At 74.5% G+C, this 57671-nt stretch carries 38 protein-coding genes and 1 pseudogene (1 of these 39 running past the window's edge); 18 read left to right on the forward strand and 21 right to left on the reverse strand.

The features are described from left to right. Nucleotides 1-1001: 2-oxoacid:acceptor oxidoreductase family protein (locus AQJ30_RS07580; protein ID WP_425424129.1), on the reverse strand; the 1001-nt coding region annotated here is incomplete at its 3' end. A 423-nt stretch (nt 1002-1424) separates the two neighbouring features. Here AQJ30_RS07580 and AQJ30_RS07585 point away from each other — a divergent pair. From AQJ30_RS07585 to AQJ30_RS07595, 3 genes are all read left to right on the forward strand, one after another. Next, on the forward strand, nt 1425-1976 hold the full coding sequence (locus AQJ30_RS07585; RefSeq protein ID WP_067230197.1) for a TetR/AcrR family transcriptional regulator: 552 nt from the start codon (nt 1425-1427) through the stop codon (nt 1974-1976). A 264-nt stretch (nt 1977-2240) separates the two neighbouring features. Continuing rightward, nucleotides 2241-3986, forward strand: a complete 1746-nt coding sequence (locus AQJ30_RS07590) for an MFS transporter (RefSeq protein ID WP_067230199.1) — start codon at nt 2241-2243, stop codon at nt 3984-3986. A gap of 225 nt (nt 3987-4211) precedes the next feature. Next, complete coding sequence (locus tag AQJ30_RS07595) at nt 4212-5231, forward strand: DMT family protein (protein ID WP_159052308.1); 1020 nt, start codon at nt 4212-4214, stop codon at nt 5229-5231. 120 nt (nt 5232-5351) lie between these two features. Here AQJ30_RS07595 and AQJ30_RS39750 read toward each other — a convergent pair whose 3' ends face one another. The 7 genes from AQJ30_RS39750 to AQJ30_RS07630 form a co-directional block, all read right to left on the reverse strand. Continuing rightward, nucleotides 5352-6149, reverse strand: a complete 798-nt coding sequence (locus tag AQJ30_RS39750) for a TetR/AcrR family transcriptional regulator (RefSeq protein ID WP_067230203.1) — start codon at nt 6147-6149, stop codon at nt 5352-5354. A 289-nt stretch (nt 6150-6438) separates the two neighbouring features. Next, a complete protein-coding gene (locus AQJ30_RS07605) occupies nt 6439-8820 on the reverse strand; it encodes a hypothetical protein (protein ID WP_079083906.1) in 2382 nt (793 codons plus the stop codon). 10 nt (nt 8821-8830) lie between these two features. After that, the gene (locus tag AQJ30_RS07610; protein WP_067230206.1) at nt 8831-10498 is read right to left on the reverse strand and encodes an NAD(P)/FAD-dependent oxidoreductase; all 1668 of its coding nucleotides are present in this window, start codon (nt 10496-10498) and stop codon (nt 8831-8833) included. 108 nt (nt 10499-10606) lie between these two features. Beyond that, on the reverse strand, nt 10607-16027 hold the full coding sequence (locus tag AQJ30_RS07615; RefSeq protein ID WP_067230209.1) for a type I polyketide synthase: 5421 nt from the start codon (nt 16025-16027) through the stop codon (nt 10607-10609). Then, nucleotides 16027-24795 (reverse strand): type I polyketide synthase, encoded by an 8769-nt coding sequence (locus tag AQJ30_RS07620; protein ID WP_067230212.1) that lies wholly within the window; start codon nt 24793-24795, stop codon nt 16027-16029. Before AQJ30_RS07620 ends, AQJ30_RS07615 begins: the two co-directional genes overlap by 1 nt. A 130-nt stretch (nt 24796-24925) precedes the next feature. Then, nucleotides 24926-26287, reverse strand: a complete 1362-nt coding sequence (locus AQJ30_RS07625; RefSeq protein WP_067230215.1) for an NAD(P)/FAD-dependent oxidoreductase — start codon at nt 26285-26287, stop codon at nt 24926-24928. A gap of 51 nt (nt 26288-26338) precedes the next feature. Then, nucleotides 26339-26596, reverse strand: a complete 258-nt coding sequence (locus AQJ30_RS07630) for an acyl carrier protein (protein ID WP_067230218.1) — start codon at nt 26594-26596, stop codon at nt 26339-26341. Nucleotides 26597-26860: 264 nt separating this feature from the next. Here AQJ30_RS07630 and AQJ30_RS07635 point away from each other — a divergent pair, with 264 nt between their 5' ends. Beyond that, nucleotides 26861-27559 (forward strand): 4'-phosphopantetheinyl transferase family protein, encoded by a 699-nt coding sequence (locus tag AQJ30_RS07635; RefSeq protein ID WP_159052309.1) that lies wholly within the window; start codon nt 26861-26863, stop codon nt 27557-27559. Nucleotides 27560-27608: 49 nt separating this feature from the next. Then, nucleotides 27609-28331 carry a thioesterase II family protein gene (locus tag AQJ30_RS07640; RefSeq protein ID WP_067230223.1) on the forward strand — a complete coding sequence of 241 codons (723 nt, stop codon included), beginning with the start codon at nt 27609-27611 and terminating at the stop codon, nt 28329-28331. A gap of 57 nt (nt 28332-28388) precedes the next feature. Here the strand turns inward: AQJ30_RS07640 and AQJ30_RS07645 are convergent, their stop codons facing one another. Next, on the reverse strand, nt 28389-29402 hold the full coding sequence (locus AQJ30_RS07645; RefSeq protein WP_067230225.1) for a LacI family DNA-binding transcriptional regulator: 1014 nt from the start codon (nt 29400-29402) through the stop codon (nt 28389-28391). Nucleotides 29403-29727: 325 nt separating this feature from the next. On the opposite strand from AQJ30_RS07645, the gene AQJ30_RS07650 reads away from it, so the two are divergent. From AQJ30_RS07650 to AQJ30_RS07665, 4 genes are all read left to right on the forward strand, one after another. Next, nucleotides 29728-31038: an ABC transporter substrate-binding protein gene (locus tag AQJ30_RS07650; protein WP_067230228.1), complete on the forward strand. Its 1311-nt coding sequence runs from the start codon at nt 29728-29730 to the stop codon at nt 31036-31038. Between the two features lie 88 nt (nt 31039-31126). After that, nucleotides 31127-32113: a carbohydrate ABC transporter permease gene (locus AQJ30_RS07655; protein WP_067230230.1), complete on the forward strand. Its 987-nt coding sequence runs from the start codon at nt 31127-31129 to the stop codon at nt 32111-32113. 12 nt (nt 32114-32125) lie between these two features. Next, nucleotides 32126-33049, forward strand: a complete 924-nt coding sequence (locus tag AQJ30_RS07660; protein WP_067230233.1) for a carbohydrate ABC transporter permease — start codon at nt 32126-32128, stop codon at nt 33047-33049. A 112-nt stretch (nt 33050-33161) separates the two neighbouring features. After that, the gene (locus AQJ30_RS07665) at nt 33162-34601 is read left to right on the forward strand and encodes a GH1 family beta-glucosidase (RefSeq protein WP_067230235.1); all 1440 of its coding nucleotides are present in this window, start codon (nt 33162-33164) and stop codon (nt 34599-34601) included. 130 nt (nt 34602-34731) lie between these two features. Here AQJ30_RS07665 and AQJ30_RS07670 read toward each other — a convergent pair whose 3' ends face one another. The 5 genes from AQJ30_RS07670 to AQJ30_RS07690 all read right to left on the reverse strand — a co-directional run bounded on the left by AQJ30_RS07670 (nt 34732) and on the right by AQJ30_RS07690 (nt 40858). Continuing rightward, nucleotides 34732-35256 (reverse strand): flavin reductase family protein, encoded by a 525-nt coding sequence (locus AQJ30_RS07670; RefSeq protein WP_067230994.1) that lies wholly within the window; start codon nt 35254-35256, stop codon nt 34732-34734. Between the two features lie 79 nt (nt 35257-35335). After that, the gene (locus AQJ30_RS07675) at nt 35336-36805 is read right to left on the reverse strand and encodes an amino acid adenylation domain-containing protein (RefSeq protein WP_067230238.1); all 1470 of its coding nucleotides are present in this window, start codon (nt 36803-36805) and stop codon (nt 35336-35338) included. After that, on the reverse strand, nt 36802-37935 hold the full coding sequence (locus AQJ30_RS07680; protein WP_067230240.1) for an acyl-CoA dehydrogenase family protein: 1134 nt from the start codon (nt 37933-37935) through the stop codon (nt 36802-36804). The genes AQJ30_RS07675 and AQJ30_RS07680 overlap by 4 nt, the downstream gene beginning before the upstream one ends. 81 nt (nt 37936-38016) lie before the next feature. Further along, nucleotides 38017-39426, reverse strand: coding sequence for a citrate/2-methylcitrate synthase (locus tag AQJ30_RS07685; RefSeq protein WP_067230242.1), 1410 nt, complete (start codon nt 39424-39426; stop codon nt 38017-38019). Between the two features lie 100 nt (nt 39427-39526). Then, entirely contained in the window at nt 39527-40858 is a 1332-nt protein-coding gene (locus tag AQJ30_RS07690; RefSeq protein ID WP_067230245.1) for a cation:proton antiporter domain-containing protein, read from the reverse strand. A 253-nt stretch (nt 40859-41111) separates the two neighbouring features. On the opposite strand from AQJ30_RS07690, the gene ccrA reads away from it, so the two are divergent. The 5 genes from ccrA (at nt 41112) to AQJ30_RS38380 (ending at nt 46281) form a co-directional block, all read left to right on the forward strand. Continuing rightward, nucleotides 41112-42485, forward strand: a complete 1374-nt coding sequence (gene ccrA / locus AQJ30_RS07695; RefSeq protein ID WP_067230246.1) for a crotonyl-CoA carboxylase/reductase — start codon at nt 41112-41114, stop codon at nt 42483-42485. Further along, on the forward strand, nt 42482-44383 hold the full coding sequence (locus AQJ30_RS07700; protein ID WP_245726845.1) for a 3-hydroxyacyl-CoA dehydrogenase family protein: 1902 nt from the start codon (nt 42482-42484) through the stop codon (nt 44381-44383). The genes ccrA and AQJ30_RS07700 overlap by 4 nt, the downstream gene beginning before the upstream one ends. Before the next feature lie 96 nt (nt 44384-44479). Continuing rightward, nucleotides 44480-44725, forward strand: a complete 246-nt coding sequence (locus AQJ30_RS07705) for a hypothetical protein (RefSeq protein WP_067230249.1) — start codon at nt 44480-44482, stop codon at nt 44723-44725. Next, nucleotides 44722-46092: a glutamate-5-semialdehyde dehydrogenase gene (locus AQJ30_RS07710; RefSeq protein ID WP_079083908.1), complete on the forward strand. Its 1371-nt coding sequence runs from the start codon at nt 44722-44724 to the stop codon at nt 46090-46092. Before AQJ30_RS07705 ends, AQJ30_RS07710 begins: the two co-directional genes overlap by 4 nt. A gap of 15 nt (nt 46093-46107) precedes the next feature. Further along, nucleotides 46108-46281, forward strand: a complete 174-nt coding sequence (locus tag AQJ30_RS38380) for a hypothetical protein (protein WP_159052310.1) — start codon at nt 46108-46110, stop codon at nt 46279-46281. A 39-nt stretch (nt 46282-46320) separates the two neighbouring features. Here AQJ30_RS38380 and AQJ30_RS07715 read toward each other — a convergent pair whose 3' ends face one another. The 4 genes and pseudogenes from AQJ30_RS07715 to AQJ30_RS39220 form a co-directional block, all read right to left on the reverse strand. Beyond that, nucleotides 46321-47025, reverse strand: a complete 705-nt coding sequence (locus AQJ30_RS07715; protein ID WP_067230251.1) for a DUF4328 domain-containing protein — start codon at nt 47023-47025, stop codon at nt 46321-46323. A 223-nt stretch (nt 47026-47248) separates the two neighbouring features. Continuing rightward, nucleotides 47249-48457 (reverse strand): glutamate 5-kinase, encoded by a 1209-nt coding sequence (proB, locus tag AQJ30_RS07720; RefSeq protein WP_067230254.1) that lies wholly within the window; start codon nt 48455-48457, stop codon nt 47249-47251. Further along, nucleotides 48454-49593, reverse strand: a complete 1140-nt coding sequence (locus AQJ30_RS07725) for an alpha/beta fold hydrolase (RefSeq protein WP_067230256.1) — start codon at nt 49591-49593, stop codon at nt 48454-48456. The genes proB and AQJ30_RS07725 overlap by 4 nt, the downstream gene beginning before the upstream one ends. Nucleotides 49594-49889: 296 nt before the next feature. Beyond that, nucleotides 49890-50147 (reverse strand): annotated as a pseudogene (locus AQJ30_RS39220) (WhiB family transcriptional regulator); the annotation flags it as partial. A 571-nt stretch (nt 50148-50718) separates the two neighbouring features. On the opposite strand from AQJ30_RS39220, the gene AQJ30_RS07735 reads away from it, so the two are divergent. Next, on the forward strand, nt 50719-51777 hold the full coding sequence (locus AQJ30_RS07735) for a beta-ketoacyl-[acyl-carrier-protein] synthase family protein (RefSeq protein WP_067230261.1): 1059 nt from the start codon (nt 50719-50721) through the stop codon (nt 51775-51777). A 162-nt stretch (nt 51778-51939) separates the two neighbouring features. Here the strand turns inward: AQJ30_RS07735 and AQJ30_RS07740 are convergent, their stop codons facing one another. Beyond that, on the reverse strand, nt 51940-52665 hold the full coding sequence (locus tag AQJ30_RS07740; protein WP_067230263.1) for a TetR/AcrR family transcriptional regulator: 726 nt from the start codon (nt 52663-52665) through the stop codon (nt 51940-51942). Nucleotides 52666-53172: 507 nt separating this feature from the next. Next, nucleotides 53173-53799, reverse strand: a complete 627-nt coding sequence (locus AQJ30_RS07745) for a TetR/AcrR family transcriptional regulator (protein WP_067230265.1) — start codon at nt 53797-53799, stop codon at nt 53173-53175. A gap of 136 nt (nt 53800-53935) precedes the next feature. Here AQJ30_RS07745 and AQJ30_RS07750 point away from each other — a divergent pair, with 136 nt between their 5' ends. The 3 genes from AQJ30_RS07750 to AQJ30_RS07760 are packed head-to-tail and all read left to right on the forward strand — an operon-like array spanning nt 53936 to nt 56891. Beyond that, complete coding sequence (locus AQJ30_RS07750; protein ID WP_067230268.1) at nt 53936-55000, forward strand: 3-oxoacyl-ACP synthase III family protein; 1065 nt, start codon at nt 53936-53938, stop codon at nt 54998-55000. Between the two features lie 14 nt (nt 55001-55014). Beyond that, entirely contained in the window at nt 55015-56619 is a 1605-nt protein-coding gene (locus AQJ30_RS07755) for an acyl-CoA carboxylase subunit beta (RefSeq protein WP_067230271.1), read from the forward strand. A 23-nt stretch (nt 56620-56642) separates the two neighbouring features. Continuing rightward, nucleotides 56643-56891 (forward strand): acyl-CoA carboxylase subunit epsilon, encoded by a 249-nt coding sequence (locus AQJ30_RS07760; RefSeq protein ID WP_067230274.1) that lies wholly within the window; start codon nt 56643-56645, stop codon nt 56889-56891. Between the two features lie 89 nt (nt 56892-56980). Here the strand turns inward: AQJ30_RS07760 and AQJ30_RS39755 are convergent, their stop codons facing one another. Beyond that, a protein-coding gene (locus AQJ30_RS39755) for an FAD-dependent oxidoreductase (protein ID WP_067230276.1) crosses the window boundary here: on the reverse strand, nt 56981-57671 show its final stretch. 1289 nt of this gene lie beyond the right edge of the window; only the last 691 of its 1980 coding nucleotides appear in the window; the start codon falls outside the window, past its right edge — the gene reads right to left on this strand; it ends in the stop codon at nt 56981-56983.

The following is a 57671-nucleotide window of genomic DNA, read 5'->3' on the forward strand; positions in this document are numbered from 1 at the left end:
GGGAGTTCGAGGGACACGGCGAGGCCGATGGTCTCCTGCTTGATGGTCACGCCGGGGCCGGACGTCGTCGTGACCGCGAGCGACCCGCCGAACGCGGCGCCCAGGGCGGCACCCACCGCGGCGATCTCGTCCTCGGCCTGGAAGGTGCGCACGCCGAAGTTCTTGTGCCGGCTCAGCTCGTGCAGGATGTCCGAGGCCGGGGTGATCGGGTACGAGCCCAGGAACAGCGGCAGGTCGGCCTGGCGGGAGGCGGTGATCAGCCCGTACGCCAGCGCCAGGTTGCCGGAGATGTTGCGGTAGGTGCCCACCGGGAACGCCTGCGCGGCCGGCGCCACCTCGTAGGAGACGGCGAAGTCCTCCGTCGTCTCACCGAAGTTCCAGCCCGCGCGGAACGCCGCGATGTTCGCCTCGGCGATCTGCGGCTTCTTCGCGAACTTCGTGCGCAGGAACTTCTCCGTGCCCTCCGTGGGGCGGTGGTAGAGCCAGCTCAGCAGCCCCAGCGCGAACATGTTCTTGCTGCGCTCGGCCTCCTTGCGGCTCAGCCCGAAGCCCTTGAGCGCCTCGACCGTCAGCGTCGTCAGCGGCACGGCGTGCACGTGGTAGCCGTCCAGCGAGCCGTCCTCCAGCGGGGAGGCGGCGTAACCGACCTTCTGCAGGGCCCGGTTCGTGAACTCGTCGGTGTTGACGATGACTTCGCCGCCGCGCGGCACGTCGGCGATGTTCGCCTTCAGTGCGGCGGGGTTCATGGCGACCAGGACGTTCGGCGCGTCCCCGGGGGTGAGGATGTCGTGGTCGGCGAAGTGCAGCTGGAAGGACGAGACGCCGGGGAGCGTGCCCGCGGGGGCGCGGATCTCGGCGGGGAAGTTGGGGAGCGTGGCGAGGTCGTTGCCGAACGACGCCGTCTCCGAGGTGAACAGGTCTCCTGTCAGCTGCATGCCGTCGCCGGAGTCGCCCGAGAAGCGAATGACGACCCGGCCGAGCTGCTGTGTCTGATACGTCACCGGCAAGTGCCTCTCCCGTGGGCTCAACGCGCGTGCGCCGTCTCGGCCGCGCGGTCGTCACATGGACGAAGGGGCGGGCGCCCGTCGGCGAGCGTAGGGCGATCCCGGACTTATTTCAATGGGCGTTGAATTGCGTGGGTGGGGTGCGTCCGGGTTTGACCGCCCGGACGGCGCATGGCGGCCGGGTCCGGGTTTCACTGACATCGTGCCTGGTCGGAAGGGGTGTCCCGGGTGGCGGGGGAGTGTCTAAGCTTTGACCCCAGAAGTCACGGAGCGTAGAGTTCACGCCAAGGTGAATTCCTGTCTCGGAGGGGTCGCTGCGGGCGGTGCCACGCTGCGGCTCCTTGCCGATGCCGGGCGCGCACGCGTCCTGCGGGGGACTCGGGAACGAGAGGAAGTTCCGCTGTGGCAGAAGCGAAAGGCTTGTCCGACACCCGTCAGGCGATCATGAGGTCCGCCGCGGACCTGTTCGCCGAACTCGGCTACCGCAACACCTCGATCCGCGCCATCGCGGCGGACGCCGGCTGCGACCCGGCGCTCGTGCCGCACTACTTCGACTCCAAGGAGGCGCTCTTCAGCGCCGTCGTCGCCGACACGGTGCGGCCGGCCGAGGTCCTGCGGGAGGCGCTGCGCCGCGGGGACGCCGGGGCGGCGGAGTGGCTGCTGCGGCACGCGGTCGCCGACTGGGAGGACCCCGTGCAGGGGCGGCGCATCCTCGGCGTGCTGCGCTCGGTGCTGGACCTGCCGGTCGCCAGGGAGCGGATGAGCCGTGCCCTGCTGCCCCGCGACGTCGCCGACTCGGGGCCCGACGAGGTCCGGGTCTGGCTGGTCAGCAGCCTGTTCATCGGCGTCATGACGTCCCGTCACATGGGACTGCTGGACGAGACGTTGTTCAAGGAGGGCGGCGAGGCGGCCGTCGACGCCCTGGCGCCCGTTGTCGGGGCGCTGCTCGGCGCGGACGGGCCCGACGCCTGAGGCGGCGAGGGGCGCCCGGGGGCGGGCGCCGGTGCGGGAACGTCCCGGCGGGCGGGCAGGGGTGTCCTCCCGCCCGCGGTGCTGTGCGCGGCCGGGGCGAGCCAGGTCAACTCGCCGCCAGCCCCGCGATGTTGAACGGACGTTCGGTGTCCGGATCGTGTCCTCCTCGGCTTGCGGCACTTAATTCATTGCTCGTAGACTTCATTGGAGAGTGAAATAGCCGGATGGGCGCTGCCGACGGGGCAGCGGGCCCAAGGAGGAAACATGGAATCGATCGACGTGGGCGCCAAGGCGGCTGACCCGCCCGGCACTTCGCCCGGTCCGGCTGCGGCCTACGCCGCTCGCTGGGTGGTCCTCGCGGTCACGCTGTCCGCGATCTTCATGCAGATGCTGGACACGACCATCACGATGGTCGCGCTGCCCTCGCTGCAGAGCGATCTCGGCGCCACCTTCGCCGAGATCCAGCTCGTCGTCGCCGTCTACTCGCTCGCGTTCGCCTGCACCCTGGTGACGGGTGGGCGGCTCGGCGACATCCACGGCCGCCGCAAGGTCTTCCTGATCGGCATGCTGGGCTTCACCATCGCCTCGGCGCTGTGCGGCGCGGCCCCCAACTCGACCTTCCTGATCGTCTCCCGGGTGTTCCAGGGCCTGTGCTCCGGCCTGATGTTCCCCCAGGTGCTGTCGATCCTCCAGGTCACCTTCTCCAAGGAGGAGCGCCCCAAGGCCCTGGCGATGTACGGCGCCTCGGTCGGCCTCGGCACCGTCCTCGGACCGGTGCTCGGCGGCTGGCTGATCGACCTGGACATCATGGGCACCGACTGGCGGGCCATCTTCTACGTCAACCTGCCGGTCGGCCTGGTCGCCCTGGTGTTCGGCCTGGTCAAGATCCCCGAATCCTCGGCGGCCGGCGCCCGCCGGCTGGACGTCACCGGCGCGGGCATCCTCACCGCCGGCCTGTTCAGCCTGATCCTGCCCCTGGTCATCGGCCGGGAGCACGACTGGCCGGGCTGGAGCCTGGTGCTGCTGGTGCTCAGCCCGCTGCTGCTGGCCGAGTTCTTCGTCTACGAGAACAAGCTGTCCAAACTCGCGGACCGCTCGCCCCTGGTGCCGACCAGCCTGTTCCGGGAGCGGTCGTTCACCGTCGGGCTCCTCATCAGCGTAGTGTTCTTCGCCGGCATCCCGTCGTTCTTCATGACCTTCATCATGAGCCTGCAGATCGGTTTCGGGTACACCCCGATCTCCGCGGGCCTGGTCAGCCTGGGCTTCGCCGCGTTCATCGCGATCGGCTCCGCCCGGTCCGCCGCGGTGGTCAAGCGGCTCGGCACGAAGACGCTCGCACTCGGCACCGGCCTGCTGCTGGTCGGCATGTCCGGCGTCATCGCCACGGTGCACTGGGCCGGCACGGACCTGCACGGCTACCAGCTGGTGCCGTCGCTGATGGTGGCGGGCCTGGGCGGCGGTTTCTTCCTGGCGCCGTGCACCGGGATCATCCTGGCCGGCATCCGCTCCCGTGAGGCCGGTTCCGCGTCCGGCATGGTCGCCACCGTCCAGCAGGTCGGCATCGCCATCGGCATCGCCGTCGCGGGCATCCTCTTCTACGGCCTGCTCGGTTCCAACGCCGACGGCGCCAGCGACACCGCGGTGCCCCGGCTGCGCTCCGACCTGGCGGCCGCCGGGGTCCCGCAGGAGCAGCAGGGGCAGATCGCGCAGGGGTTCCAGACCTGCTTCCACGACAAGATGAACCAGAAGGACCTCACCCGGACGCCGGCGAGCTGCGCGCGCATCAACAAGGAGCTCGCGACCAACCCGATGCCGGCGGACGTCAAGCACAAGGTGCAGACCGCGGTGCTCGCCAAGGCCGTGCCCGAGGCCCGCAAGGCCAACTTCTCCGACAGCTTCGAGCAGGTCGTGTACTGGCAGATCGGCTGCTTCGGCCTGTCCTGCCTGCTCGTCCTCGCCCTGCCGAAGATCCGCCCCGAGGACGTCCAGGACGTCCCGGGCGGGGCGTGAGCGCCGGCGGACCGTGCCGGCCCGCTCGTGCCGGGGTGCCTCGTCGGCGGGGCGCCCCGGCACGGGTGTGCGCGGGGTGGCGGGGCACCCGGACCACGGCGGGTCCGCCGGGCCCGGGCGTGCCGTGTCCCGTCGCGCCCCGTCCCGGCGTACCGCCCCTGTCCGCGCACCCTCCCCCCGGTGGACCGGTGGGACCGGTGAACCGGTGAAAGGACGCTGAGGCCCGTGATGGCCGTTCTGCTGCTCGGTACGGTGTCGGCGCTCGTCTACGCCGCCGCGGCCGTCGCCCAACGCGGTGCCGCCGCGCGGACCGCGCTGCCCGGGGCGCGCGGGTACCGGCGCTCGGGGATCTGGTGGACCTCCCTGCTGCTCAACGCCCTCGGCGCGCTGCTGCACACGGCAGCCCTGCGCTACGGCAGCCTCGTCGCCGTGCAGATGCTCGGCGTGCTCACCCTGGTCGCGGCGCCGGTGCTGTCGGCCGCCCTGCTGCGCAGCCCGATGAGCGGCGAGCAGTGGCGGGGTACGGCGCTGACGGTGGCCGGGGTCGCCGGACTGCTGGTGCTCACCCGCTCGGCCGGCTCCGACCGGGCGCCGGACACGGGCGCGCTGCTCGGCGCGGTCCTGCTGACCGCCGGTGTCCTCGGGGTCACCACGGCGGCGGCCGGGGTGACGCGGCGGGGACCGGCCGCGAGCCTGTGGTACGCGGCGGCGGCCGGGGTCGCGTTCGCGGCGGCGTCCGCGCTGGCGCAGGTCGCCGTGCTGGAACTGGCCGACGGCGACGGGCTGTTGCGGCGCGTCGACGGCGGCCTGCCGTGGCCGGCGCTGCTCGCCGGTGCCGGTGTCGTCTGCCTCGCGCCCGCGGGCCTGGCGCTGTGCCAACTCGGCTACCGCGGCGGCCTGGAGGCGCCGCTCGCCACCGTCACCCTGGTCAACCCGGTCTTCGCCACGCTCATCGGCGTGGTCTTCGGGGACCGCTACCCGACGGACCTCGGCACCGCCCTCGCCGCGCTGGTCGCGGCGGTCGCCGCGGGGTGCGGGGTGTGCGTCCTGGCCCGGGCCGAGGCCCGGGAGAGCGACCAGGGGGACGGGCGGCGCGAGGCGGGCCGGGGGCAGGGCGGTGGCCCGCGACAGGTGCCCGCTCCCGCCGCCGAGCCGGCGGCGGGTCCCTTCACGGAGTCGGCCGCCGTCTCCCGTGCGGGGGCGGGCTCGGGGGCCGACACGGCGGCGGCGTCGGGGTCTTCGTGAGCACGGGCCCGCGGTGCTCGCCCGGCCGCCCGCCGCGCTGCCGCTGCCTCGGCTGAGCCACCCGCGCTCCTTCAGCGCGGGGCGGGCGCCGGTGGTCACGCCGCGCCGGAGCCGGCCGCGTCAGTCCTCTTCCGTGCCGTCGGCCCCGTCGGCCCCGTCAACCCCGTCGGCCCCGTCAACTCCGTCGGCCCGGTCGGCCCCGTCAACCCCGTCGGCCGCGTCCGCCCCGTCCTCCTGGGCCGCCCGGTCGAAGTGGACCTCGAGGGACGGGGTGAGCCAGTCCATGAGCTCGTCGAAGTCCAGGGAGGCCAGCGGCTCGACCTGGAGGACGTAGCGGAGCATGACCAGGCCGGCCAGCTGGGCGGAGACCAGCGAGGCGAACGCCGGGGCCCGGTCGGCGTGTTGGGGGACGATGCGGCGCAGGCACGTCGCGAAGGCGTCCTCGATGCGCTCACGGAAGACGTGGGCCACGGCCTCGTCGGACAGGCCCGCGCGGTAGACCGCGACCAGGGCCGGACGGGTCGCGGCGTCCTCCCAGTAGGAGAGGAAGGTCCGCGCCACCCAGGCGCCGGGGCGCTTGGCGACGCTGTCGAGGTCCTCCTCGTCGAGGGAGTCGAAGAGGGCGGCCATGTCGACGCGGGCGGCGACGGCGTCCTGGAAGACACCCTCCTTGTTGCTGAAGAAGTGGTGGATCAGCGCCGGGTCGACGCCGGCCTGCTTGGCGATCCCGCGCATGGTGGTGCCCGAGTAGCCCTTGGTGGCGAAGAGTTCCAGCGCGGCGCCGAGGATCTGTTCCCGTGTGTCGCTCTGCCCCGGCCGGCGTCCGCCGCCACGCGTCGGCCGTCGCCCGCGACCCCGGGCGCCGCGGCCGCGGGGGGCGTCGCGGTGCGGGTCGGGGATCCCGCCTTCCGAGCTCATGGGGGCCCTCCGACATCTCGCTCCGACAGGTAATTCATGATGCGTGGAAATCTACGCTATCAGCATCTCACATGCGACGACTGCCAGGTAGGGAGCATTCCGGTGGGCCGCGCGGGTGTCCAGGAGCGCGGCGGGGCGGCTGGCCGGATCCCGACCGCCCCCCGCGCCGGGACGGGCGCGAGCCGCCGCCGGACGCGGCCGGGGCCGCCGTTCCGCGCGTCCGGATGGTGACGCGCGGGACGGCGGCCCCGGTACCCCGGCCGGCCCCGGCTCCGTGCCGACCGGTCGGTCAGCGTTCGACGCTGGGCAGCACGGTGGCGCCGGGAGTGAGCACCCGCTGCACCATGTGCGGCGCCCGCCGCTTCGCCCACAGCAGCACCTTGAGGCGCTTGAGGGGGGTGAAGTTGTAGTAGCGGTCGGCCGGGTCGCCGAAGCCGAACAGCGGGGGGACGAACGAGGCCGTGCGCAATTGGCCGAAGATCCGCTCCGCCGCGGCCCCCGGCGCGAGCCGCTGGTCGGCGACCTGGCGCAGCAGGCGGTCCGTGTCGTCGAACAGGGCGACGAAGCCGGCGTAGACCGGGAACCACAGGCCGGCGCCCCGGTGGCGCCCCAACTCCCGCCACTGGTCGGGGCGGTCGCCCGTCGCCAGGGCGTCGTTGCGGGCGCGCTTGAGGGACAGGGCCGCGAACATCGAGTGCAGCAGCCACACCCGGCAGAACGCGTTCCACAGCCGGAAGTCGCCGGTCGCGGTGAGGGCGGAGCGCAGCAGCCGCTCGCCGTGCTCGATCAGCGTCGCCTGGAACGTCTCCAGCGGACGGAACCGCTCGGCCGACCAGTCGCCGTCGCGGGCCGCCGCGATCAGGTGGGCGGCCGCCTCGTGGACGAGTTCCGCGGTCAGGGTCACGTCCCGGGAGAGCGTGAAGTCGCAGCGCACGGCGGAGCGGTCGAGGACGACGAAGCCGTCGCCGACGGTCCGGGTGGCCGCGTACTGCCAGGACTCGGCGCTCGCCCACGGGCGCACCGCGCTCGCCCCGGCGAACTGCCAGGCCAGATCCGGGAACTGGCGGACCAGGTGCTGGAAGTCCTCCTCGGGGGAGGCCGACCGCTGCGGCCACTGCTTGGCGTCCAGGCTCACCGCGACGCTCGTCAGCGCGCCCTCCCCGGTGCGGTCCTCGCCGAACGGCACCAGCTGCATCCAGCCGCCCGGGAAGACGACCTGCGTGGTGCCGCCCGTCCAGGGCGTGCCGCCCGCGCCCGGGTCCACCCGCTGCTCCAGCGGGCGCACACCCCTGAGGTGCGCGGTGAGGACCCGCGAGGAGTGCCGCAGCGGGCGCAGCGCGGGCTCGGGGCCGAGGCGGTCCAGGAGCGGGGCGTCGGGGCCGGACATGTCGACCACGAACTCGGCACCCACCGCGCTGCCGTCGGCCAGCTCGACGACGAAGTCGCCCGCCTCGCCGGTGACTTCCGTGACAACCGGGCGGTTGGGAGCCGCTTTCGCGCCGTGCCGCACGGCCAGGCGGTGCACCCAGGCGTCGACGTCCGGCCGGTACAGGTGCGACTCGCCGTGTTCGCTGGGCACGTTGAACTGCACGACCTGGTGCGGGCGCACCCGGCTGCCGGGGCGGGCGTAGACGAAGCCGATGCTCCGCTTCACGCCCGAGGTGCGCCGCACGTCCTCCGGCAGCTCCCCGAAGTGCCCGAGCGCCGACAGTTCGGGCACGTCGTAACGCCGGGCGAGCAGTTCGAAGACCTCCGCGGTATACGGCACCGTCGTCTCGCCCGCCGGTACGTCGGCGTCGTGCGGCGAGTCGACGAGCACGGTGTCGATGCCGGCCCGGGCCAGGACCGCGGCGAGCATGCCCCCGCCGAGGTGGGCGCCGAGCACGGCGATCTTGTGCCGGGGCACGTTCCGGGCGGGACCGGGTGCGCGGGCCGGGCGCGGGGCGCCGTCGGAGACCGGTGCGGTACCGGTGTCCGGCGCGGACGCCCGCGTCCCGCCCGCCGGTGGTCGGGTGCCGTGAGCCTGTGGCTCGGGGGATGCCGTCGCCATCGGACGGGGTCCTTCCTGTGGATCGGAAGCGGTCGTCCGGCGCGGTGCGGGGCCCGGGCCGGACACGGTGGGTGGTGCGGGGCGGTCGCCGGCGGGGCCTGTGGGGGTGGGGCGGTCGCCGTGGGTGCGTGCGAGCGTGGAGCGGTCGTCGCCGCGGTGTGCGGGGGTGGAGCCGTCGCTGTCCGGATGTGCCGAGGTGGGCCGGTCGCCGTGGGCGGGTGCGGGACGGGAACGGTCGCCGTCCGGGCGGCGTCCGGGGGTGCGGTCGGCCGCCCGGGCTGCGGCAGCCGGGGCCGGTGCGGGTCCCGACGCCGCGCGCACCGCCTCCTCGGCCGGGTCCGGCGGCAGTGCGGACTCTGCCGCGCCGACCGTCTCCGCCCCCTCGCACCAGGCGGGGCCCGGGCCCGGGGGCTCGGGGGTGCGGGCCTGGGCCCGCGCCTGCCGGGCGAGGAGGTCCTTGGGCGTCACCCGGCGGCGACCGCGGGGCGCGGGCACGCCCGCGGCACGGGGCACACCGGCACCCGCGCCCGGGCCACCCGCGCCTTCGCCGATGCTGCCGTCCGAGCCCGCCGGCTCACCCGAACTGCCGTCGGCCCCGGCTCCCTTGCTGTTCTCGGACATCGCGCACTCCTCAGCCGTTGCGGTGGAGGCGGGAGCGGAGGAAGCCGCCGAGGGCGCCGGCGACGATGGGGCCGGTGTCGGGGGCCGCCGAGCCGTGGCGGGCCCAGCGCATGGTGCGCAGCATGCGCGGCGGGCTGGGGTTGTAGAAGCGGTTGTCCGGGTCGTGCAGGCCGAACGGCGGCGGTGCGTAGCTGTCGTCCTGGAGCAGGTCGAACAGCTCGCCGGTCGCCCGGTCCGGTGTCATCAGCCCGGCCTCGACGTCGCGGCACGCCGCCCACGCGGCCTCGGTGACCTTGTTGAAGCCGACGCTCGCCGGGAACAGCGCGCCCGGGTGCGGCTGGGCCTCCAGCTCGCGCCAGATGAGGTGGTCCCCGCTGCGCTGGAAACGCACCAGCGCGTCCTGGGCGTTGAGCGTGCCCAGGACCGTGCCGAGCGCCCACATGCGAAACGTGGCGTTCCACATGCCGTAGTCGCGGAACGAGGTGAACGAGGACGACACCACGTCGTCGTGGGCCCGTACCAGGCCCTGCTGCAGCGTCTCCACGTGGGCGAAGCGCTCCGCGGAGAAGTCGTCGTCCTTGACGGCGTCGATCAGCCGCCAGGCCAGGGAGTTGACGACGTCGGTGGTGTTGGTCAGGCCGCGCGAGTACAGCGCGTCGACGAAGCCGGCCGCGTGCGAGGTCAGGCACCAGCGGTCGCCGACGACCTTGCCGGAGGAGTACTGCAGGCGTCCGGTCGACACCCACGGCCGGGCCGCCCGCGCGTCCCGGAACTGCGGCGCGATCGCCGGGAACCGCTCCAAGAACTGCGCGAACTCCTGCTCCGGTGCGAGGTCCGTCTTCGGGTGCTTGCGGGGGTCCAGGGTGAGGCCCACGCTGCACAGCCGGTTGGTGGCACCCCGGTGGTTGTCGAAGGGGATGACCCACACCCAGCCGCCGTCGAACACGTGGTGCAGCGTGCCCTGGTGCCAGGGGCTGGGGTTGTCGTGCTTCAGGCCGGCCGGGCAGTCGTCGTACGGCCGCACCCCGATCATGTGGGTGAACAGGGTGCGCGAGTGGGTGCGCTGCTGCGGCACCTCGTCGCGCAGCCCGAAGGTGCGGGCCAGCGGCGAGTTGTGGCCGCCCGCGTCGACCAGGTAGCGGGCGCGGATCGCGGGGCCGTCCGCCACGCCGAGGGTGACGCCGGAGCCGTCGACGTCGACGTCGGTGACCCGGGTGTTGAGGCGGGGGGTCGTGCCGTACCGCAGCGCCACGTTGAACATGTAGGCGTCGACGTCCTGGCGGAACATGTGCGACTCGGTGGACAGCGCCACCGGGATCACGAACTGGTTGATCTCGCGCGGGTCCTGGGCGCGGTCCTCGCGGTGGTAGACGAAGCCGAAGTTGCGCTTCTGCCCCGAGTTGGACGACACCTTGGAGCGCATCGTGGAGAAGTGGCTCAGGTGGGCGATCTCCGGCACCTCGTAGCGCGCGGCGAGGATGCGCAGCATCACGGAGGTGTAGGGGATCGTCGACTCGCCCACGGCGAAGCGCGGGTGGGTGCCCGCGTCGATCAGCACGGTCTTCACGCCGTGACGGGACAGGATGGCCGCGAGGATGGAACCGGCGATGCCGGCACCGAGGATGGCGACGTCGTGGTCCGCCGGACCGGGCGGGCCGGACGCGGGCGTCTGCTGCATGATGCTCGTTCCTCCAGAGTCGAGGCGGATCTGTGGTGCGCGCGTGGGGGGCCTTCGTGCGTGGGGGAGGAGCGGGGTCCCGGCGCGCCGGCCGGGACCCCGGACCGGTCAGGCGGCCGGCCGGTCCGCGGGCGCGTCGGGGGAGCCGTGGGCCGCCCCCGCGGTCTCCCGCGCTGCGCCGTCCCGCGAGGGGTGCTCCTTCTCGAACAGGTCGAGCAGGAAGGCGTCCCAGTGGATGCCGGGGCAGGCGAAGAAGTCGCGGCTGCTGATCTCCAGGCGCAGGTCGTCCCGGCAGCGGCTGATCAGTTCCATCACCATCAGGCTGTCCAGGCCCAGGTCGGCGAGGCGGGTGTCCTCGGTGAGCGGCTCCAGCTCCATGCGCAGGATCGAGGAGAGCTGGGCGCGCAGGTACTCGCTCAGGGTCGCCAGCCGGTCGGCTCGGCTCAGGCCGATCAACTTGGCGCCCAGGACGCCCGGTTCGTCGTCGGCGGGCGCGTCGGCCGGCGGCGCGGAACGGATCTCCCGCAGGATCGGCCGCTCCCGGCGCGCCTCCATCAGGTCGCGGAAGAGCGTCCAGTCCGCCGAGCACACGGTGCGGTGCGCCACGTCGTCGGCGATCGCCTCGCCGAGCAGCTCCAGCGCGTGCTCCGGGTTGAGCTGGTGCAGGCCGATGGACCGCAGGAACGCCATCACCTCGTCGTCGGCGAGCCCCGAACGGGCGCCCCACGGACCCCAGCTCACCGTCGTCGCGGCCAGACCGCGCAGCCGGCGCCAGTGCGCGAAGGAGTCCAGGAAGGCGTTGGCCGCCGAGTAGCCCGCCAGGTGCTGCGAGCCCCACACCGAGGCGATCGAGGAGAACGACACGAACAGGTCCAGCTCCGCGTCGGCGGTGGCGCTGTGCAGCGCCCAGGTGCCCTCCGCCTTGGGGTGCAGGCAGCGGTCGTACGTCTGTGGGTCGGACTCGCGCAGGAACTGCGGCTCGGACAGCCCCGCCGCGTGCACCACGCCCCGCAACGGCCGACCGGCCAGCGCCAGTTGGTCGGTCAGGGCGCGCACGGCGGACTCGTCGGCGACGTCCAGCGCCGCCACCCGGACGTCGGCGCCCTGGTCCTCGATGCGGCGGACGGCGGCGATGCGCGCGGCCGTCGTGTCGTCGAGCCCGGCCTCGTCCCAGCGCGCCCGCTCCGGCAGCCCGCTGCGGCCGGCCAGCACGACGGTGCCCGCGCCGGAACGCGCCAGCCACTCGCCGACCAGCAGACCGAGGCTGCCGAGGCCGCCGGTGACCAGGTAGCTGCCGAGGTCGCTCAGGCGCGGCGCCGGGCGCTCGGCGTCCGCGGCGGGCACCGCGACCAGGCGGGGCACCAGGATGCGGCCGCCGCGCCGGGCGCTGAGGTCCTCCACGGTCTCGGTGGCGGGCAGGGCCGCGATCTGCGCGGCCTCGTCGGCGGACCCGGCCGGGTCCAGGTCGAGCAGCCCGCCCCACAGCTCGGGGTGCTCCAGCGCGGCCACCTTGCCCAGGCCCCACAGCGGGCCGGCCGCCAGGCACAGCGCGCGCTGCTCGGGGCCGGTCCACTGGGCGCCGCGGGTCACGGCCCACACCCGGGTCGTGGCCTCGGCGGCCGCGAGCCCCTTCAGCAGGGCCAGGAACACGTGCTCGCCGTCCGTGCGGGCCCGCCCGACGGCCTCGGCGTCGCAGTCCCCGGCCGGCAGGTCCAGGGCGGACAGCAGCAGGACGTGGTCGTAGGACGCGGCGTCCGCCACGGACGGCACGGTGGCCGGGGCGAGCGTCACCTCGGCGCCGCGCAGCCCGAGCTGCTCGGCGGCGCCCGGCGCCGCGTCCGCGCCGCCCAGGAGCAGGACGCGCCGCCCGCCCAGGTCGCGCTCCTGGAAGCCGGCCGGGTCGACGGGCCGCCACTCCTCCTGCCAGACGGTCTCCTCGCGCAGCGTGCGCGGCACCTCCGGCGCGGGCTGGGCCGAGGGGCGCAGACGTACGTCGCGCATCGCGATGAGCACGCTGCCGTCGGCGCCCAGGATCTCCAGGCCGCCGCGCAGCCCGCCGTCCTCGTCGGCCGGGTCCAGCCAGCCGTGGACGTAACGGCGGGTGCCCGACGGCACCGGGGTCGGCGCGGGCGCGGCACCGGGCCGGGGGGCGTGCTCGGACTGGCGCAGCAGGCCCAGCGTCAGGTCCAGCAGGGCGCCGCGCGGCAGCCGTTCGGCGGCCTGGTTGACCTCGGCCAGGACCTCGCCGCGGCGCTGGTAGACCTCGGTGAGCACGGGCGCCGCCCAGTCGGGCACGCTCAGTGCGGCCGGGTCGACCGGCGCGCAGCGGGCCCGTACGGCGTCCAGGTCGCCGCCCGCGTCCGCCGGCGGGCGGCGCACCAGGACACCGCGGGCGTGCAGCCGCCAGCTGCCGCTCTCGGCGGACTCCACGCCCTGCCGGGAGAAGCACAGGAACAGCGAGCGGCCCTCGTCGTCCTGCGGCAGCACGTACACCCGGATCCGCGCGGGCCGGTGACCGGGGTCGACGCGCAGCGGCTCGCCCACCACGAACCGGTCCACCAGCCGCGGCTGGGCGCCGGGCAGCTTCGCGGCGCCGGTCAGCGCCCAGTTGCAGAAGCCGCCCGCCGAGACCTGCCGCCGCCCGTCCTGGCCGGTCAGCGTGAACACCTCGGGCAGCTCGTCGAGGTCGGGCGAGAAGGTCGGTGGCCCGGACAGCAGGTGCCCCTCGAACAGGGCGCCCGGCGCGTCGTCGGCGGGCAGCGTCCGGGGCAGGCCCGCCTGCTCGTCGTCGTTGAACCAGTACCGCTCGCGCTGCCACGGGTAGCTGGGCAGGTCGGTGCGGCGCGGCTGTTCGGCGGCGTGCACCGCGTTCCAGTCGACCGGGACCCCGCGGTGGTGCAGGGCGCCCAGGGCCTGGCCGACGATGTGCGCGTCGTCGTGGTCGCGGCGCAGCGAGGGGATCCAGGCCACGCCCTCCTCCGGCAGGCAGCGCGCCCCGAGCCCCAGCAGCACCGGCGCCGGGCCCAGTTCCAGGAAGGTGCGGCAGCCCGTCTCGTACAGGGCGGTGACGCCGGCGTAGAACCGCACGGGCGCCAGGACGTGTTCGGACCAGTAGGCGGGCCGCAGTTGCTCGGGGCCCCACTCGCGGCCGGTGACGTTGGAGACGATCGGGTACTTCGGCTCATGGAAGGTCAGCGTCTCGGTGACCGCCCGGAACTCCTGGAGCATCGGTGCCATGAGCGGGGAGTGGAAGGCGTGCGACACCGACAGCCTGCGGTGCTTGACGCCCCGCCCGGCGAGCAGCGCGACGACCTTGTCGACCTCCTCCCAGGGGCCCGAGAGGACCACGTCCGTCGGCCCGTTGACCGCGGCGACCGAGGTGCCCGGCAGCGGGCCCGCCTCGGCGAGCGCGGCGCGTACGGTCTCCTCGTCGCACACCAGCGTCTCCATCACGCCGCCCTCGGGCAGCGCCTCCATCAGCCGCGCCCGGGCCGTCACCAGCCGGGCCGCGTCCGCCAGGGAGTGCACGCCCGCCACGCAGGCGGCGGTGATCTCACCGAGGCTGTGCCCGATCAGCGCGGCCGGCCGGACGCCCCACGCCTCCCACATCCGGGCCAGCGCGTACTCCACGGCGAACAGCGCGGGTTGGGTGAACCCGGTGCGGTTGATCCGCTCGTCGTCGGCGCCGCCCGCGAGGACCGGGCCCAGCGGCTCGGGCAGGTGCGCGTCCAGCGCGGCCACGCACTCGGCGAGCGCCTCGGCGAACACCGGCTCGGACGCGGCAAGTCCGGCCGCCATCCCGGCGTACTGCGAGCCCTGCCCGGTGAACATCCAGCCCACCCGGCGGGCCTTGGCGCCCGTCGGGCCGTGCACGCCCACCTGCTCCGCCCGCTCCCCGGCCGCGAACGCCCGCAGCCCCTCGGCGAGTTGCCCGGCGTCACCGGTCACGGACAGGCCGTGCCGCATCCGGGCCCGGCCGATGTGCGTCGAGTAGCAGATGTCCGACAGGGTCCGCGGGTCGGCGTCGCGCACCGTCTCCTCGTACGTCGTCGCCATCGCCCGCAGCGCCTGGGGGGTGTTGGCGCTCAGCGTCAGCAGGCCCACCGTGCGCGGGGTGCCGGCGCGCGGAGCCGGCTGCGGGGCCTCGGCGATCACGGTGTGCGCGTTGGTGCCGCTCGCGCCGAAGCTGCTCACCCCGGCGACGCGCGGCCCGGACGGCCAGCCGGTCTTCTCCGTGGTCACCTTCAGGTTCAGCCCGTCCCACGGCACCTGCGGATTGGGCTCGTTGAGGTGCAGGTGCCGGGGCAGCTCGCCCTTCTGCAGGGCCAGGACCACCTTCAGCATGCCCGCCGCGCCCGCGGCCGGCTCCAGGTGGCCGATGTTGGTCTTCACCGAGCCGACCAGCAGCGGCCGGCCCTGCGGGCGGCCCGGGCCCGTGACGGCGTTCAGCGCGGTCAGCTCGATCGGGTCGCCCAGCTGGGTGCCGGTGCCGTGCGCCTCGACGTACGACAGCTCGGCGGGGGAGACCCCGGCGTCCTTGAGCGCGGAGGTGATGACGTTCTGCTGGGCGGCCGGGTTCGGCACGGTCAGGCCGCTGCTGCGCCCGTCGTGCTCCGTGGCCACCCCGCGCACCACCGCGAGGATGCGGTCCCCGGCGGCCTCGGCGTCCGCCAGCCGCTTCAGCACGAAGAGCGCGCCGCCCTCACCGCGCGCGTACCCGTCCGCCGAGGCGTCGAAGGTCTTGCAGCGGCCGTCGGGCGACAGCGCCCGCAACTTGCTGACCAGCACGAAGCCGTACGGAGACAGCATCAGGTTGACCCCGCCGACCAGCGCCATGTCGCAGGCCCGCGAGCGCAGCGACAGCACCGCCTGCTCCAGCGCCACCAGCGACGACGAGCACGCCGTGTCGATGACCATGCTGGGCCCCTGGAAGCCGAAGGTGTAGGACACCCGTCCGGCCAGGAAGCTCGGCTCGCCGATCAGCTGGTAGGCGTCGACGTCGGCCATCGAGCCCTTCTGCTGCCGCATCCGCACGTAGTCGCTGGTGCTCGCGCCGAGGAACACGCCGACCCGGCTGCCCTCCAGCTCGGTGGGCGGCAGGCAGGCGCTCTCCATGGCCTCCCAGGCCAGTTCCAGCACCAGGCGCTGCTGCGGGTCCATGCCGGCCGCCTCGCGCGGCGAGATGCCGAAGACGGTCGGGTCGAAGGTGTCCACCGGGCCGTCGAGGAAGTGCCCCGCCAGCGTGTAGGCGGTGCCCGGGTGGTCGGGGTCGGGGTGGTAGAAGCCCTCCACGGCGTGGCGTTCCTCGGGGAAGGGCGCGGTGGAGTCGTGGCCGTCGGCCAGCGACTGCCAGAACTCCTCCGGGCCCGCGCCGCCCGGCAGCCGGCAGGAGAGCCCGATCACCGCGAGCGGCTGTGGGCGCTGCAACTCCTCGACCCGCGCCCGCAGGGTGCGGATGGTGCCGAGGGAGTCCTTCAGCCGGCCGCGCAGGACGTCCTGGCTCGGCTGCTCGGCGTGGCTCTTGGTCATCAGCTCTCCTCAAGACCGAAGTTCTGTGCGTCGGAGATCTCCGCCTCCAACTGGCGCAGCAGTTCGTCGTCGTCCAGTTCGTCGAGTGCGTCGTGGGTGCCGGCCGCGGCGGGCGCGTCCGGGGCGTCCTCGGGTGCGGCGGCCCCCTCGGACTCCCGCACCGGGAAGCCGAGCCGTTCCAGCAGGTGCGCGGTGAGGGCGTCGGCGGTGGGGTGCTCGAAGGCGACCGTCGAGGACAGCTCCACGTCCAGCGCCCGCACCAGCCGCAGCCGCAGCGTCAGCGACATCACCGAGTCCATGCCGAGCTCGAAGAAGCCCTGGTCGGAACGGAGTTCGTCCTCCGTGAGGCCGAGCACGGCGGCCACCTGGGAGCACACCCAGTCCAGCGTGCGGTCCCGGCGCCGCTCCGGGTCCAGGCCCTCCAGCGAGGCCACGAACTCGGTGCCGTCGACCTGTGCGGCCCCGCCCAGCACCGCGGCGAACAGCTCCCGGTGCGGGGCGTCGCCCAGCGCGGTGCGGAACAGCCCCCAGTCGATGTCGGCGACCGCCGTGTGCACGGTGTGGTCCCAGGCCAGCCGGTCCAGCGCGGCCACCAGGTCCTGCTCGGTCAGCGGGGCGATGCCGCTGGACTTCAGCAGTAACGTCGTGCGCTCGTCGAGGAGTTCGCCGCCGGTCAGCGGCATCAGCTCCAGGTGGGCCACCGGCAGCCCGCCCGCCCGGCGCCGGGCCGCGAGCGCCCGCAGCGCCCAGTCGGACGGCGCGGTCGCCCCGGTCACGGCGCCGCCCCAGGTGCCGGGCACCGAGCCCAGCAGCACGAACAGCCCGAGCGGGTCCTTCACGGTGAGTCGGTGCAGCAGTTCGGCGGTCGCGGCCCGGTCCAGCGCCGCGTGCAGCACCTCGGTGGTCGTCTCCTCCAGCGGTACGGCCGCCCCCGGGGCGCCCGCGCACACCACGCCCGCGATGCCCGTGTCCGCGCGCAACCCCTCGACCAGCGAGGCGAGTTCCTCGCGGGTGCCGTGCGTGGCGGCGAGCCGGACCTCCAGGCCCCCGGCGCGCCAGGCGGCGAGCCGGTCGGGCCCACCGGCCGGCTCGGGCCGCGTGTCCACCAGCACGATCCGCCGGGCCCCGGCCGCAGCCAGCCAGTCCACCACCGCGGGGGCCAGCGGGCCGTCCGCACCGGTCACCAGGTGCCAGCGGTCCGCGGGCAGCGCCCGCCGGGTCGTCGCCGCGGGCGCCTCGGCCCGCACCAGGGCGCCGGTCCAGGCCCGCGCGTGCTCGATGCGCACGTGCTCGTCGCCGGGCGCGCCCAGCAACCGGTCGGTCAGCGTGCGCAGTTCCTCCGCGCTGCCGTGGGTGAGGTCCACGTGGCCGCCCCAGGCGTCCGGGCGGGTCATGGCCAGCGTGCGGCCGAGTCCCGCGTGGCCGCCCTGGGAGCCGTCCGGGTAGCCGGTGTGCCCGGTGGGCAGCAGGGCGTTGCGGGTGACGAGCCACAGCCGCGGCACGCTGCCCCCGGCGTCGGCCAGGGCCGCGGTGAGCGCGACCGTGGCGTGCCAGCCCTCGGGGCGCGAGTCCAGGTCCTCCAGCGGCCACAGGTCCACCAGCGCGCTGGTCGGCTCGTTGGCGTGCACGCCGAGGAGCGTGTCCCAGGCGTCGCGGTCGGCCGGGTCGACGACCAGGTCGTGCGGGCCGCCCGCGGTGCACGCCGCCGTGGAGCGCACGCGCCGCACGTCGCAGCCCGCCGCGCGCAGGTGCTCCGCGACCGCGCCGGCCAGGTGCTCGGTGTCGCCGCACACCAGCCAGCGGCGGGCCGCGGCCGGGGAGTCGTCGCGCGGCGGCGCGTGGCGCTCGGCCGGCCGCCACACCATGCGGTAGAGCATGCTCTCCAGCCGGTCCGCGCCCGCGTCCGCCGCGCGCGGCGGCTCCATGGGCGCCAGCCGCAGCCCGGTCAGCTCCGCCACGGCCCGCCCGGCCGCGTCCAGCACCACGAGGTCCGCCTCGACCGTGCCGTCGCCGCCCGCGCGCAGCGGGCCACGCCGGACCCGTACGGTGCCGTCGACCGCCGCCCGCACCCGCACCGAGGCGAGGGCGACCGGCCGCGTCCGGGCACCGTCGGCCGTCAACCGTACTGCCAAAGCCAGGAGTTGGTCGGGGAGCCGGTGGCGCGAGGCGCCGTCGGGGAGCCGTACGGCCGCCTCCGCCTCGCCCCGGCCGCTGCCCGCCGACTCGATCAGCGTGCCCGGGAGCGCCTCGGACAGCTCGGCGCGCAGGGGCTCGTCGTCGGCGAGGTCCGCCCAGGTGGCGCGGGCCGGCTCACGCAGCAGCCCCTGGGGGAAGCCGTCGTCCAACTCGGCCGTCAGGGCGGCCTCGTGGGGCGCGTTCTCGGCCGTCGCCCGCAGCACCAGGCTGCCCTGCCGGGTGTCGACCACCGCCTGCAGCGCCGTCCGGCCGTCGCCGTCGGTGTCCGGCGCCGGACCGAACCGCACCCCGCCGAGGGCGGGCGCCGCCGACCCCGTGGCGGCCGCCGCGGCGAGCGCCGCCTCCAGCAGCGCCGCCGCCGACACCGTCGTACGGGAGCCGTCGGACGCCGTCTGCCAGGGGCTGCGGGTGCCGTCCACCGTCACCGGCAGCAGCGCCGTCCAGGGCGCGTGCGCCGGGCGGACCGGCGCGCCGACCAGACCGGACCGGGCGTCCGGACGGTCCGCCGGGGCCTCGGGCAGCCAGTGCTCCTTGCGCTGCCACGGGTAGGCCGGCAGGTCCACGACCCGGCGGCCCGGTCCCGCGAACGCCGCCCAGTCGACCGGCACCCCGTGCGCGTGCAGCCCGCCCAGGGTGGTCAGCAGCGCACCGACCTCGTCCTCGTCGCGCACCAGCGAGGGCAGCACCAGCGGGCGTCCGGCGCCGGCCGCCGCCAGGGACTCCTCGGCGCCCGACACGAGCAGCGGGTGCGGGGAGATCTCCACGAACACCCGCTCGTCGGCGTCCTCGACCGCGCCCACCGCGTCCTGGAACCACACCGTGTCGCGCAGGTTGCGGCCCCAGTAGGCGGCGGTCAGCTCGGTGCCGTCCAGCTCGCCGCCGGTGACGGACGAGTAGAAGGGGATCCGCGCCGGTGACGGCACCAGGTGGGCCAGGCCCGCCTCCAGCCGCACCCGCAGCGGGTCCATCAGCGGCGAGTGCGGGGCGACCGGCACCTTCACCCGGCGCACGAACACGTTGGCCTCGGTGAGCTCCTCGGTCAGCTCCGCCAGCGCGTCCACGTCCCCCGCGACGACCGTCGTACGGGGGCCGTTGACCGTGGCGATGCCCAGCTTGTCCTCGTACAGCACCAGGTAGGGCGCCAGTTCCTCGCGGCCCAGCCCGACGACCACCGAACCGCCCGTGCCGACCAGGGTGTCCAGCAGCCGCGAGCGCAGGCACAGGATCTCCGCGGCCTGCCCCAGCGTCAGCACCCCGGCCGCCCAGGCCGCGGCCACCTCGCCCATGCTGTGCCCGACCACCGCCGACGGCTCCACGCCCCAGCTGCGCCACAGCGCGACCAGGCCGACCTGCACGGCGAAGATCAGCTCCTGCGGGATGCCCTCGTCGAAGGGCCGGCTGTCCGGCTCCCCGCGCAGCGACGCCAGCGGCGACCAGCCGATCCGGGTGCGCATCTCCTCCTCGCAGGCCAGCACCGCGTCCCGGAAGACCGGCTCGCTCTCCAGCAGGGCGCGGCCCATGCCGGCCCACTGGGAGCCGAAGCCGGAGAAGACGAACACGCAGCCCCGGGCGGTGTCCGCGGTACCGGTGAGCACCCCGGGGTGCTCCTCCCCGCGGGCCAGGGCGCGCAGGGCCGAGCGGACCGCGACGACGTCCCGGCCCACGGCGACCGCGCGCTGCTCCAGGTGGCTGCGGCGCGCCCCGGCGGTGTACGCCAGGTCGGCGAGGTCCCGCGCGCCCGCCGTCTCCAGCAGCGTCAGGTACTGCCGGGCGGCGGCGGGCAGCGCGGAATCGTGGGCGGCGGACAGCGGCAGCGCGAAGCGCTCCGGGGGTTCGGCGGTCTCCGGCGCGGCCGGCGGCAGGGCGGCGGGGCCGGGCGGTTCGGCGACCAGGACGTGCGCGTTGGTGCCGGTGAACCCGAAGGAGCTGACCCCGGCGATCCGGCGCCGGTCCGGCTCGGGCCAGGACCCGCTGCCCGCCGCGATCCGCAGGCCCAGCCGGTCCCAGTCGACCTGGCCGGTGGGCCGGGTGGTGACGCCCACGTGCGGGGCGATCCGCCCGTGGTGCACCGACAGCACCGCCTTGATCAGCCCGGCCATGCCGGCCGACGCCTCCAGGTGCCCGATGTTCGGCTTGGCCGAACCGACCACCAGCGGTGCTCCGTCGGCACCGGAGGGGCGCAACGCGGCGGCCAGGGCCCGCAGTTCGATCGGGTCGCCCAGCGGGGTGCCGGTGCCGTGCGCCTCGGCGTACCCCACCTCACGACCCGTCAGCCCGGCCTGGTGCAGCGCCTGTTCGATCAGCGCCTTCTGCGCGGTGCCGTTCGGCACGGTCAGCCCGCTGCTCGCGCCGTCCTGGTTCACCGCGCTGCCGGGCAGCACCGCGTACACCCGGTCGCCGTCCGCCAGGGCGGCCGACAGCCGCTTCAGGACGACGGCGCCCGAGCCCTCGCCGCGCAGGTAGCCGTCGGCCGCCTCGTCGAAGGTGCGGCAGTGCCCGGACGGCGACAGCGCGCCGCCCGCCGACACCGACACCGGGATGACCGGGCTGAGGATCACGTTGACCCCGCCGGCCACCGCCAGGTCGCTCTCCCCGGAGCGCAGGCTCTGCACGGCCAGGTGCACGGCGGTCAGCGAGGAGGAGCAGGCGGTGTCCACGGCCATGCTGGGACCGGTCAGCCCCAGGAAGTACGACAGCCGTCCGGCCGCCCCCGCGAAGGAGTTGCCCGTGCCGTAGTACAGGTCGACCTCCTCCAGCCGGGTGCCGACGTGCTGGGAGTGGTCGTTGCTGTTCATCCCGACGAACACGCCGGTGGCCGAGCCGCGCAGCTTGTCCCGGGTGGCGCCCGCGTCCTCCAGCGCCTCGTAGGCGACCTCCAGGAACAGCCGGTGCTGCGGGTCGAGGCTGCGGGCCTCGCGCGGGGAGACCCGGAAGAACGCCGCGTCGAAGCCGCGCACGTCGTCCAGGTAGCCGCCGCGCAGCGAGGTCATCGTGCCGGGCGTCCAGGCGCCGTCGGCGAGGAACGCCTTGCCGTCCCACCGGTCGGGCGGGACGTCGCGGATGACCTCGCGGCCGTCGGTGAGCAGCTGCCAGTAGGCGTCCACGGAGGGGCTGCCGGGGAAGCGGCAGCTCATGCCGACGACGGCGATGGGGTCGTCGGCGGGCGCGGGAGCCGCGGCGGGGGCGGGGGTGGCGTCGGCGGCCGCTGCCGTTGCCGCTGCCGCCCCGGCGGTGGCCTCGGCCGGGACCGCGTCCGCCTCGGCCGCCCGCGCCTCGCGCTCCAGCACCGACGGCAGCAGGTGGTCGACCAGTTCGTCCAGGCAGGGCCGCTCGAAGGGAGTCGACAGCGGGATGTCCAGGCCGAGTTCGAGACCGAGGCGGTCCACGAACTCCACGATGGTCAGCGAGTCCAGGCCCAGGTCGGCGAAGCCGCGCCGGGGCGGGATGCGCCGGGCCGGGTCCTGCCCGAGAACCGCGGCGAGCACCTCGGAGGTGCGCCGCATCAGCGCGCGGCGCCGCCGCTCGGGCGACACCGGGGCGGGCCCGGCGCCGGTGGACGGGGCGTCCGGCCCGGGGCCGGCGGGCGCGGGGGAGGCGTCCGACCGGGGTCCGGCGGCCGTGGGGGAGGCGTCCGCCGCGACCCCGCTCCGCCTCCCGGCGGGGTCGGCGGCGGACGCGTCGACGTCCCGGCCGGCCCCGTCGGGGGTCGGGGCCGTGGCCGGGAGGTCACCGGCGGCGAAGGGGGTGTCCGCCGGCGTCGTGGGGCCGCCCGGGAGCGGCCCGTCGGTGGGGGAGCCGGTGAGGTCCACCTGTCGGGCGGGCCCCGCCGGACGTCCCTCGGGGTCCAGGAGCTGGAAGGCGAGCCGGGCCGCCGGCACCGCGCCCTCGGGCACCGCGCCCGGCGCGTACTGGGTGCCGGGCGTGATGCCGGGCAGCCAGAACGACTCGTGCTGCCAGGGGTGGCGGGGCAGCTCGGTGAGCCGGCCGGGCACCAGGTCGTCCCAGCGGACCTCGGCGCCCGCGCAGTGCAGCTCGGCGAGCGAGGCGAGCAGCGCGGCGGGGCCCTCCGCGTCCCGGCGCAGCGAGCCCACCGCGACGCCCTGGCGGCGCAGCCGGCCCAGCCCGTCGTTCAGGGGCCGCACCAGGGTGGGGTGCGGGCCGATCTCCACGAAGTCGGCGCCCCGGTCGGCGAGCAGGCCCGCCACGGCCGGCCAGAACCGCACCGGGCGCAGCACGTTGGCCGCCCAGTAGGCGGCGTCCAGCACGGCGGGCGGGTCCTCGGGCGCCACCGTCGAGACGAACGACGCGGGGCGCGGGACCGGCGGCAGGTCGGCCAGCTCGGCGCGCAGCCGCTCGGCGTACGGCGCCATGGCGGGGCTGTGGAAGGCGTAGTCGCCGGGGACGAAGCGGGCGGACACCGAGCGCTCGCGCAGCAGGTCGGCGATCGCCGTCAGGTCCTCCTCGCGCCCGGCGAGGACGGTCGCGGCCGGGCCGTTGACGGCGGCGACGGTGACCGGCCGGCCGGTGCCCTCGGCGGTGTGCAGGGCCTCGTCCTCGGGCAGCGCCACCGCCAGCATCCGTCCGGTGCCCGCGGCGGCGGCCATGATCCGGCCGCGCAGCACCGCGAGGCGCAGCGCGGTGCGCTGGTCCAGGGCGCCGGCGCAGGCGGCGGCGGAGATCTCGCCCAGGCTGTGCCCGATCACCTCGGTCGGGGCCGGGCCGCGCGCCCGCCACACGTCGGCGAGCGCCAACTGCAGGGCTACGAGCGCCGGTTGCGCGAGGTCGGTGGCGGTCAGGTCGCCCCCGGCGAGCAGCTCGCGCAGCGGGGGCAGGCCGGCTTCCCGCAGGACGGCGTCGCTGCGCTCCAGCGAGGCCGCGGCGACCGGGTCGCGGTCCCACAGGTCCAGGCCCATGCCCTGCCACTGCGTGCCCTGTCCGGAGAAGACGAACACGGTGCGGTGGCGGCGGCGCGGCTCGGCGGTGCCGGTGACGGTCCGCTCGTCGGGTTCGCCCCCGGCGAGGGCCCGCAGGGAGGCGCGCAGTTCCCCGGCGTCGGCGCCGACGACCGTGGCGCGGGTCTCGTGGTGGGTGCGCCGGACCGCGGCGGTGTGCAGCACGTCGGCCAGCGGCTTCTCGTCCTCCAGGGTGTCCGCGAGGTCGCGGGCCCGCTCGCGCAGCGCGGTCTCGGTGGAGCCGGACAGCAGCAGCACTCGGGGTCCCTGCCCGGCGGGGGCCTCGGGGGTGCCGTCGGCGGGGCCGGGGGGTGCCGGGGACAGCAGGACGTGCGCGTTGGTGCCGCTCAGGCCGAAGGCGCTGACCCCGAACAGGGTGTCCTCGCCCGCCTCGACGGGCACGGCCTCCGCGGAGATGCTCAGGCCGCCGTCCTGCCAGGCGATCGCCGGGTTGGGCGTGCCGAGGTGCAACTGGGGCGGCACCAGCCGGTGCTGGGCGGTCAGGGCGGTCTTGATGAGCGCGGCGACCCCGGCGGCGGCGTCCGTGTGACCGAAGTTGGCCTTGTGCGAGCCGATGCGCAGCGGCCGGTCGCCGGGCCGGCCGGGGCCGAACACCTGCTGGAGGGCGTACGCCTCGATCGGGTCGCCGAGCGGGGTGCCGGTGCCGTGGGTCTCGACGAAGGCGACCTGCTCGGGGTTCGCCCCGGCCCGCGTCAGCGCGTCGCGCAGCAGGGCCTCCTGCGCGGAGGCGTTGGGCACGGTCAGGCCCGCGCTGCGGCCGTCGTGGTTGAAGGCGCTGGACCGGATCACCGCCAGCACACGGTCGCCGTCGGCGAGCGCGTCGTCCAGGCGCTTGAGGACCACGACACCGCAGCCCTCGCCGCGCACGATGCCGTCGGCGGCGGCCGAGAACGGCTTGCAGCGGCCGGTCGGCGACAGTGCCTGCACCTTGCTCATGAACACCGACAGCTCGGGGCTGGCGAGGACGTTGACGCCGCCGGCCAGGGCGGTGTCGGCCTCGCCGCTCGCCAGGCTGCGGCAGGCCAGGTGCACGGCGACCAGCGACGAGGAGCAGGCGGTGTTCACCGCGAGCGCCGGTCCGTGCAGGCCCAGGGTGTAGGCGACGCGGCCGGCGGCGAAGCTGAACTCCTTGCCGCTCGCGTAGTAGGGGTCGATCGTCCGGATGCCCCGGGTCTTGGAGTGCAGCAGGGTGTAGTCCATGCCGAGCAGGCCGAAGAACACCCCGGTACGGGACCCGGCCAGCCGCGGCTTGGTCTGTCCGGCGTGCTCCAGGGCCTCCCAGGACACCTCGAGCAGCAGCCGCTGCTGGGGGTCCATCTCGCGGGCCTCGCGGAAGGAGATGCCGAAGAAGTCCGCGTCGAACGCGTCGAGTCCGGGCAGGACGCCGGCCCAGCGGCAGTAGCCGGTGCCGGGCGCCGAGCCGTCCTCGCTGACGTACTCCGGCCCCCAGCGCTCGGGCGGGATCTCGCCGATGACGTCGACGCCGTCGCGCAGGACGCGCCAGAACGACTCGGGGTCGACCACCCCGCCCGGGTAACGGCAGCCGATGCCGACGAGGGCGATGGCCGGGTCGGTGCTGGTTGCGCTGCGGGCGGGCATGGGTCCCCCTTGGTGGAGTGCGACGGGCGGGTGCGTGGGTGCCGGCGGAACGCGCCGCGGCGGGCGGCCCGGGTGGCGGGAGGGGCGTCCGCGCCACCCGGGACCGTCGGGGGGACCGGTGTGAAGGCCCCTAGAACTTGGCCGCGGCGGACGGGGCCTTGAGGGTGCCCAGGTACTTGTGCCAGAGGTGGTTGGGGTCGTTCTCCACCACCTCGACGATCTCCCGCATCTTGGCCAGCGCCGCGGGTTCGCCGTCGTACACGTCGCCCTGGAGCATCTTCAGCACGTCCAGGCGGTAGCGCGGGTCCTGGACGAACGCCGTGAACAGGATGTTCAGGCGGTAGTAGATCTGGATGAACTCGTACCAGTTGTTCACCGCGCCGCGCAGCGTCTTGACGTAGGTGTCGAAGCGCTCCTTGCGGAAGTCGCCGGCCTCGTGGGCGGCGATGATGTCGGCGGTGGCGAGGCGGGCGCTGTTGAGCGCGACGCTGACGCCGCTGGAGAAGATCGGGTCGACGAACCGCGCGGCGTCGCCGATCATCACGAGGGAGTCGTCGGCGATCTTGGTGAGGGCGTAGCTGTAGTCGCCCTCGGCCTTGAACGGCTTGACGCGGCGGGCGTTCTTCAGGGCGTCCTGCAGCGCCGGGCGGCTGCCGATGGTGTCCCAGAAGAAGGTTTCCAGGTCGTCCTTGGCGGCCTTGAAGCGGGCCTTCTGGGTCACCACGCCGATCGAGGTGATCGTGTCGGTGATCGGGATCTGCCAGACCCAGGTGTCCTCGAGCGGCAGGAAGTGGATGAAGATGTAGTCCGCCTGGTCCTTGTTGACGGCCAGCGCCTTGCGGTCGAAGTCGTCGAACCAGGTGTGCACCGCGTACTGGTTGAAGACCGGGTCCGGCTCCTTGACCTTGAGCTGGCCGCCCATCATCGTGCGGCGGCCGCTGGCGTCGATCACCATGCGGACCGGGACGCCGACCTGCTGGCTGCCGACCTTCGCCTGGATGACCGGGCGGTCGCGGTCGGTGAAGTCGACGCGGTTGACGCGGATGCCGTGGTAGACCTTCGCGCCCAGGCTCTCGGCGTGCTGGAGCAGGATCTGGTCGAACTTGCCGCGGTCCACGTGGAAGGTGTGGTCGCGGTCGACGCCGGCCTGGTCGCGCTCGCTGAACAGGACCTCGGCGGCGCGGAAGTCGTGGTCGAGCCCCTGGAAGCCCAGGTGGTCGATGTCGCGTTCCTCGGCGGAGGTCCACGCGGCGCCGTACTTCTTGGGGAAGCCGGCGGCCTCCACCTTCTCCATCGCGCCGATCTCCAGCAGCACCGGGGTGGTGGCCGGCACGAGGGACTCCCCGACGTGTTCGCGCGGAAAGGTCTCGGCCTCGAACACCGCCACGGACAGGCCCGCCTTGGCGAGGTAGGAGGCGGCCGTCGAGCCGGCCGGGCCGCCGCCGATGATGCCGATGTCGTAGTCGTAGGTGGTCTCGGTTGCCTCGGACAACGTGGTCTCCTGGGTCGTGGTGGTGGGTGGGGCGGCGCCGCCGGCAGCGGGTCAGCGCAGGCTGAGCAGCAGGTCCGTGATGGCGTTGAGGTTCTGGAAGTTGGTCCCGGTCAGCTCGGTCGGCGGGACGTTGATGCCCAGCTCGTCGCGGATGTGCGTGAGCAGCTGGGCGGTGTTGATCGAGGTGAGGATCCCCCACTCGAGCAGCGGTGTGTCCGGCTTGATCTCCGTGCTGCCGGGGTCCGCCAGCAGGCGCTCCTGGACGAACTCGGTGAGCTGTTCGAGCAGTTCTTCGCGGTCACTGGCCACGGCGTACCTCCGGGAGGGGCGTTGAGGGAGGGAGGAGCCGGCGGAGAGCCCGGCACTCGTGGATTTCAACGCTTGATGATGTCATTGCTCGATGAACTCTACTAGTGTTGAATTACCCGTCAAGGGGCCAAGGCGCCCCAGCGGCCCGGCGGTTGGGCAGCAGGGGACGCCGAGCCGGGCGCCCCGGGGGCCGATCGGAGCGGTCGTCGCAGGTGAGCGGACGGCCCCTGCGGGCCGGCGGACGACGCGAACGGGAGGACCCTCATGGGCCGGGAGCGAGGCGGACCCCCTCCGGGCGAGGTGCACGTCCGGGTCGTACGGGAGCCGTCGGGCGCCGACGAACTCCGTCGGTGCATCGCCCTGTTGACCGACGACGAGCGGGAGCGCCGGCGCCACCTCGTGCCGTCGCAGCGGGCCCTGTACGCCGCCGCCCACGCCGCCCTGCGCACCACGACGGCCGCCTGCTCGGGCCGGCCCGTCGGCCGGGTCGCCTTCCGCCGGGGCGCGGCAGGCAAGCCCTACGTCGCCGGCGACCCCGGGTTGCGGGTCAGCCTGTCCCACACCGACGGGCTCGCCCTGGTCGCCGTGAGCCGGGACGGCCCGGTCGGCGTGGACGTCGAACGCCTGGTGCGGCCCGTGGACCCCCGCGGCCTGCGCCGGCAGGTGCTGTCGGACCAGGAGGCCGCGCAGTGGCCCGCGGAGCGGGACGGCCCGCTGTGCGAGGGCCTGCTGACCCACTGGACCTGCAAGGAAGCCGTCCTCAAGGCCCTGGGCACCGGCCTGGCCGGCGACCCGACCGCCGTCCGCGTCACCCCGGGCGCCCGCCGCTCCGGCCCCGTACGGCTCCACCACGCACCCGGGCCGCCCCGGCGCTGGCGGCTGCACCTGCTCGACGTGGGCCCCGGCTACCGGGCCGCGGTGGCCGTCGCGGGCGGCGGCGACGTCGTACGGCTGCTGCCGTGACCGGCCGGCCCCGCACCCGCGCCCCCCTCACGCCCCGAAGGAGACCCTCATGACCACACCCTCGCCCTCCGCACCCACCCTCCTCTGCGTCCCCCACGCCGCCGGCGTCGCCCGCGCCTTCACCGGACTCGGCCAGGCACTCGCGCCCCACGCGCGCACCGTGGCCCTGGAGTTGCCCGGGCACGGGACCCGGATGCGGGAGCCGGTGCGGGACGACTTCGCCGGGGTGCTGGAGGACCTGGTGCGCGCCACCGGCGCCCACACCGCACGGCCGTACGTCCTGCTCGGGCACAGCATGGGCGCCGCCTTCGCCTACGAACTGGCCCGCCACTGGAGCGCGCTGGGCCGCCCGCCGCGCGCCGTGCTGCTCGTGGGCCGCAACGGCCCCACCGCACGGTCGCTCCTGCCCGACCTGCACGGGCTGCCCGACGACGCCTTCCTGGACGGCGTACGCCGGCTCGGCGGCACCCCGCCGCAGCTGTTCGACCACCCCGAGCTCGTCGCCCTGTTCACCCCCGTGCTGCGCGCCGACTTCACCCTCTCGGAGACCTACGCGCCGCTGCCCGGACCGCCGTTGGCCTGCCCCCTCTGGGTGAGCGCGGGCACCGACGACCCGATGGTCGACGACGCCGGCCTGCGCGACTGGGAGAACCACGCCGACGGCGACGTCCACGTGGAGTGGCTCCCGGGCGGCCACTTCCTGCTCGACGACCCGGCGTTCCAGGGCTACGTCGCGGGGGTGCTGCGCAGGCTGCCCCAGCCGGTCGTCTGAGCGCGCGACGCCCGGGTCCCGTCCCGGCCGGCTCCAGATCAGGAGTGCGGGGAGGCGTCAGGACGACGCCCGCACCACCAGCTCCGTCGGCAGCGTGATCTGCTGCCGGTCCGCGCCGTGCCGGGTGATGTCGGTCAGGATGCGGGCCATGGTCCGCCCGAGCTCCTCCACGGGCTGGCGCACGGTCGTCAGCGGCGGGTCGGTGTGGCGGGCCAGGACCGAGTCCTCGAACCCGACGACGGCGACGTCCTCCGGCACCCGCCTCTTCCAGCGGCGCAGTTCGGTCAGGGCGCCGACCGCCATGAGGTCGGACGCGGCGAAGACCGCGTCCAGGTCGGGGGCGCGTTCAAGGAGCGAACGCATCGCGTGCGCACCCCCCTCCTCGGTGAAGTCGCCCGTCTCGACGAGGAGGTCCTCGGCGGCGACGCCGGCCTCGCGGTGTGCGGCGTGCCAGCCCGCGAGCCGGCTGCGGCCGACGTCCATGTCCGGGGGACCGGTGATCGTCGCCACCCGCCGCCGTCCGCGGCCCAGCAGGTGCCGTACGGCCGCGGCGGCACCGCCCGCGTTGTCGGCGATCACGTAGCTCAACTGCTCGTCCGCGCCCCGGCGTCCGGCCAGGACGGTGGGCAGGCCCATCTCCTCCAGCATGCCCGGCAGCCGGTCCCCGGAGTGCACGGAGAGCAGCAGCACCCCGTCCACCCGGCGGGTCGCCACCGACTCGGTCAATTGGTCGCGCTCGGCCGCGTCACGGACGAGCATCAGCTGCAGCTGGGTGCGGCTCTCCGCGCACGCGCCGCTGACCCCGCGGATGATCGCGGCGAAGAAGGGCTCCGAGCCGAGCCGGCTCTCCGACTCGGGGATCACCAGCGCCACGGCGTCGGTGCGGTTGGTCACCAGGCCGCGGGCGACCGAGTTGGGGACGTAGTTGAGTTCCTTGATCGCCGCGAGCACCCGGGCGCGCGCCTCGGCACTGACCAGGTCCGAGCCGTTGACGACACGGGAGACCGTCGTGCGGCCCACTCCGGCGTGGGCGGCGACCGTTTTGATCGTCGGACGGCGGTTTCCGGTCATGTGCTCCCCCCTCGCGCCGCGGCGGCAGGTCCCGCCACGGAGGTGACCTGCGCAATTCTTGCAGATCTGCCCCCACCGGGCGCTGCCCGGCCCGGGCGGCCGGCCGCACTTCCCCGGGGGCCGGGCGATGAGTTGTGTTCGAGTCATTGACAGACCGGGTCCGCCCCCAGGAGTCTTCGATGCGCCGAGTGGGAACGTGCCCACCCAGAGATGGGCACGTTCCCACCCTCCCGAAGCATCCCATAACTCATCACCACGGCTCTGCCGTGACCCGTGCGGAACCCGTCGCCGTCGGCGGTCCGGTGCCGCCGCTAGGAGGAGACCCATGACCACTTCCGGTTCGTTGCGCAGGAGGGCGGTGGCGGCGGCCGCGGCGCTCGGCGCGCTGGCGCTCGTGGTCGGCTGCGGCGGCAGCGACGACTCCGCCACCGGCGGCGGCAAGAAGGACGGCAAGGTCACCATCACCATGGGCCTGTACGGGGTGATGGGCCTGAAGGAGACCGGCCTCCTCGAGCAGTACGAGAAGGAGAACCCCGGGGTCGAGATCAAGGCCGAGATCGCCGGCGACGAGCAGACGTACTACACCGCCCTGCAGACCAGGCTCGCCGCCGGCAAGGGCCTGAAGGACATCCAGGGCATCGAGGTCGGCCGGGCCAAGGAGATCACCGACACCCAGTCGGACAAGTTCGCCGACTTCAGCGACGTGCCGGGCCTCGACCACTTCCTGCCGTGGAAGGAGTCCCAGATCACCACCGCCGACGGCAAGGTGCTCGGCCTCGGCACCGACATCGGGCCGATGGCCGTCTGCTACCGCAAGGACTACTTCGCGAAGGCCGGCCTGCCCACCGAGCGCGACCAGGTTGCGAAGCTCTGGGAAGGCGACTGGAAGAAGTACGTCGAGGTCGGCCGCACCTTCAAGAAGGACTTCAAGGGCGGGAAGGTCGCCTACATGGACGCGGCCAGCGGCCTGTTCAACGCCATGATCTACGGCAGCCCCGAGCAGTTCTACGACGAGAAGGGCGAGCTGGTCTACGACAGCAACCCGGTCGTCAAGGAGGCGTGGAGGCTCGCCGCCGACGCGGCGGAGGGCGGCCTGACGGCCAAGCTCCGCCAGTTCCAGCCGGGTTGGGACCCCGGCCTGGCCAACGGCACGTTCGCCACGGCCGTGTGCCCCGCCTGGATGCTGAGCCACATCAGTGAGAAGGCCGGACCGGCGAACAAGGGCAAGTGGGACGTGGCCAAGGCCCCCAAGGGGGCGAACTGGGGCGGGTCCTTCCTCGGCGTCGTCGAGCAGAGCCCGGTCAAGGAGGAGGCCAAGAAGCTCGTCGCCTGGCTGACCGCCCCCGAGCAGCAGGCGCACGTCTTCCAGGAGATCGGCAACATCCCGTCCTCGCGCCAGGCGCTGGACAGCCCCGAGGTCAAGAACGCCACGTCCGCGTACTTCAGCGGCGCGCCCATCGGACAGATCTTCGGCGCGGCGGCCCAGGAGATACCCGACAAGCAGGTGCTCGGCCGCAAGGACGGCACCATCAAGGACACCTTCTCCCAGGGGCTGACGCTGATCGAGCAGCAGGGCACCGCCCGGGACAAGGCCTGGAACACCACCGCGGAGCGCATCGAGAAGGCGGTCGGCTGACCCCCGGCCCCCGTGGCCGTGCGGGCCCGCCCGCCGCGGGCGGGCCCGCACGGCCGGCTCACCCGTCCGCTCCCAGGAAGGAACTCCGGTGGCCACCTCCACCACCCAGCCCCTGACCGGGGACGAGCCCGCCGGGCCGCCCCCGCGACCAGGCACCGCCCGGCGGCGCGGCGCGCTCCTGCACCGGCTCGACCTCAAGGGCGCCCCGTACGCCTTCGTCGCACCGTTCTTCGTGGTCTTCGCCGCGTTCAGCTTCTACCCGCTCGTCTACACCTTCTGGATCTCCCTGCACGACGTCGAGCTGGCCACCCTCGACGTCATGCAGTGGGTGGCGTTCGACAACTACGTCGAGCTGTGGGGCGATTCCCGCTTCTGGAACGCGCTGCAGAACACGATCACCATCGGCGTCATCTCCACCGTGCCGCAGTTGCTGATGGCCCTCGGACTGGCCCACCTGCTCAACTACCGCATGCGCGGCTCGCTGTTCTTCCGCGTCGCCTCGCTCGTGCCCTACGCGACCTCGGTCGCCGCGGCCGCCCTCGTCTTCACGATGATCTTCGAGCGCGACTTCGGCATGATCAACTGGGCGCTCGGCTCGGTCGGGATCGCCCCGGTGGACTGGGAGGCCGACAAGTGGCCCGCCCAGGTGGCCATCTCCACCATCGTGATCTGGCGCTGGACCGGCTACAACGCCCTGCTCTACCTCGCCGCCATGCAGGCCATCCCGGCCGACCGCTACGAAGCCGCCTCCCTCGACGGGGCCTCCCGGTGGCAGCAGTTCACCCACGTCACGGTCCCCGGGATCCGCTCCACGATCGTCTTCACCATCGTGCTCTCCACGATCGGCGCCACGCAGCTGTTCGGTGAGCCGCTGATCTTCGGCCAGGGGCCCAACGGCGTGACCGGCGGCGCGGACAACCAGTACCAGACCCTGGGGCTGCTGCTGTACGAGGAGGGCTGGAAGAACTACCAGATGGGCCGCTCGGCGACCGTCGCCTGGGCCATGTTCCTGCTGCTCCTGCTCGTCTTCCTCGTGCAGCGCGTCGTCCAGCGCGTCCGCTCCCGTACGTCCTGACCCGGAGTCCCCATGACCCTGCACAGTCTCCCGGCACAGAACGCCACCGCGGGCCCGGCCGCACCGGGGAAGGCGGCCCCCCGGGGCGGCCGCCGGCTGCTGCGCCAGCGCGCCGGGCGCCAGCACCACGCCGGCCCCCTCACCTACGTCCTGCTCGTCGTCATGGCGGTGCTGTCGCTCTTCCCGCTGTACTGGACGATGGTGGCCGCCTCGACCGACAACACCCGTGTCAGCCAGACCCCGCCGCCGTTCCTGCCGGGCCCGAACCTGTTCAGCAACCTGGCCCGCGCCTGGGACGAGGCGGCGATGGGCAAGGCGATGGTCAACAGCCTCATCGTGGCCGGGGTGATCGCCCTGTCCACCGTGCTGTTCGCGACGCTCGCCGGGTTCGCCTTCGCCAAACTGCGGTTCACGGGGCGCAACGCCCTGCTCACGCTGGTCATCGGGACCATGCTGGTGCCGCCGCAGCTCGGCGTCGTACCGCTGTTCATGATGATGGCCGACCTCGGCTGGTCCCAGCAGCTGCCCGCCGTCATCTTCCCGACCCTGGTGAGCGCGGTGGGCGTGTTCTTCATGCGGCAGTACCTGTCCGAGGCCCTGCCGGACGAACTGGTCGAGGCGGGACGCGTGGACGGGGCGCACTCGCTGCGGATCTTCTTCAGCATCGTGCTGCCCGTCGCCCGCCCCGCGATGGCCGTCCTGTTCATGATCACGTTCGTGCACGCCTGGAACGACTTCTTCTGGCCGTTCGTGGTGCTCGACATGACCAACCCGACCGTCCCCGTCGCCCTCACCCAGCTCAGCGCGGGGTACGTCCGCGACCAGTCGCTGATCATGGCCGGGGCCCTGCTCGGCACCCTGCCGCTACTGGCGATGTTCGTCGTCTTCGGCCGCCAGATCGTCAGCGGCATCATGGCGGGAGCCGTCAAGGGCTGACCGCCGCATCCACGCCCAAGTCGGTTGCCGTGCCGCTCTGTTGGGCCGTTCGGAGCCCTTCCCCACCGGATCGTCCGCGACCGTCGCACACCACCACCTCGAAAGGACTCACGTGGTCACCGCAGCACAGCAGACCGCGTCCGCCCCGGACGCCGCCCGCGCTTTCCCCAAGGGCTTCCTCTGGGGCTCCGCCACCGCTTCCTACCAGATCGAGGGGGCGGCCGCCGAGGACGGCAGGACGCCCTCCATCTGGGACACCTACGCCCGCACCCCGGGCCGGGTCCGCAACGGCGACACCGGCGACATCGCCACCGACCACTACCACCGCCGGCGCGAGGACGTCGCCCTCATGGCCGAACTCGGCCTGGGCGCCTACCGCTTCTCCCTCGCCTGGCCCCGCATCCGGCCCACCGGCCGCGGGCCCGCCGCGCAGAAGGGCCTCGACTTCTACCGGCGCCTCGTCGACGACCTGCTGGACAAGGGCATCCAGCCCGTCGCCACCCTCTACCACTGGGACCTCCCGCAGGAACTGGAGGACGCGGGCGGCTGGCCCGAGCGCGCCACGGCCGAGCGCTTCGCCGAGTACGCGGCCCTCGCGGCGGACGCCCTCGGCGACCGGGTGAAGACCTGGACGACGCTCAACGAACCCTGGTGCAGCGCCTTCCTCGGCTACGGCTCCGGCGTGCACGCCCCCGGCCGCACCGACCCGGTCGCCGCCCTGCGCGCGGCGCACCACCTCAACCTCGCCCACGGCCTGGCCACCCGGGCGCTGCGCGACCGCCTCGGCACGGACGCGCAGGTCTCGGTCACCCTCAACATCCACCACGTCCGTCCGCTCACCGCGTCGGAGGGCGACGCGGACGCGGTCCGCCGGATCGACGCGCTCGCCAACCGGGTCTTCACCGGCCCGATGCTGACCGGCGCCTATCCGGAGGACCTGTTGAAGGACACCGCCGGGCTGACCGACTGGTCCTTCGTCCAGGACGGCGACCTCGCGCGGATCCACCAGCCGCTGGACTTCCTCGGCGTCAACTACTACACGCCGACCGTGGTCTCCGAGGCCGACGGCAGCGGCACCCACACCTCCGACGGACACGGCAACAGCGCCCACAGCCCCTGGCCGGGTGCCGACCGGGTGGCCTTCCACCAGCCGCCGGGTGACACCACCGCGATGGGCTGGGCCGTCGACCCCAGCGGCCTGTACGACCTGTTGCGCCGGCTCACCGCCGACTTCCCGGGCCTGCCGCTGGTCATCACCGAGAACGGCGCCGCGTTCGACGACTACGCCGACCCCGAGGGCCGGGTCAACGACCCCGCCCGGATCGCCTACCTCCGCGGGCACCTCGCCGCGGTCCACCAGGCGATCCAGGACGGGTCGGACGTGCGCGGCTACTTCCTGTGGTCCCTGCTGGACAACTTCGAGTGGGCCCACGGCTACAGCAAGCGTTTCGGCGCGGTGTACGTCGACTACCCGACCGGCACGCGCATCCCCAAGGCCAGCGCCCGCTGGTACTCCGAGGTGGCCCGCACCGGCGTGCTCCCGGGCGCCTGAGACACCGGTACGGCTCACCCTCCGACCCCGCGTGACGTCGCACGCCGCCCCCGGTCCCGCACCTGCGGAGACCGGGGGCGGCGTCGTGCCGTGGGAGCGGTGACCCGAGCCCGCTGGGCCGGCGGGGCGTTCAGGCCGCCGGCTGCACCTCGGAGAACTGCGCCCGCCAGTACGCCAGCGGCGTGCGGGCCGGGCTCACGTCGCCGTGCACCAGGCGGCCGACCAGGATCTGGTGGTCGCCCGCCAGGTGACTGCTCGTCAGCACGCACTCGGCGTGCGCGACGGTGGCGGGCAGGACCGGCGCGCCCGTGCGCTTGCCGGGGCTCCACGGCACGTCCGTGAAGCGCTCGGGCACCGGCGAGGCGAAGGTGCGGGCGGTGTCCTCCATGCCGGAGGACAGGAAGTTCACCGCGAAGGCCCCGCTCTCGTGGATGGCCTCCAGGGTGGCGCTGGGCTGCTTCACGCAGACCAGCAGCAGCGGCGGCGACGCCGAGACGCTGCACACCGCGCTGCACGTCAGGCCGCGCGGCTGGCCGTCGGCCGTCACGCTGGTGACGACGCTCACCCCGGTGGGCAGCGAACCCATCACGGAGCGGAACGTCGACAGGTCCACCTGGTCCAACAGGGTTTCGACGGGCTGGTGTCGGTCGGACATCACAGGATCCTCACGGGTCAGGCCGAGTCGGGCCAGGGGGTCGCGGACGGAGAGGGCGGGCGCCGTGCGCACGGCGCGCTCACCCGACGCTGGTGATGCGTTCGACGAGGGCCGGCCGGTCCGTCTTGCCGTTGGCCGTCAGCGGCAGCTCGGGGACGGTGTGCACCGCGTCGACCACCATGTACAGCGGCAGCCGGTCCGCGCAGTCCCGCTTGAGGTCCAGCAGCCCCGGGCCGCTCGGCCCCTCGGGCACCACCACCGCGTGGATCTTGGCGTCCAGGCCGTCGCCCACGACCACGCAGGCCGCGGCGGCGACCTTCGGGTGGGAGCTCACCACGGCCTCGATGTCGCCGAGTTCGATACGGTGGCCGCGCACCTTGACCATGTGGTCGCGCCGGCCGACGTACTCCAGCATCCCGTCGGGGCCCATCCGGCCGATGTCACCGGTGAAGTAGGCGCCCTTCTGCGGCTCGCGGCCCCAGTAGCCGAGCATCACGGTCGGTCCGCTCACCACGATCTCGCCCTCGCGGGCGCGCGGCGGGTGCAGCCGTATCCGGTCGCCGGAGGCCGGGGCGCCGATCGGCAGCGGGCGGGTGCTGCCGAGGTCGCGGTCGGTGACCTCGTAACTGGTGCACACATTGGTCTCGGTGGGCCCGTACCAGTTGAACATCCGCACGTCCGGCCACGCCTTGCGCAGCTCGTGCACCTGCTGGACCGGGAACGGCTCCCCGGCGAAGACGCACACCCTGAGCGCCTCGGGCGGATCGCCGGCCAGCAGGTCACCGCGCTGCATCATCAGGATCAGCGCGGACGGCACCGAGTACCAGACGCTGATCCGCTCCCGCTGCAACAGCGCGACCAGCTGCGGCGGGTCGTAGGCCAGGCCCTCGGGGACCAGCACCACCGACGCGCCCGCGTGGAAGGCGGCGTACAGGTCGAAGACGGACAGGTCGAAGTTGAACGGGGCGTGGTTGGACAGCCGGTCCGTGGCGGTCACGCCGACCTCGGCGACCGCCCAGGTGATGAAGGCGAGCGCGTTGCGGTGGCTGATGCACACGCCCTTCGGTTCCCCGGTCGAGCCGGAGGTGTAGAGGATGTACGCCGGGTCGTCGGGCTCGCCCGCGTGCACGGGCGGCGCCGCCGAGGCGGGTGCCTCCTCGCGCACGGCGTCGAACGCGGCCAGCGGCAGGTCCGCCTCCCAGCCGGACCCCTCGGCCCGCCGGATGCCGTCGGCGTCGGCGACCACCAGCGCCGGGGAGCAGCCGGCCGCGATGCGGCGCACCCGCGCCGCGGGGTTGTTGGCGCTGACCGGGACGTACACCGCGCCGACGCGCAGCGCGCCCTGCATCAGGGCGATGGCGTCCAGTGTCTTGTGCGTCCACAGCACGACCCGGTCGCCGGGGCGGACCCCGCGGCGGTGCAGGGCGGCGGCGTAGCGGTCGGCGAGTTCGTCCAGCTCCCGGTAGCTGGCGACGCCCTGGGCCGAGCGGACGGCAGGCGCGTCCGGGGCGCGCCGGGCGGAGTCGATGACGAGCTGGTGGAGCCTCACAGTCCCATCTCCTTCACGATGAGTTGGCGTTGGATGTCGGAGGTCCCGGAGAAGATCGTGCTGGGCACGGCGTCGCGCAGGGCGGCCTCGATGCCGTCCTCGCGCAGGTAGCCCCGCCCGCCGAAGATCCGTACGGCGTCGGTGGCCGACGCCAGCACGCCCTCGGAGACGGCGAGCTTCGACAGGGCGACCTCGAGCACGGACGGCTCGCCCCGGTCCATCGACCAGCAGGCCCGGTACAGCAGCAGCCGGGCGCTCTCCAGGCGCAGTGTGATGTCGGCGATCCGGTGCGAGACCGCCTGGAAGTCGCCGATGCGTCGCCCGAACTGCCGGCGGGAGCGTGCGTGGTCGACGCACTGCCCGAGCAGCCGGTCCAGCAGGCCGACGTAGAGGGCGAACAGACAGGCCCGCTCCCAGCCCATGGAGTGCTGGAAGATCGCCGCGCCGCCGCCGACCGTGCCGAGCACCTGCTCGTCGGGGACGAAGCAGTCCTCGAAGGTGACCGCGCCGGCGGGCACGGAGTGCATGCCCATCTTGTCGTAGGGGCGGCCCACGACGACGCCCTCGGCCGTCCGGTCGACGACGAAGCCGGTGACGCCGAGGAACCCGGCCTTGGGGTTGACGGTCGCGTACGTGACGTACACGTCGGAGGCGGGCCCGTTGGTGACGAAGCTCTTGGTGCCGTTGAGCAGCCAGCCGCCGTCCGTGCGGGTCGCGGTCGTGGACAGCGCGGAGGAGTCGGAGCCGGCCTCCGGCTCGGTCATCGCGTTGCCCGCGATCAGCCGGCCCGAGGCCAGGCCCGGCAGCAGCCGGCGCCGTACGGCGTCCGTGCCGAAGGCGACGACCGGCATGGCGCAGGCGAAGGTGTGCGCACCGGCGGCGAACACCAGGCCGGTGTCGGGGCAGCCGCGGCCCACCGCCTCCACGACGCGCGCGGTGTCCAGGGCGCCCAGGCCCCCGCCGCCGTACTCCGTCGGCAGGGGCGCGCCGAGCACGCCGATCTCGCCGAGCGCCAGCCAGTCCTTGCGGTCGTAGAAGCCGGTGCCGGGCGGGTCCGGGAAGGCCGCCCGCGTCGCCTCCAACACCTCGTCGTAGCGGGCCTGTTGCCCGTCACTCCAACCGAACTCCACGTGTGCTCCTGGGATACGGGGAAGGGGACGCCCTCCCGGGTCGGGCGGTGCGCGGGGCCGTCCCCGCCTCACCTCAACGGGTCAGTGCTGCTCGGGCACGTGGCGCAGGTTGCGCGGGCCGACGTAGCGCAGCCGGGGGTGGATGCGGCCCTGCTGGGCGCGCTGCTCCTCGGCGTGGGCGAGCCAGCCGGCCACCCGGGCCGCCGCGAACATGGGGACGAACAGGTCGGAGGGCATGCCGAGCATGTGGTAGATCGCGGCCGCGTAGCAGTCCACGGTCAGGTAGGGGCGGGGCCCCTTCGAGGGGTGGGCGGCGGTCCGTACGGCGTCCAGCACCTGGAGCACGTGGTCGCTGCCGGGGTCGCCGCGGAAGCGCCGGGCCGCGTCGCGCAGCGGCCGCACCCGGGGGTCCTCCTCGGCGTAGGACACCGGGCGGCGGGCCGCGGCGGCGTCGGCGCGGCCGCGCAGGTAGGCGGCCACCGTCCGGGGGTCGGTGTCGCCGCTCGCCAGGTCGATCACCTGGTGGGCGGCGCCGCCGTGCAGGGGGCCGGTGAAGGTGGCGAGCGCCACGGTGATGGTGGCGAAGGTGTCGGCGCCGGTGGCGGCCGCGACGCGGGCCGCGAACGCCGAGGCGTTGCAGCCGTGTTCGGCCTGGAGGATCAGGCACAGGTCGACCAGCCGCACCCGCTCCGGGTCCCGGGGCAGGCCCAGCAGGTGCAGGATGTTCTCGGCGTGGCTGAGGTCGGGGCGGGGCCGGGGCAGCGGGCGCCGGGCACGGGCCGCCTGCTGGGTGGCGAAGATCGTGGGGATGCGGGCGATCAGCCGTTCCCCGAGGCCGATGTGGGCGGCCGGGTCGGCGTCGGCCTCGGCGGCCACGGCGAGCGCGGAGACGGCGGTGCGCAGCACCGACGAGGGGGAGGAGGCCGCGTTCGCGGTGAGGTTGGCGGCGACCGCGACGGGCAGGTCGCGGGCCGCGGCGAGCCGGGCCCGGAAGGCGGCCAGCTCCTCGGCGTCCGGCAGCCAGCCGCGCAGCAGCAGGTGGACGACCTCCTCGTAGGTGGTGCGGCCGAGCAACTCCTCGATGGGGTAGCCCCGGTAGGCCAGCCGGCCGCGCACGGGGTCGACCTCGGAGATGCCCGTCTCGCCGACCACCAGCTCCGACACGGCCTCGGGCGGTCCGGCCGCCGGTTCGGCGGGCGGGGCGGGCCGTGCGGGGACGAGCGCGGAGGCGTCCTCGGGGGCCTTCAGCCCGGACAGTTCGGCGAGGCGTTCGTCGTAGAACGCGCGGAGTTGGCCCACGGACTCGATGCGCTCGATCAGCCGGTCGTCCAGTGTGGTCCCCAGCTCGTGCTCCAGGTGGACCTGGAGTTCCACGGCCGTGAGGTCGTCCCAGCTGTTGACGGTGCGTAGCTGCAACTCGTCCCCGATGAACTCCGAGGGCATGTCGAAGACTCGGGACAACGTGCTGATGACGGGGTGCACCTGGGCCATCTCCTTGTCTGTACGTCGCTTCCCGCGCCGGGTCGCGGATGGCGGGAAGCGGGAGTGGGGGGACCGGCCGGCCGGCCGGCGGACCCCGCCCCGGCCGGCGTCAGCCGGCGAGGTCGGGCGCCTTGTCCGGGGCCTTGCCGGCGAACCGGACGACGGGCTTGTCCTGGGCGGGCGCCTGCACCAGGTCGATGCGCGCCCGCGGGAAGAGGTAGGGCAGCAGGGGCCCGGTCATCGCCGTGGTGATCAGGGCCATCAGGACCATCTCGGTGAACAGGCTGTCGTCGAGCACGCCGAGGTTCAGTCCGACGCCCAGGATGATCAGTTCGGTCAGGCCCCGGGTGTTCATCAGCACGCCCACCCCGGTCGACTCGCGCCAGGTCAGCCCGAAGGAGCGGGCCGGCAGTCCGGCGCCCAGGACCTTGCCGAGGATGGACGCGGTCAGGATGAGGGCCAGTTCGAGCCAGCCGGTCGCGGAGACGCCGGCGACGTCCACGGACAGGCCGGTGATGATGAAGTACACCGGCAGCAGCAGCTCCCCGGCGTGCTCCAGCGGGCGCAGCATGCGTTCCTGGAGCATCGCCTGGGGTTTGCGCGGCATGACCAGGCCGAAGGCGAACGCGCCGAAGATGGGGTGGATGCCGATCTTCGAGGTGGTGTAGGCGGACAGCAGCAGACCGGCGGTGACCAGCGCGGCCAGTTGGGCGCCTGAGCCCCGGCGGGAGATCCACAGGACGGCCCGCGCGAGCAGCGGCCGCACGACGCAGATCATCGCGGCACCGTACCCGGCGGACATCCAGAGGGTGTCGGTGAAACCGGTGGGCCCGGACGCGGTGACGATGGCGACCACCCCGGCCAGCAGGCACCAGGCGAGCACGTCGCCGAACGCGGCGCTGGTGAGGGCGAGCGCGCCGATCTTCGTGCGGCTGAGGTTGTTGTCCTTCAGGATGCGGGCCAGCACGGGGAACGCGGTGATGGACATGCTGACGCCCAGGTAGAGGACGAAGGAGAACCAGGGCACCTTGTCGCCGCCGACCACGGAGTGGTTGTGGTACAGCAGTGCGGCGACGCCCATGCCGAGGGCCAGTGGGGTGAGGATGCTGCCCGCGGTGACCCCGGCCACCGAGCGCTTGTTGCGCCCCATGGTGGCGCCGTCCAGTTCCCAGCCGATGGTGAACATGAACAGCAGCAGCCCGATCTGGGCCACGGTCGACAGCAACGGGCGTACCTCGGTAGGAAACAGACGGTGCGTCAGGTCGCCCGGCAGCAGTCCGAGCAGGCTCGGTCCGAGCAGGATGCCCGCGGTGATCTCGCCGATCACGGCGGGCTGGCGTATGCGCCGCGAGAGCCGGGCGAGGAGGGTGCCCGTGACCAGGATGACGGCGATCCCGGCGAAGGCGGTGGCCTGTAAGGATTCCAGCTGGTGCGGGGTCACGGCAGCTCCTAGAGCGTTGAGCGTTAAATTAATTCACCGAGCAAAGAACTCAACTGCTGATGAGTTTTGCACGCGGATCGATACGCGAACAAGGGGCCTCCCGGGGCTGGTCGGCCCCCTGTGGGAGGCGTCGGGACGCCTGCGGGGGCTGCTGCCTGGGGGGTTGCCGGGTGCTCGGGCCCGTGAAAAACTCATCCACTGTTGAGTTCACTGTATGTTGAGTTCCTGTCCGAGCAGAAGGTGGTGCCCGACCATGCGTGAACTGGTGGAGGCGATCGAGTCCCCGGACGCGGCGCCGGCCGACCTGGCGGCCCTCGGGGTGCCGCACTCCTACCGGGGCGCCGTCCTGCACAAGGCGGACGCCGGCCTGTTCGACGGCGTACCCCTGCGCGAGCGGCGCCCCGCCGACTCGCTGCACGTCGAGGAGGTGCCCACGCCCGAACCCGGCCCCGGCGAGGTGCTGGTGGCGGTCATGGCGAGCGCGGTCAACTACAACACCGTCTGGAGCGCCCTGTTCACCCCGGTGTCGACCTTCGCCTCCCTGGAGCGCTACGGCCGCCTCGGCGGGCTCGCCGCCCGCCACGACCTGCCGTACCACGTCATCGGCTCCGACCTCGCCGGGGTCGTCCTCAAGTGCGGCCCGGGCGTGCGGCGCTGGCGGACGGGCGACCGGGTCGTCGCGCACTGCGTGTCCGTCGAGCTGGAGGACCCCGAGGGCCACGGCGACCCCATGCTCGACCCCGAGCAGCGCATCTGGGGCTACGAGACCAACTTCGGCGGCCTCGCCGACCTCGCCCTCGTCAAGGCCACCCAGCTGCTGCCCAAGGCCGCCCACCTCACCTGGGAGGAGGCCGCCTCACCCGGCCTGGTCAACTCCACCGCCTACCGCCAGCTCGTCACCCCCCAGGGCGCCGGCATGAAGCAGGGCGACAACGTCCTCATCTGGGGCGCCGTCGGCGGCCTCGGCTCCTACGCCACCCAGCTCGCCCTGGCCGGCGGCGCCAACCCCATCTGCGTCGTCTCCTCCCCCGAGAAGGCCGCGCTCGCCCGCTCCCTGGGCGCCGAGCTGATCATCGACCGCAACGCCGAGGGCTACCGCTTCTGGAGCGACCCCCACACCCAGGACCCCACGGAGTGGAAGCGCTTCGGCCGGCGCATCCGCGAGCTGACCGGCGGCGAGGACGTCGACATCGTCTTCGAGCACCCCGGCCGCGAGACGTTCGGCGCGTCGGTCTACGTCACCCGCAAGGGCGGCACCGTGGTCACCTGCGCCTCCACGGCCGGCTACACCCACGAGTACGACAACCGCTACCTGTGGATGTCCCTCAAGCGGATCATCGGCACCCACTGCGCCAACTACCGCGAGGCGTGGCTGGCCAACCGGCTCATCGTCCAGGGCAGGATCCACCCGACGCTCTCGCGCACCTACCCGCTCACGGACGTGGCCCGCGCCGTCGACTCCGTCCACCGCAACGAGCACCACGGCAAGATCGGCGTCCTGTGCCTGTCCCCGACGGAGGGCCTGGGCGTCACCGACCCGGAGCTGCGCGCCCGCCACGAGAACGCGATCAACCGGTTCCGCACGGCCGCGGTCACGGACCGCGTGGTGACGGGGGTGGCGGCGTGAGCGGGGGAGCGGAGCGGGCCGCCGGCAGCGGCGGTGCGGGCGGGGGAGCGGAACAGGCCCCCGGCACCGGCGACATGGGTCGGGCAGCGGAGCAGGCCGCCGACACGGGCGGTGTGCGTGGAGGAGCGGAGCGGGCCGCCGGCAGCGGCGGTGTGCGTGGAGGAGCTGAAGGGACCCCCGGCACCGGCGGTGCCCCCGGCGAACTGCCCCGTGTCCTCGGCGTCGTCGGGCTCGGTGCCGTCGGCTCCGCACTCGTCCGGCGGGCGGCGCTCGCCGGGTACGACGTGGTCGTCCTCGACCCGCGCCCGGACGCCGTGGCCCGCCTCGACGGGCTCGTCCGGGACACGGCGCCGACCGGCCGCCTCCGACTGACCGACGACTACGCGGAGTTCGCGTCCGCCGACGTCGTCGTGGAGGCGGTGCCGGAGCGCCGCGAGGCCAAGACCGAGGTGCTGCGCGCCCTCGACCGGGTCTGCCCGCCCGCCACCGTGCTGGCCACCACCGCGTCCGCGCTGTCCCTCACCGGCCTCGCCACCGCCTCCGGGCGCCCCGGCCGAGTCGTCGGACTGCACCTGGCCCTGCCCACCGCCGAGGTCGCCGAGGTCGGCCGTACGGTCGTCGCGGACACCGCGGCCGTCGAGCGCGTCCGCGACCTCGCCCGCGCCCTCGGCCTGGACCCCGTCACCGTCGGCGACCGGGCCGGACTGGTCTCCGCCTCACTGCTGTTCGGGTACCTCAACCACGCCGTCGCCCTGTACGACCAGGGCGTCGTCGGGCGCGACGACATCGACGCGGCCATGCGGTACGGCTGCGGACTGCCGCTCGGCCCGCTCGAACTCCTCGACGTGATCGGCGCCGACACCGCCTGCGACGTCCTCACCGCGCTCGCCGACCGCCTGGACGAGCCCGCGCTGCGACCGGCCCGCCGGCTCCGGCACATGGCACTGGCCGGCCTGCTCGGCCGCAAGTCGGGCCGCGGCTTCTACGACTACCCGGCGCGGCCCGCCGGGACCGGTGCCGACGCGGGCCCCGACGCCGTCCGCCCGCTGCCCGTCCGCCGGGCCGGCGTCGTCGGCACCGGCACCATGGCCGCCGGCATCGTGGAGGTCCTCGCCCGCAACGGCATCCCCACCCTGCTCGTCGGCCGCAGCGACGAGCGCGCCAAGACCGCGTGGGAGGCGGTCGCCGCCTCCACCGGCCGCGCCGTGCGCCGGGGCCGGATGACCGAGGCCGACCAGTCCGCGCTGCTCGGCCGGCTGGAGCCGGGCAGCGACCTCGGCCGGCTCGCCGACTGCGACCTCGTCGTCGAGGCCGTCGCCGAGGACCTCGCCGTCAAGAAGCCCCTCTTCGCCCGCCTGGGCGCCCTGTGCGGCCCGGACGCACTGCTCGCGACCACCACCTCCAGCCTGCCGGTCATCGAGTGCGGCCTCGCCTCCGGGCGCCCCCGCGACGTGATCGGGCTGCACTTCTTCAACCCCGCCCCGCTGATGAAGCTGGTCGAGGTGATCCCCTCCCTGGAGACCGCGCCCCATCACCTGGCCGCCGCACGGGAGTTGTGCCGGCGGATCGGCAAGCACCCGGTGCAGTGCCTGGACCGGCCGGGCTTCGTCGTCAACGCGCTGCTCTTCCCGTACCTCAACGGCGCCGTGCGCCTCGCCGAGAGCCACTACGCGAGCACCGACGCCATCGACCAGGTCATGAAGGGCGGCTGCGGATTCCCGCTGGGCCCCTTCGAACTCCTCGACGTCATCGGCCTCGACGTCTCCCTGAGCATCCAGGAGGTCCTGCACACCGCCGACCGCCACCCCGCCTCGGCACCGGCCCCGCTCCTCGGCCACCTCGTGGCGGCCGGCCGGGTGGGCCGCAAGGCGGGTGCCGGCTTCCGGGTGTACGGCTGAGGATGCCGCGCCGGTTCCGCCGGACCGCCCGTCGCCGTCCACCCCCAGCCTCCGTTCCCGTGCGCCACCCCACTCGCCCCAGCGAAGGACCCGCCCATGAACAACCAGGCCGGTGAGAACCCGACGCCCACCCCCGCCCCCGTCCTCTCGGAGGAGTCCGCCGACGCCTTCGCCTGGTCGATGCTGCTCGAACTCGTCGGCCACGGTCTCGCGGGCCCCGCAGCCCGCGCCCCGCACGCCGCCCGCCCCGCCTCCGCCCGGCACACAGCTCGTCCTGCCCGCGCCCCGCACGCGGCCCACCCTGCCCCCGCCGAGCCGGGACGGAAGGCGAGCGAGCGATGAGCACCACGCGGACCACGGACGCCACGGACACCGTCCCGGCCGTCCCGGACAACACCGGTGCGGCCGGCGCACCCGACGAGGTCGGTGCGGCCGGTGCGGCCGGTGCCGTCCGTGCCGTCGCCGAGGACGCCCGGCGGGCCGCGCGGCGGCTCGCCCTGAGCACCGGCGGGGAGCGCGCCACCGCGCTGCGCCTGATCGCCGACCGGCTGGCCGCGCACACCGGTGGCGTGCTGGCCGCCAACGCCGAGGACCTGGCCGCGGCCCGCGCCGCCGGCCGGGACGCGGCCGTCCTCGACCGCCTCGCCCTGGACCGCGCCCGGCTCGACGCCCTCGCGGCGACCGTGCGCAGCCTCGCCGACGAGCCCGACCCGGTGGGCGGCGTCGACGGGGGTGGGGTGATGCCCAACGGCCTGGAGGTGCGCCGCGTCCGGGTGCCGCTGGGCGTGGTCGGCATGATCTACGAGGGCCGCCCCAACGTCACCGTCGACGCGGCCGCCCTGTGCCTCAAGAGCGCCAACGCGGTCCTGCTGCGCGGCTCTTCTACCGCCCGGCGCACCAACGCGGCGCTGGTCGCCGTGATCCGCTCGGCCCTCGCCGACACCAGCCTGCCGGTGGACGCCGTGTGCCTGGTGCCCGGCGTCACGCACGCCTCCGTGCGCGCCCTGATGGCGCTGCGCGGCCTGGTGGACGTCCTGGTTCCGCGCGGCGGCCACGACCTCATCCGGGCGACGGTCCGCGACTCCGCCGTCCCCGTCATCGAGACCGGCGTGGGCAACTGCCACGTCTACGTCGACGAGCACGCCGACCTCGACAAGGCCCTCGCCGTCCTGCTCGACGCCAAGACCCGGCGGCCCTCGGTCTGCAACGCCGCCGAGTCGCTGCTCGTGCACGGGGCCGTCGCCGACGCCTTCCTGCCCCGCGCGCTCACGGCGCTCGCCGCGCACGGGGTGCTGGTGCACGGGGACGAGCGGGTCCGGTCGTACGACCCGGCGGTGGTGCCCGCGACGGAGGACGACTGGGGCCGCGAGTACCTCGCCCCGGAGCTGTCCGCGGCCGTGGTCGGCTCGCTGGACGAGGCGGTCGAGCACATCCGCCGGTACGGCACCGGGCACACGGAGGCCGTCGTCAGCGACTCCCAGTCCGCGGTGCGGCGCTTCGTGGCGCTGATGGACACCGCGGTCGTCGCGGTGAACGCCTCCACGCGCTTCGCGGACGGCGGCCAGATCGGGCTGGGCACCGAACTCGGCATCTCCACGCAGAAGCTCCACGCGCGCGGCCCGATGGGACTGGCCGCGCTGACCACCACCACCCACGTCCTGGTGGGTGACGGACACGTCCGGGACGGAGCCGCCGTACCGGAGACGTGAACAGGAGGACCGGCCATGTACGTGCGCATCATCACCGAGACCCGGCCGTCGGGCTGGCTGCTGTACGCGGAGGAGACACCCGAGCGGCGCCACCTGTCCCTGCCGCCGGCCCTGCCCGTCCCGTGGCTGGGGCTGGCCGGTGTCGAGGAGGACCCCGCCGAGCCCCACATCGTGCGCGGCATCGACTGAACGCCCGCCCGCCGTACGGCCCGACGCGGGCCGGGGCCGTCAACCGATCGCGTAGGAAGGCAGTTCGCCGGAGAGCACCTTGCGCTCCTGCAACCGGGTCAGCCGGGTGACCACCACGAAGGTGAGGGCCGCGGCGGCGATGTCGAGGCAGTCGGAGAACAGCATCGTCCCGGCGGCCTCGCGCAGTTCGTCCGCCGTTTCCGCCCGACCGTAGCCGCGGTCGGCGAACCGGCCGACGAAGAGGTCGGCGAGCCACACGGTCCACCAGGCGTTCACCGGCGCGTGCCCGGACCGCACGCCCCACGGAGCGCTGGCGTCCCAGCTGTCCGCGACGATGCGGCGCGGGAACCAGAGGTTCACCACCGGGCAGAACCAGGCGCCGATGGTCCAGCCGCGCCGCAGACGGTGCCGGGAGGCGTCGAACACCTCGGCGTTCACCCGGATCCGCCACAGCCAGCACAGGGCGACGACGGCCGTGGCCACCAGCGCGGCACCCTGCGCGACGCCGGCTGCGGCGAAGAGGGTGTCCGCCCGGTCCGCCCGGTCGATCAGGCCGGCGCCGGTGCCGCCGTCGGCCAGGTCCCCGGCCACGTCCCTCTGCAGCAGGTCCGCGGAGCAGGCGAACAGGTCACTGGCGACGACGAGTCCGAGCAGCACGGCGGTGGCGCGCGCGAGCGCGGCCGGCGGGCGCAGCCGGAGGCCGGGAGGACCGGCGTACGGCGGAGCCGGCATGGGCGTGGTCATCAGGAGGTCCCCCGAGCGGACGAGATCCGGGCCGGCGCCCGGTTCTCCCCGAACCGGCGCGGCTGCGCTGGTGCCGGCGTGCGTGCGAGGACGTACGCGGGCACTGGAACATACGGTCGAATGCCGTCCCGCGTCCACTCGGTTGCCGGTGCCCGCACGGCCGGACGACCGTGGCGGCCGACGGTGGCCCGACCGCTGCCGGGCCGCCGCGGTGCGGCCGGTGTCAGGGACCCGGTACCGCCGACGCCGGGAGGACGCGGATGCGCACCCCGGTCCGCCCCCGGGCCGGTGTTCCGTCCCGCGGTACGGGCCGCTCGACCGCGCGCGTCGGGCCGGCCACCGGCACCAGGTCGTCCGGGTGGACCACCTCACGCGGCGGGGACGGCCGGGTCCGCGGCAGCTCGCGCGCGTCCACGCCGGCCAGCCCGCGGGCGACCACGCGCCCGTCCTCGTCGAGCAGTTCGACCGGGTCGCCGGCCGCGAAGTGGCCCTCGACGCCGGTCACGTCCGCCGCGAGGAGCGGCCGGTTGTCCTGGACGACGGCGCGGGCCGCGTCCGCGGTGAGCCGTACGGCACCGCGCGGGGTGCTGGCGTGCTCCAGCCACAGCAGGTGGTCCGCGGCGCGCTCGCCGGTGCGGTGGAACAGGGTGCCCGTCCCCCGGCCGGCCAGGGCGTCGGCGGCGTGCCGGGCGGCCGTCAGTACGACCGGGATGCCGGCGTCGGTGGCGATCCGCGCCGCCTCCACCTTGGTGACCATGCCCCCTGTGCCCACCCCGGCCAGGCCGGCGCTGCCGAGTTCGACGTCCCTCAGGTCGCCGGGCCCGCGCACCTCGGCCAGCCGGCGCGCGCCGGGGCGGCCCGGGTCGCCGTCGTAGAGGCCGTCGACGTCGGACAGCAGGACCAGCAGGTCGGCGCGGACCAGGTGGGCGACGAGGGCGGCGAGCCGGTCGTTGTCGCCGAAGCGGATCTCGGCCGTGGCGACGGTGTCGTTCTCGTTGACGACGGGCACCGCGCCCATCGCGAGCACCTGGCTGAGCGCCCGGTGGGCGTTGCGGTACTGGGTGCGGCGGCCCACGTCGTCGGCGGTCAGCAGCACCTGCCCGACGCGCAGCCCGTGGCGGGCGAAGGAGGCGGTGTAACGGGCCACCAGCAGGCCCTGGCCCACACAGGCGGCCGCCTGCTGGCGGGCGAGGTCACGGGGACGCTCGGCCAGGCCCAGCGGTGCCAGACCCGCGGCGATGGCGCCGGAGGAGACCAGGACGATCTCGGTACCGGCCGCCCGGGCCCGCGCGAGCACGTCGACCAGCGCGTCCACCCGGTCCGAGTCCAGCCCGCCGACCGCGGTCGTCAGGGAGGAGGACCCCACCTTGACGACGATCCGACGGGCCGTCAGCACGTCGGCGCGCAGCACGTCTTCGGTCCGCCCGGTCACCGCAGGACCACCAGCGGACCGTCCGTGCGCGACGGTGCGTCGCCGCCGGGATCCGGGGTCGGTCCGACGGTTCGGGCGCTGACGGTGTCCATGACGGCGGGGGCCTCCGGGCGGGGGGTGGCGTGGTCCGTGTGCGGGGCGGAAGCGATGCCAACATCCGCAGAAGGCACAGGTGTTGAGTCGCCAAGTCGGCGCACCTCGCGCAGCAGCGCGTGCACCGTCTCCACGACGAGCACCGGTCGCTCGTACGGCAGGTCGTGCCCCTGGCCCGGGACGAGCTGGAGGGCCGCCCCGGGGACGGCACGGGCGAGCCGGCGGGCCTGGTCGGGCGGGGTGTAGCGGTCCCGGGTGCCGACCAGGACCCGGGTGGGCACCCGGGCCAGGGCGGCCAGGCGCCCGGCGCAGTCGTGAGTGGTGAGCGCGGCGAGGAACTCCGCGATGGTCAGCACCGGTACGTCCCGCAGTGCCCGCGCGTCGGCGCGCGCGGCCGCGCCCCGCCCGTCCCCGCCGAGCAGCGCCCGCCACAGCGGGGCCGTCGTCGGGTGGGAGAGCGGGCCGGTCAGCAGCCGGTGCACGGCGCGGGCGCACCGGGGCGAGCGCAGCAGCGCGTCGGTGGTGTGCCGCCGGGCCAGCGCCTGGCGGCGGTCGAGGCGGTGGGCGGACGGGGGCGGGACGTCACCCACCCCGTCCAGGCAGGTGGAGACGAGCGCGACGCCCGCGATCCGGGTCCCGAACAGGCCGGGGTGCCGGGCGGCCAGCTGCTGGATCGCCATGCCGCCCATGGAGTGCCCGACGAGCAGGACCGGACCGCCGTACGACGTCGTCGTCGCCTCGAGGACCCGGGCCAGGTCGTCGCCGAGCAGGGCCATGTCCAGCCGGGCCGAGCCGCGCCCGGAGGCGCCGTGGCCGCGCTGGTCGTAGGTGACCGTGCGCAGGGCCGGGAAGCCGGGGCGGGGCCGGGCCAGCGCGTCGACGTGGGGCCGCCAGTCGCGCGCGGACATGGTCCAGCCGTGCGCCAGCAGCACCGTGGCGTCGGCGTCGGCGGGGCCGTGGGCGCGTACCGCGAGGTCCGCGCCGTCGTCGGTGCGCACGGTGCGGTGCGTCCGGCCGGGGCGGGCCGGGGCGGGCGGCGTCACGACGCCGGTCCGGAGCCGGCGCCGGCGACGCGGGGACGGGGTCCCCGGGCGCGTGGCGGCCGTTCGGCGCGGGAGGTCCGGCCGCGGGTGCAGAGGGAGGCGAACTCGGCGAGCTGCCAGGCCTGTTCGACCTGGCGGCAGGTCATGCCGAGCGCGCCGGCGATGCGCCGCGGGCCCCAGCCGTGGTGGCGCAGGAACCACACGTACGCCGGGCGCTCCCGCTGCTGGGGGCGGAGCCGGCGGCGTTCGTCCGCGAGGAGGGCGTCGAGCTCGGGATCGGGGGCTCCCAACGACGCCGCGATGCGCAGCAGTTCGCGGCGCTCGCGGACGTTGAGGCCGCCCCAGATGCCGGTGCTCTCCTCGTGCCGTAGGGCCTCGCGCAGGCAGTCGCGGGAGACCGGACAGCGGGCGCAGACCCGCTTGGCGGGAGCCTCGGGGTCGTGGTCGCCGGACCTGCCGGCGGACGGGAAGAAGGTCTCGGGGTCGGTGTCACGACAGGCCGCGCGCTCCACCCAGGGGTCGGTGCCCGCGCGCTGGGGTGCCGGTGCGTACATGGCGGTCGGCCCTTTCTCGACGGAAGGCGGCCGTATCTGACCCCACGATAAACTCAACAAGCGATGATTTCAATGCTTGTTGAGTTCCCTCCGGGTTACGTCCCGGTGTCCGGCCTGTGCGCCGACGGTGTGGTTGAGATTTGGACGATCGGTGCAGGTCCGATGGATTCCACGAGCGTTGAAATTCACCCTTGATGAGTCAACTCCCTTGTCGTACCGTCGCTTTCGTAAGCCACCGCCGAAGCCCGCGAGGGCGTCGGGGCGCCGACATGCCCGGCACCGGCTCGCGCAGCCGCGGCCTGCTGAGAGCGCCCCCGGCGGAAGTGTCACGTCCGTGCCCCCCGGTCATCGTCACCGCCGGGCCGACGTTTCTTGTTCGCGCCGTCAAACGGCGCTCGCAACGGGGGAGCGCGACCGCGCACTGGGGAGTGCGCGGCGTGCGGGGAACTTCCGAGGTGAGGGCTGCTCGTCGCCGCGCGGTGCCCGCTGTCCGGGCCCGCGACGGCCGGTTTCCGCCCGCCGGGCGCGGGCTCGTGCACGCACGCCACGTCACAGCGTCCTTGGAGACCCCATGCCCGTCGTCAGTGCACCCGTGGTCGTCCTGCCGCGTCACCAGGTCACCACCGAGGAAATACTCGAGCGGATCGAGGAGGTCTACCCGGACCACCCGCGTCTCGCCCACCTCAAGCGCTTCATCCGCGCCACCACCGTACGGACCCGCTGGTACACCCGTCCGCTGGCCGAGCAGTGGTGCACGGACGGCTCCGTCGCGGACCGCACGCGCCGGCACCTCCAGGACTCCCTCGAACTGGCTGAGTCGGCCGCACGAGGCGCCCTCCTGGAGGCGGGACTGCGCCCCGAGGACGTCGACGCCGTCGTGGTGGCCAGCGCCACCGGCCACAGCATCCCGGGGCTCGACGTCCCGCTCCTGGACAGACTCGGGCTGCGGCCCTCGGTGCGCCGCATACCCGTGACCCAACTCGGCTGCGGCGGCGGGGTCTTCGGCATCTCCACGGCCGCCGAGCTGGTCACCGCGCGTCCCGGCAGCACCGTGCTCGTGGTGTGCGCCGACGTGTTCAGCCACTACCTGCACCAGGGGGACACCGGCCTGGACGGCATGATCTTCAAGGGGATCATCGGGGACGCGGCCGGCGCGTGCGTGGTCACCTCCGACGCACGCGGTCCGCACCTGGAACTGCGCGACTCCGGGGAGTGGCTGCAGCTGCACCGCGGCAGCGATGTCGTGGGCTCGTTCGTCGACGACGACGGGCTGCATACCTTCAACTCACGGCGCCTGCTCCCCACGATCGCCGGGGTCATGCCCCACGTGAAGGAGTGGTTCGGGCGCGCGGGGTCCGACGGCATGCACGCCGGTCCCGACTTCGTGGTCTCCCACACCGGGAGCTCCAAGGCGCTGGACGCCGTCGTGGCCGGCCTCGGGGCCGACCCGGAACTCTTCGGCCTGGCCCGTGACTCACTGCGCGAGGTGGGCAACGTGGGCTCGGTGTCCGTCCTGGAGGTCATGGAACGGACGTTTCGCAAGCCGCCCGAGGACGGTGCGCACGGCCTCGTGGTCTCGCTCGCCCCGGGCGTGTCGGTGATGGCGCTCCGGGTGGTGTGGCACGGCTGAGCCCGAGGCGCGGAGGGGTGGGTCCGGCGCGGACCGGTGAGGGCCCGTCGGGAACGCGCCGACCGCGGAGGGGGTGGCCCCGCGCAGTGGGACACCGGGGGAGGGGGGTGACCTTTCGGGTGTGGCCCCTCGCTGGTCGGCTGCCCCGTGTCGCCGGCCGGCTCAGTCCGCCGCGGGGTCGTGCGGCCGGCGGGGTGCCAGCGTCGCGGACAGCCGCAGCTCCAGGGCCGGCACCACCCAGGCGATGAACTCCTCGAAGTCCATGGAGGCGAGCGGCTGGATCCGGAGCACGTACCGCATCAGCGCCAGCCCCGCGAGGTGGCCGGAGGCCAGGGCCGCGCGGGTCGTGGCGTCGGGACGCTCCTTGTAACCGGACGCCTGGGCCCAAGCCTTGGTGCTGGCCTCGATGCGCTCGCGCAGCATGTCCGAGGTGGCGCTGTCGGCGAGGCCCGCCCGGTAGATGGCGGTCATCGCGTAGCGCGTGCTCTCGTGCTCCCAGAACGAGAAGTACGTCTGGGCGATCCACGTCGCCTCGGTGGCGGCCGTGTCGACGTCCGGCATGTTGTCGAAGCTCGCCGAGACGCTGAACGAGGAGTTGATGGCGGCGTCGAAGACGCCCTCCTTGTTGCCGAAGAAGTGGTGGACGAGTGCCGGGTCCACCTCCGCGTCCTCGGCGATGGCCCGGATGGTGGTGCGCGCGTACCCCCGGTCGGCGAAGAGGTGCAGTGCCGATTCGAGGATCTGCTCGCGGGTGCCGCTGTCACCGGGGCGGCGTCCACTGCGGGCGCGTCGCGGGCGCGTGTCCTTGGCGGACGCCGAGGCGGCCCGGCCGCCCGACCCGGACTTGCGGGGGGCACTCGTCGAGTCGTATGTCTGCCTGGATGTCATGGGATCACTGCACTTCGCGGGGGGGTTCGAGCGATTAATTCACCGCATAGTGAAAACATCCTAGCAGGCGCTCCGGAGAGCGTCCATCCGCGGGCTCCGGCACGGGACCGCCCACCCGTGGCGGCCCGTTGGTCGACACAAGACTTCCCGCTCCGAGGGGAAAGATACTGCGGAAGTGGAATCCGACGGGAAGTCGGCGGGGGATCCGGCGCCGGCGTGCGGCCGGGGTCGAGGGGAGGGGCGGCCCTGCCGGTGTGCGGGCCGCGAGGGAAGTGGAAGTGGGGTGCGCGGTCGTGGTGGGCGTGGTGTCGTGGGCGGCACCGGAGCTGGAGTCGGTTCCCTTGGCCCTGCGTCGCCGCGAGCCCGAGCCGCCCTTCCGGCCCCCGACCCTCACCGCCCCCGGCGCCGACCGGAGCCCACGCCGTCCTCCCAGGCCCGCGGCCCCGGAGCTCCCGGCGCCCCGCACCACCGAATCCCGAGCCGCCCGCCCCCCGAACCACCCCCGCCTCACACCCCCTCGTCCACACCTCCCACCCCGAGCAGCGTCCGCCGAAGCCCCGGTGCGATCGTCGCGATCAGGGTCTCCACGTCCGGCGCGGCCACCGCCCGGACCCCGATGAGGTGCCGGACGAGAGCGACGCCGCCGAGCTGGGCGCCGAACAGGGCTGTGCGGAGCTCCGCGTCCTCGCCCGGGAGTTCGTGGTCGACCATCGCGTTGAGCGCCTCGGCCATGCGGCCGCGCAGCACGCGGGAGGCCTCCGCGTCGGACAGGGCGATCCGGTACAGCTCGACCAGCGGGGACTCCTCCTCCTCGCCGGGCTCCCACAGGGTGAGGTAGATGCGGGCCAGCCGGGCGGGCAGGTCCTCGTCGACGCCCTCGGCGACCGCCGGGCGCAGCAACCCCGCGACCTTGACGGTGCGTTCGACGAGGGCGCCGAGCACGGCGGCCTTGTCGGGGAGGAGTTCGCGGGCCTGGGCCAGGTCCAGGCCCGCCTCCTCGGCGAGTTCGGCGAAGTCGGTCTGGCGGTACCCCTTGCGGGTGAAGAGGGTGCGGCCCGCGGAGACCAGGGCCTGGGTGGCCTCGACGCGCGCCTCCGCCGCGTCCACTGCGCTGGTGACGGTCATGGTGGGCATCTCCCGTGGGTCCTCGGCCGGTCCGGGCGTTAATTCACTCTCCAGTGAAGTCTGTCTCTGTTGAATTAGTCAAGCGGCTCTGCGATGATTTCAACACTCGATGAGTTATTCGGCGTTCGCCGCCCGAGGAGGAATCGTGCAGTCCATCGGCATCACCGGAGTGGGCTCGTACCTGCCCGAGGCCATCGTCAGCAACGCGGAGATCGGGCACGGGGCCGGCGTGACCGACGAGTGGATCGTCCGCAAGACCGGCATACGCGAGCGGCGCCGGGCCGCGCCCCACCAGGCCACCTCCGACCTCGCCGCGGCCGCGGCCGAACACGCGCTGCGCCGGGCCGGGTTGTCGGCCGACCAGCTGGCGTACGTGGTGGTCGCCACCTCCACGCCCGACCACCCGCAGCCCGCCACCGCGGCGCTCGTGCAGGACCGCATCGGCGCCCGCGGGGCCGCCGCGTTCGACGTCAACGCCGTGTGCAGCGGCTTCGTCTACGCCCTGAAGACCGTGGAGAAGCTGCTGGCCGCCGCCGCGCCCGGCGAACCCCGGCACGGGCTGGTGATCGGCGCCGACCTGTACTCCCGCATCCTGGACTACGCCGACCGCCGCACCGCCGCGCTGTTCGGGGACGGGGCCGGTGCGGTCGTGCTCGGGCCCGTCCCGGCCGGGCGCGGCCTGCGGCACGTGTCCCTCGTCTCGCACGGCGACGCGCACGGCCTGATCCGGGTCGAGGCCGGCGGCAGCCGCCTCCCCGCCTCGCCGGTGACCGTGGCCGAGGGCGGCCACTACTTCCGGATGGACGGCCGCGGCGTGCGCGCCTTCGTCACCCGCACCCTGCCGCGCGAGGTCGGCCGGCTGCTGCGCGAGGCCGCCGTACCGCCGGACGCCGTACGGCACTTCGTCCCGCACCAGGCCAACGGCGCGATGCTCGCCGACCTCTGGCCGGACCTCGGGCTGCGCGGCGCCGACCTGCACCTCACGCTGGAGCGGTACGCCAACACCGGCGCCGCCTCGGTCCCGGTCACGCTCGCCGAGATGGACCGCAGGGGCGCGGTGGCCGCCGGTGACCTGGTGGTGCTGGCCGCGTTCGGCGGTGGCATGAGCCTCGGCACCGCCCTGCTCGACTGGACCCTCGACCCGGCCGCCCCGGCGCCGGACCCCGACCCCGTCCCGGCCGGCGAACTGCTCTCGCCGCTGAGCCGGTGAAGGGGGACGGCCGCATGAACACCCACGAGGGCACGACGGACCGCGCCGACGCCACCCCCGGGGCCCCCGCCGCCGATCTGCGGGGCCGGGTCGCCGAGTTGCATGCCCTGCGCGAGCGGGTCGAGCAGGGCGACGAACGGGCGACCGCCGCCCAGCGCGGCAAGGGGAAGCTGACGGCGCGGGAGCGCATAGGGCTGCTGCTCGACCCCGGTTCCTTCCAGGAGGTGGAGCCGCTGCGGCGGCACCGGGCGACCGGCTTCGGGCTGGAGGACCGGCGGCCGCACACCGACGGCGTGATCACCGGCTGGGGGACCGTGCACGGGCGGACCGTGTTCGTCTACGCCCACGACTTCCGCATCTTCGGCGGCGCGCTCGGCGAGGCGCACGCCCAGAAGATCCACCGCATCATGGACCGCGCGGTCGCCGCCGGCGCCCCGCTCGTGTCGCTCAACGACGGCGCGGGCGCCCGCATCCAGGAGGGCGTCACCGCGCTCGCCGGGTACGGCGGCATCTTCCAGCGCAACACCCGTGCCTCCGGCGTCATCCCGCAGATCTCCGTGATGCTCGGCCCGTGCGCGGGCGGCGCCGCCTACAGCCCCGCCCTGACCGACTTCGTCTTCATGGTCCGCGAGACCTCGCAGATGTTCATCACCGGCCCCGACGTGGTCCAGGCCGTCACCGGCGAGCGGGTCTCCATCGGCGCCCTGGGCGGAGCCGACGTGCACGCCGAGGTGTCCGGTGTCGCGCACTTCGCGCACGACGACGAGGAGACCTGCCTGGAGGAGGTCCGCTACCTGCTGTCGCTGCTGCCCCAGAACAACCGGGAGACGCCCCCCGCCGCGCTGCCCGAGGACCCGGTGGACCGGCCGTGCGAGGCCCTGCTCGACCTCGTCCCGGCCGACGGCAACCGGCCGTACGACATGCGCCGCGTCGTCGAGGAGCTCGTCGACGACGGGGAGGTGCTGGAGGTTCACGAGCGCTGGGCCGCCAACGTGGTGTGCGCGCTCGGCCGGCTCGGCGGGCAGGTCGTCGGCCTCGTCGCCAACCAGCCGCTGGTGCAGGCGGGCGTCCTGGACATCGACGCCAGTGAGAAGGCGGCCCGCTTCGTGCAGATGTGCGACGCCTTCAACATCCCGCTGGTCACCCTGGTCGACGTGCCCGGCTTCCTGCCCGGGGTCGACCAGGAGCACAACGGCATCATCCGGCGCGGCGCCAAGCTGCTCTACGCCTACTGCAACGCCACGGTCCCCCGGATCTCGGTCATCCTGCGCAAGGCGTACGGCGGCGCGTACATCGTCATGGACTCCCGGTCCGTGGGCGCCGACCTCACCTACGCCTGGCCCACCAACGAGGTCGCGGTGATGGGCGCGGAGGGCGCCGCCAACGTCGTCTTCCGGCGCCGCATCCGCGCCGCCGAGGACCCCGAGGCGGTGCGCCGGCAGCTCGTCAAGGAGTACCGGGCCGAGCTGATGCACCCCTACCACGCGGCCGAACGCGGCCTGATCGACGACGTGATCGACCCGGCCGACACCCGCCGGATCCTCGTCGAGTCCCTGCGCATGCTGCGCGCCAAGCACGCCGACCTGGCGGCCCGCAAGCACGGCAACCCGCCCCAATGACGAGCGAAGTGAGGGAACGTCACATGACGAGCACGGTCACGCACACGGACGGCTCCGCCACCGGACGGCCGGGGGCGCCCCTGGTCCGCGTCGTCCGCGGCGGCGCGCTGCCCGCCGAGGAACTCGCCGCGCTCACCGCGGTGCTGCTCTCCCGGGCCGCCGCCCTGACGGCCGGGGAGCCGCGGGATGAGCCGGTCACGGTCGTCCCCCTGTGGGAGGGCCCGGGCGCCCGCAGCACGCCCTACCGCTCACCGGTGAGCTGGCGCGACTGAGCCCCGCGCCCGGCGCCCCGCAAGCGCGGGTGGTCATGACGGCGGCCCGGGAGGTGTCCCTCCCGGGCCGCCGTCGCGTCCCGCCGGGCTCAGGAGCGCCCCGCCTCCCCGTGCTCGGCCCCTGCGGACGTGCGGGCGCCCTCGCCCGCCACCGCACCCGCCTGGGCACCGGCGCCCGTCGGCTCCGGTGCGGCGTCCAGCGGCTCCGGTGCACCGTCCTGCGTACCGCCCGTCGTCCCGTGCACCGCCTCGACGGCACGCAACGGGCGTACGTCCTCGGCGAGTCCCGCGCCCCCGGTGTACGCGTCGTCCGCGGCGTCCCGGGCCGCGGCCACCGGCGCCCCGGTCCCCGGCGCGTCCACGGTGCCCACGGGGTCCGTCTGCCAGGCCCCCTCGCTGTCCTCCAGCGGGCCCTCGCCCCACACGCCCTCGCCCGCCTCGCCCGCGTAGGGCGTCGCGACCAGGGCGTCCGAGGCGGCCCGCGGACCCGGTGCGGCCCCCGCCCCGTCCTGCGTCGCCGTGCGCTCGGGCACCCGCACCGCCACCGGTGCCGCACCGCGCGCCGTCGGGCCCTCCGCGCCGCACCAGTGGAGCAGGGTGCGCCGTACCCGGTCCTGGTGGCCCTCCGGGTCGGCCTCGCCGTCCGCCCAGGCCACGTAGCCGTCGGGGCGGACGAGCAGGGTGCTCAGGCCGGCCAGCCTCGCGGGCGGCTCCTCGACGCGGACCGGGCAGACGCGGGAACCCCACGCCTCGCCCAGCGCGGCCGCGCGGCCGGCCGGG

Origin of the sequence: Streptomyces longwoodensis, from assembly GCF_001514125.1 — a bacterium.
Taxonomy (GTDB): Bacteria; Actinomycetota; Actinomycetes; order Streptomycetales; family Streptomycetaceae; genus Streptomyces; species Streptomyces longwoodensis.

Coding starts and splice junctions, on each gene's coding strand:
- AQJ30_RS07590 (WP_067230199.1), top strand. CDS start 2,241: ATGGAATCGATCGACGTGGGCGCCAAGGCGGCTGACCCGCCCGGCACT.
- AQJ30_RS39750 (WP_067230203.1), bottom strand. CDS start 6,149: ATGAGCTCGGAAGGCGGGATCCCCGACCCGCACCGCGACGCCCCCCGC.
- AQJ30_RS07605 (WP_079083906.1), bottom strand. CDS start 8,820: ATGTCCGAGAACAGCAAGGGAGCCGGGGCCGACGGCAGTTCGGGTGAG.
- AQJ30_RS07610 (WP_067230206.1), bottom strand. CDS start 10,498: ATGCAGCAGACGCCCGCGTCCGGCCCGCCCGGTCCGGCGGACCACGAC.
- AQJ30_RS07615 (WP_067230209.1), bottom strand. CDS start 16,027: ATGACCAAGAGCCACGCCGAGCAGCCGAGCCAGGACGTCCTGCGCGGC.
- AQJ30_RS07620 (WP_067230212.1), bottom strand. CDS start 24,795: ATGCCCGCCCGCAGCGCAACCAGCACCGACCCGGCCATCGCCCTCGTC.
- AQJ30_RS07635 (WP_159052309.1), top strand. CDS start 26,861: ATGGGCCGGGAGCGAGGCGGACCCCCTCCGGGCGAGGTGCACGTCCGG.
- AQJ30_RS07640 (WP_067230223.1), top strand. CDS start 27,609: ATGACCACACCCTCGCCCTCCGCACCCACCCTCCTCTGCGTCCCCCAC.
- AQJ30_RS07645 (WP_067230225.1), bottom strand. CDS start 29,402: ATGACCGGAAACCGCCGTCCGACGATCAAAACGGTCGCCGCCCACGCC.
- AQJ30_RS07650 (WP_067230228.1), top strand. CDS start 29,728: ATGACCACTTCCGGTTCGTTGCGCAGGAGGGCGGTGGCGGCGGCCGCG.
- AQJ30_RS07660 (WP_067230233.1), top strand. CDS start 32,126: ATGACCCTGCACAGTCTCCCGGCACAGAACGCCACCGCGGGCCCGGCC.
- AQJ30_RS07670 (WP_067230994.1), bottom strand. CDS start 35,256: ATGTCCGACCGACACCAGCCCGTCGAAACCCTGTTGGACCAGGTGGAC.
- AQJ30_RS07685 (WP_067230242.1), bottom strand. CDS start 39,426: ATGGCCCAGGTGCACCCCGTCATCAGCACGTTGTCCCGAGTCTTCGAC.
- ccrA (WP_067230246.1), top strand. CDS start 41,112: ATGCGTGAACTGGTGGAGGCGATCGAGTCCCCGGACGCGGCGCCGGCC.
- AQJ30_RS07705 (WP_067230249.1), top strand. CDS start 44,480: ATGAACAACCAGGCCGGTGAGAACCCGACGCCCACCCCCGCCCCCGTC.
- AQJ30_RS07710 (WP_079083908.1), top strand. CDS start 44,722: ATGAGCACCACGCGGACCACGGACGCCACGGACACCGTCCCGGCCGTC.
- AQJ30_RS38380 (WP_159052310.1), top strand. CDS start 46,108: ATGTACGTGCGCATCATCACCGAGACCCGGCCGTCGGGCTGGCTGCTG.
- AQJ30_RS07715 (WP_067230251.1), bottom strand. CDS start 47,025: ATGACCACGCCCATGCCGGCTCCGCCGTACGCCGGTCCTCCCGGCCTC.
- AQJ30_RS07735 (WP_067230261.1), top strand. CDS start 50,719: ATGCCCGTCGTCAGTGCACCCGTGGTCGTCCTGCCGCGTCACCAGGTC.
- AQJ30_RS07740 (WP_067230263.1), bottom strand. CDS start 52,665: ATGACATCCAGGCAGACATACGACTCGACGAGTGCCCCCCGCAAGTCC.
- AQJ30_RS07745 (WP_067230265.1), bottom strand. CDS start 53,799: ATGCCCACCATGACCGTCACCAGCGCAGTGGACGCGGCGGAGGCGCGC.
- AQJ30_RS07755 (WP_067230271.1), top strand. CDS start 55,015: ATGAACACCCACGAGGGCACGACGGACCGCGCCGACGCCACCCCCGGG.
- AQJ30_RS07760 (WP_067230274.1), top strand. CDS start 56,643: ATGACGAGCACGGTCACGCACACGGACGGCTCCGCCACCGGACGGCCG.